Source organism: Massilia mucilaginosa (assembly GCF_011682145.1).
GTDB lineage: Bacteria > Pseudomonadota > Gammaproteobacteria > Burkholderiales > Burkholderiaceae_D > Telluria_A > Telluria_A mucilaginosa.
Genome location: NZ_WHJH01000042.1, coordinates 1 through 54,999 on the forward strand (window position 1 = coordinate 1; position 54,999 = coordinate 54,999).

56 protein-coding genes and 1 pseudogene (1 of these 57 only partly in view) are annotated in these 54,999 nt (G+C 65.8%); 37 read left to right on the top strand and 20 right to left on the bottom strand.

Annotated elements, in window-relative coordinates; genetic code table 11:
• Positions 1–198 precede the first annotated feature (198 nt).
• Both F2P45_RS24925 and F2P45_RS24930 read right to left on the bottom strand, forming a co-directional pair.
• Positions 199–1,284 (bottom strand): type II asparaginase, encoded by a 1,086-nt coding sequence (locus F2P45_RS24925; protein ID WP_166880892.1) that lies wholly within the window; start codon positions 1,282–1,284, stop codon positions 199–201.
• A gap of 183 nt (positions 1,285–1,467) precedes the next feature.
• The gene (locus F2P45_RS24930) at positions 1,468–2,349 is read right to left on the bottom strand and encodes an amino acid ABC transporter substrate-binding protein (RefSeq protein WP_166880893.1); all 882 of its coding nucleotides are present in this window, start codon (positions 2,347–2,349) and stop codon (positions 1,468–1,470) included.
• Between the two features lie 586 nt (positions 2,350–2,935).
• On the opposite strand from F2P45_RS24930, the gene F2P45_RS24935 reads away from it, so the two are divergent.
• The 12 genes from F2P45_RS24935 to F2P45_RS24990 all read left to right on the top strand — a co-directional run bounded on the left by F2P45_RS24935 (position 2,936) and on the right by F2P45_RS24990 (position 13,144).
• A complete protein-coding gene (locus tag F2P45_RS24935) occupies positions 2,936–3,685 on the top strand; it encodes a methyltransferase domain-containing protein (protein ID WP_166880894.1) in 750 nt (249 codons plus the stop codon).
• Positions 3,686–3,855: 170 nt separating this feature from the next.
• Positions 3,856–4,536, top strand: coding sequence for a hypothetical protein (locus F2P45_RS36425; RefSeq protein WP_229505280.1), 681 nt, complete (start codon positions 3,856–3,858; stop codon positions 4,534–4,536).
• On the top strand, positions 4,529–5,236 hold the full coding sequence (locus F2P45_RS24945; protein WP_166880895.1) for an RES family NAD+ phosphorylase: 708 nt from the start codon (positions 4,529–4,531) through the stop codon (positions 5,234–5,236). Before F2P45_RS36425 ends, F2P45_RS24945 begins: the two co-directional genes overlap by 8 nt.
• A 462-nt stretch (positions 5,237–5,698) precedes the next feature.
• Complete coding sequence (locus F2P45_RS24950; protein ID WP_223164830.1) at positions 5,699–7,018, top strand: carbohydrate-binding protein; 1,320 nt, start codon at positions 5,699–5,701, stop codon at positions 7,016–7,018.
• Positions 7,019–7,180: 162 nt separating this feature from the next.
• Positions 7,181–7,966, top strand: a complete 786-nt coding sequence (locus F2P45_RS24955) for a tetratricopeptide repeat protein (RefSeq protein WP_166880896.1) — start codon at positions 7,181–7,183, stop codon at positions 7,964–7,966.
• 99 nt (positions 7,967–8,065) lie between these two features.
• On the top strand, positions 8,066–8,815 hold the full coding sequence (locus F2P45_RS24960) for an SDR family oxidoreductase (RefSeq protein ID WP_166880897.1): 750 nt from the start codon (positions 8,066–8,068) through the stop codon (positions 8,813–8,815).
• On the top strand, positions 8,775–9,074 hold the full coding sequence (locus tag F2P45_RS24965; protein WP_166880898.1) for a hypothetical protein: 300 nt from the start codon (positions 8,775–8,777) through the stop codon (positions 9,072–9,074). The genes F2P45_RS24960 and F2P45_RS24965 overlap by 41 nt, the downstream gene beginning before the upstream one ends.
• A 298-nt stretch (positions 9,075–9,372) precedes the next feature.
• Positions 9,373–10,062 carry a PEP-CTERM sorting domain-containing protein gene (locus F2P45_RS37295; protein ID WP_166880899.1) on the top strand — a complete coding sequence of 230 codons (690 nt, stop codon included), beginning with the start codon at positions 9,373–9,375 and terminating at the stop codon, positions 10,060–10,062.
• Positions 10,063–10,101: 39 nt separating this feature from the next.
• Complete coding sequence (locus F2P45_RS24975) at positions 10,102–10,548, top strand: hypothetical protein (RefSeq protein ID WP_166880901.1); 447 nt, start codon at positions 10,102–10,104, stop codon at positions 10,546–10,548.
• A 161-nt stretch (positions 10,549–10,709) separates the two neighbouring features.
• Positions 10,710–11,966, top strand: a complete 1,257-nt coding sequence (locus tag F2P45_RS35495) for a PKD domain-containing protein (RefSeq protein WP_187367225.1) — start codon at positions 10,710–10,712, stop codon at positions 11,964–11,966.
• 267 nt (positions 11,967–12,233) lie between these two features.
• Positions 12,234–12,695 (top strand): carboxymuconolactone decarboxylase family protein, encoded by a 462-nt coding sequence (locus F2P45_RS24985; RefSeq protein ID WP_187367227.1) that lies wholly within the window; start codon positions 12,234–12,236, stop codon positions 12,693–12,695.
• A gap of 68 nt (positions 12,696–12,763) precedes the next feature.
• Positions 12,764–13,144: a MerR family transcriptional regulator gene (locus tag F2P45_RS24990; RefSeq protein ID WP_166880903.1), complete on the top strand. Its 381-nt coding sequence runs from the start codon at positions 12,764–12,766 to the stop codon at positions 13,142–13,144.
• A 22-nt stretch (positions 13,145–13,166) separates the two neighbouring features.
• Here the strand turns inward: F2P45_RS24990 and F2P45_RS24995 are convergent, their stop codons facing one another.
• Positions 13,167–14,033 carry an oxidoreductase gene (locus F2P45_RS24995; protein WP_370663310.1) on the bottom strand — a complete coding sequence of 289 codons (867 nt, stop codon included), beginning with the start codon at positions 14,031–14,033 and terminating at the stop codon, positions 13,167–13,169.
• Between the two features lie 155 nt (positions 14,034–14,188).
• Between F2P45_RS24995 and F2P45_RS25000 the strand changes: the two genes are divergently transcribed.
• From F2P45_RS25000 to F2P45_RS25010, 3 genes are all read left to right on the top strand, one after another.
• A complete protein-coding gene (locus F2P45_RS25000; RefSeq protein ID WP_166880905.1) occupies positions 14,189–15,103 on the top strand; it encodes a LysR family transcriptional regulator in 915 nt (304 codons plus the stop codon).
• Between the two features lie 120 nt (positions 15,104–15,223).
• The gene (locus F2P45_RS25005; protein ID WP_166880907.1) at positions 15,224–17,965 is read left to right on the top strand and encodes a hypothetical protein; all 2,742 of its coding nucleotides are present in this window, start codon (positions 15,224–15,226) and stop codon (positions 17,963–17,965) included.
• Positions 17,965–19,929 carry a hypothetical protein gene (locus F2P45_RS25010; protein ID WP_166880909.1) on the top strand — a complete coding sequence of 655 codons (1,965 nt, stop codon included), beginning with the start codon at positions 17,965–17,967 and terminating at the stop codon, positions 19,927–19,929. Before F2P45_RS25005 ends, F2P45_RS25010 begins: the two co-directional genes overlap by 1 nt.
• A 9-nt stretch (positions 19,930–19,938) precedes the next feature.
• Here the strand turns inward: F2P45_RS25010 and F2P45_RS25015 are convergent, their stop codons facing one another.
• Complete coding sequence (locus tag F2P45_RS25015) at positions 19,939–21,021, bottom strand: DUF4034 domain-containing protein (protein WP_166880910.1); 1,083 nt, start codon at positions 21,019–21,021, stop codon at positions 19,939–19,941.
• A gap of 192 nt (positions 21,022–21,213) precedes the next feature.
• Here F2P45_RS25015 and F2P45_RS25020 point away from each other — a divergent pair, with 192 nt between their 5' ends.
• The 3 genes and pseudogenes from F2P45_RS25020 to F2P45_RS25030 form a co-directional block, all read left to right on the top strand.
• Positions 21,214–21,627 carry a hypothetical protein gene (locus tag F2P45_RS25020; RefSeq protein ID WP_166880912.1) on the top strand — a complete coding sequence of 138 codons (414 nt, stop codon included), beginning with the start codon at positions 21,214–21,216 and terminating at the stop codon, positions 21,625–21,627.
• 184 nt (positions 21,628–21,811) lie between these two features.
• On the top strand, positions 21,812–22,099 hold the full coding sequence (locus F2P45_RS37300) for a ferredoxin (protein WP_370663311.1): 288 nt from the start codon (positions 21,812–21,814) through the stop codon (positions 22,097–22,099).
• 235 nt (positions 22,100–22,334) lie between these two features.
• A pseudogene (locus F2P45_RS25030) lies at positions 22,335–22,463 on the top strand (IS5/IS1182 family transposase); the annotation flags it as partial.
• Positions 22,464–22,484: 21 nt separating this feature from the next.
• Here F2P45_RS25030 and F2P45_RS25035 read toward each other — a convergent pair.
• A complete protein-coding gene (locus F2P45_RS25035) occupies positions 22,485–22,643 on the bottom strand; it encodes a hypothetical protein (protein ID WP_166880915.1) in 159 nt (52 codons plus the stop codon).
• Between the two features lie 106 nt (positions 22,644–22,749).
• Between F2P45_RS25035 and F2P45_RS25040 the strand changes: the two genes are divergently transcribed.
• The gene (locus F2P45_RS25040; RefSeq protein ID WP_166880917.1) at positions 22,750–23,514 is read left to right on the top strand and encodes an SDR family oxidoreductase; all 765 of its coding nucleotides are present in this window, start codon (positions 22,750–22,752) and stop codon (positions 23,512–23,514) included.
• 78 nt (positions 23,515–23,592) lie between these two features.
• Complete coding sequence (locus tag F2P45_RS25045; RefSeq protein ID WP_166880918.1) at positions 23,593–24,093, top strand: DUF2199 domain-containing protein; 501 nt, start codon at positions 23,593–23,595, stop codon at positions 24,091–24,093.
• Between the two features lie 4 nt (positions 24,094–24,097).
• On the opposite strand, the gene F2P45_RS25050 is transcribed toward F2P45_RS25045, so the two are convergent.
• Complete coding sequence (locus tag F2P45_RS25050) at positions 24,098–24,835, bottom strand: DNA-binding protein (protein ID WP_166880920.1); 738 nt, start codon at positions 24,833–24,835, stop codon at positions 24,098–24,100.
• A gap of 203 nt (positions 24,836–25,038) precedes the next feature.
• On the opposite strand from F2P45_RS25050, the gene F2P45_RS25055 reads away from it, so the two are divergent.
• The 3 genes from F2P45_RS25055 to F2P45_RS25065 all read left to right on the top strand — a co-directional run bounded on the left by F2P45_RS25055 (position 25,039) and on the right by F2P45_RS25065 (position 27,136).
• The gene (locus F2P45_RS25055) at positions 25,039–25,518 is read left to right on the top strand and encodes an arsenate reductase ArsC (protein WP_166880922.1); all 480 of its coding nucleotides are present in this window, start codon (positions 25,039–25,041) and stop codon (positions 25,516–25,518) included.
• A gap of 86 nt (positions 25,519–25,604) precedes the next feature.
• Positions 25,605–26,885 carry an arsenic transporter gene (locus F2P45_RS25060; RefSeq protein ID WP_166880924.1) on the top strand — a complete coding sequence of 427 codons (1,281 nt, stop codon included), beginning with the start codon at positions 25,605–25,607 and terminating at the stop codon, positions 26,883–26,885.
• Positions 26,886–26,902: 17 nt separating this feature from the next.
• Positions 26,903–27,136 carry a hypothetical protein gene (locus tag F2P45_RS25065; RefSeq protein WP_166880925.1) on the top strand — a complete coding sequence of 78 codons (234 nt, stop codon included), beginning with the start codon at positions 26,903–26,905 and terminating at the stop codon, positions 27,134–27,136.
• A gap of 6 nt (positions 27,137–27,142) precedes the next feature.
• On the opposite strand, the gene F2P45_RS25070 is transcribed toward F2P45_RS25065, so the two are convergent.
• Positions 27,143–27,754: a DUF2238 domain-containing protein gene (locus F2P45_RS25070; RefSeq protein WP_166880927.1), complete on the bottom strand. Its 612-nt coding sequence runs from the start codon at positions 27,752–27,754 to the stop codon at positions 27,143–27,145.
• A gap of 149 nt (positions 27,755–27,903) precedes the next feature.
• On the opposite strand from F2P45_RS25070, the gene F2P45_RS25075 reads away from it, so the two are divergent.
• Positions 27,904–28,413: a GNAT family N-acetyltransferase gene (locus F2P45_RS25075; RefSeq protein ID WP_166880929.1), complete on the top strand. Its 510-nt coding sequence runs from the start codon at positions 27,904–27,906 to the stop codon at positions 28,411–28,413.
• Positions 28,414–28,426: 13 nt separating this feature from the next.
• On the opposite strand, the gene F2P45_RS25080 is transcribed toward F2P45_RS25075, so the two are convergent.
• Positions 28,427–28,924: a hypothetical protein gene (locus F2P45_RS25080; RefSeq protein ID WP_166880931.1), complete on the bottom strand. Its 498-nt coding sequence runs from the start codon at positions 28,922–28,924 to the stop codon at positions 28,427–28,429.
• A 117-nt stretch (positions 28,925–29,041) separates the two neighbouring features.
• Between F2P45_RS25080 and F2P45_RS25085 the strand changes: the two genes are divergently transcribed.
• Positions 29,042–29,488: a DUF3592 domain-containing protein gene (locus F2P45_RS25085; protein WP_166880932.1), complete on the top strand. Its 447-nt coding sequence runs from the start codon at positions 29,042–29,044 to the stop codon at positions 29,486–29,488.
• A 16-nt stretch (positions 29,489–29,504) separates the two neighbouring features.
• On the opposite strand, the gene F2P45_RS25090 is transcribed toward F2P45_RS25085, so the two are convergent.
• Genes F2P45_RS25090 through F2P45_RS25100 form a run of 3 tightly spaced genes read right to left on the bottom strand, consistent with a single transcriptional unit; the run spans position 29,505 to position 34,002 of the window.
• Entirely contained in the window at positions 29,505–31,952 is a 2,448-nt protein-coding gene (locus F2P45_RS25090) for an FtsX-like permease family protein (protein WP_229505281.1), read from the bottom strand.
• A 7-nt stretch (positions 31,953–31,959) separates the two neighbouring features.
• Positions 31,960–32,673: an ABC transporter ATP-binding protein gene (locus tag F2P45_RS25095; protein ID WP_229505282.1), complete on the bottom strand. Its 714-nt coding sequence runs from the start codon at positions 32,671–32,673 to the stop codon at positions 31,960–31,962.
• Between the two features lie 36 nt (positions 32,674–32,709).
• Positions 32,710–34,002: an efflux RND transporter periplasmic adaptor subunit gene (locus F2P45_RS25100; RefSeq protein WP_229505283.1), complete on the bottom strand. Its 1,293-nt coding sequence runs from the start codon at positions 34,000–34,002 to the stop codon at positions 32,710–32,712.
• Positions 34,003–34,206: 204 nt separating this feature from the next.
• Here F2P45_RS25100 and F2P45_RS25105 point away from each other — a divergent pair, with 204 nt between their 5' ends.
• From F2P45_RS25105 to F2P45_RS25115, 3 genes are all read left to right on the top strand, one after another.
• Entirely contained in the window at positions 34,207–35,553 is a 1,347-nt protein-coding gene (locus tag F2P45_RS25105) for a sigma-54-dependent transcriptional regulator (protein ID WP_166880934.1), read from the top strand.
• A complete protein-coding gene (locus F2P45_RS25110; protein ID WP_229505284.1) occupies positions 35,543–36,760 on the top strand; it encodes a sensor histidine kinase in 1,218 nt (405 codons plus the stop codon). The genes F2P45_RS25105 and F2P45_RS25110 overlap by 11 nt, the downstream gene beginning before the upstream one ends.
• A gap of 242 nt (positions 36,761–37,002) precedes the next feature.
• Complete coding sequence (locus F2P45_RS25115; RefSeq protein ID WP_166880935.1) at positions 37,003–37,548, top strand: DUF2939 domain-containing protein; 546 nt, start codon at positions 37,003–37,005, stop codon at positions 37,546–37,548.
• 3 nt (positions 37,549–37,551) lie between these two features.
• Here the strand turns inward: F2P45_RS25115 and gbpA are convergent, their stop codons facing one another.
• Positions 37,552–38,967 (bottom strand): N-acetylglucosamine-binding protein GbpA, encoded by a 1,416-nt coding sequence (gene gbpA / locus F2P45_RS25120; protein WP_166880937.1) that lies wholly within the window; start codon positions 38,965–38,967, stop codon positions 37,552–37,554.
• A 332-nt stretch (positions 38,968–39,299) separates the two neighbouring features.
• Between gbpA and F2P45_RS25125 the strand changes: the two genes are divergently transcribed.
• The 3 genes from F2P45_RS25125 (at position 39,300) to F2P45_RS25135 (ending at position 41,550) form a co-directional block, all read left to right on the top strand.
• Entirely contained in the window at positions 39,300–40,592 is a 1,293-nt protein-coding gene (locus F2P45_RS25125; RefSeq protein WP_223164831.1) for an endo-1,4-beta-xylanase, read from the top strand.
• A gap of 191 nt (positions 40,593–40,783) precedes the next feature.
• Positions 40,784–40,984, top strand: coding sequence for a helix-turn-helix domain-containing protein (locus tag F2P45_RS25130; protein ID WP_229505285.1), 201 nt, complete (start codon positions 40,784–40,786; stop codon positions 40,982–40,984).
• Between the two features lie 14 nt (positions 40,985–40,998).
• Positions 40,999–41,550 (top strand): Clp protease N-terminal domain-containing protein, encoded by a 552-nt coding sequence (locus F2P45_RS25135; RefSeq protein ID WP_166880939.1) that lies wholly within the window; start codon positions 40,999–41,001, stop codon positions 41,548–41,550.
• On the opposite strand, the gene map is transcribed toward F2P45_RS25135, so the two are convergent.
• Both map and F2P45_RS25145 read right to left on the bottom strand, forming a co-directional pair.
• On the bottom strand, positions 41,525–42,319 hold the full coding sequence (map, locus tag F2P45_RS25140; protein WP_166880940.1) for a type I methionyl aminopeptidase: 795 nt from the start codon (positions 42,317–42,319) through the stop codon (positions 41,525–41,527). The genes F2P45_RS25135 and map overlap by 26 nt on opposite strands.
• Positions 42,320–42,327: 8 nt before the next feature.
• Positions 42,328–42,915: a TetR/AcrR family transcriptional regulator gene (locus F2P45_RS25145; protein ID WP_166880941.1), complete on the bottom strand. Its 588-nt coding sequence runs from the start codon at positions 42,913–42,915 to the stop codon at positions 42,328–42,330.
• Between the two features lie 123 nt (positions 42,916–43,038).
• Here F2P45_RS25145 and F2P45_RS25150 point away from each other — a divergent pair, with 123 nt between their 5' ends.
• From F2P45_RS25150 to F2P45_RS25160, 3 genes are read left to right on the top strand one after another with little or no spacing between them, the layout of a single operon-like run.
• On the top strand, positions 43,039–43,344 hold the full coding sequence (locus F2P45_RS25150; RefSeq protein WP_166880942.1) for a hypothetical protein: 306 nt from the start codon (positions 43,039–43,041) through the stop codon (positions 43,342–43,344).
• Entirely contained in the window at positions 43,341–45,566 is a 2,226-nt protein-coding gene (locus F2P45_RS25155; protein WP_166880943.1) for a glycosyltransferase, read from the top strand. Before F2P45_RS25150 ends, F2P45_RS25155 begins: the two co-directional genes overlap by 4 nt.
• Positions 45,563–46,678 (top strand): glycosyltransferase family 4 protein, encoded by a 1,116-nt coding sequence (locus tag F2P45_RS25160; protein ID WP_166880944.1) that lies wholly within the window; start codon positions 45,563–45,565, stop codon positions 46,676–46,678. Before F2P45_RS25155 ends, F2P45_RS25160 begins: the two co-directional genes overlap by 4 nt.
• Before the next feature lie 9 nt (positions 46,679–46,687).
• Here the strand turns inward: F2P45_RS25160 and F2P45_RS25165 are convergent, their stop codons facing one another.
• The 4 genes from F2P45_RS25165 to F2P45_RS25180 form a co-directional block, all read right to left on the bottom strand.
• On the bottom strand, positions 46,688–49,096 hold the full coding sequence (locus F2P45_RS25165) for a vWA domain-containing protein (RefSeq protein ID WP_166880945.1): 2,409 nt from the start codon (positions 49,094–49,096) through the stop codon (positions 46,688–46,690).
• Positions 49,097–49,170: 74 nt separating this feature from the next.
• Positions 49,171–49,956: a hypothetical protein gene (locus F2P45_RS25170; RefSeq protein WP_166880946.1), complete on the bottom strand. Its 786-nt coding sequence runs from the start codon at positions 49,954–49,956 to the stop codon at positions 49,171–49,173.
• Between the two features lie 110 nt (positions 49,957–50,066).
• Positions 50,067–50,642, bottom strand: coding sequence for a DUF8082 domain-containing protein (locus F2P45_RS25175; RefSeq protein WP_166880947.1), 576 nt, complete (start codon positions 50,640–50,642; stop codon positions 50,067–50,069).
• A gap of 19 nt (positions 50,643–50,661) precedes the next feature.
• A complete protein-coding gene (locus tag F2P45_RS25180; RefSeq protein ID WP_166880948.1) occupies positions 50,662–51,741 on the bottom strand; it encodes a cache domain-containing protein in 1,080 nt (359 codons plus the stop codon).
• Positions 51,742–51,929: 188 nt separating this feature from the next.
• On the opposite strand from F2P45_RS25180, the gene bla reads away from it, so the two are divergent.
• Positions 51,930–52,823: a class A beta-lactamase gene (gene bla / locus F2P45_RS25185; RefSeq protein ID WP_166880949.1), complete on the top strand. Its 894-nt coding sequence runs from the start codon at positions 51,930–51,932 to the stop codon at positions 52,821–52,823.
• A gap of 23 nt (positions 52,824–52,846) precedes the next feature.
• Here the strand turns inward: bla and F2P45_RS25190 are convergent, their stop codons facing one another.
• Both F2P45_RS25190 and F2P45_RS25195 read right to left on the bottom strand, forming a co-directional pair.
• On the bottom strand, positions 52,847–53,071 hold the full coding sequence (locus F2P45_RS25190) for a hypothetical protein (protein WP_166880950.1): 225 nt from the start codon (positions 53,069–53,071) through the stop codon (positions 52,847–52,849).
• Positions 53,072–53,229: 158 nt separating this feature from the next.
• Positions 53,230–53,559 carry an ArsR/SmtB family transcription factor gene (locus tag F2P45_RS25195; protein WP_166880951.1) on the bottom strand — a complete coding sequence of 110 codons (330 nt, stop codon included), beginning with the start codon at positions 53,557–53,559 and terminating at the stop codon, positions 53,230–53,232.
• Between the two features lie 164 nt (positions 53,560–53,723).
• Between F2P45_RS25195 and F2P45_RS25200 the strand changes: the two genes are divergently transcribed.
• Both F2P45_RS25200 and F2P45_RS25205 read left to right on the top strand, forming a co-directional pair.
• Positions 53,724–54,275, top strand: coding sequence for a periplasmic heavy metal sensor (locus F2P45_RS25200; RefSeq protein ID WP_166880952.1), 552 nt, complete (start codon positions 53,724–53,726; stop codon positions 54,273–54,275).
• Positions 54,276–54,345: 70 nt separating this feature from the next.
• Positions 54,346–54,999, top strand: the 5' portion of a protein-coding gene (locus tag F2P45_RS25205) for a response regulator transcription factor (protein WP_187367226.1). The gene runs 51 nt beyond the window's last position; 654 of the gene's 705 nt are visible here — the first part of the coding sequence; its start codon is at positions 54,346–54,348; the stop codon falls past the right edge of the window.

Here is a 54,999-nt window from a genome sequence, read left to right on the forward strand (position 1 = left end):
TGTGGGCTGGAATCGATGCAAAACGTAGCTGCTCTGAGGTAGAATTCATGCCGGGCAAGGTGCGTTCGTGTTGAAATTGTGTTTTAGGGATAACTCACATTTTATCAATCACTTACGGCATTCTTGCCCTTTTTTATGCAAAATCCAGGCTAGCAGCCCGGGAAGCCTGCCTTGCAGGGCAGGCTTCCCGGGTAGAACTTAGTAGGTATAAAACATCCGCTGAATCTCCTTGGTGCTGGTGGTTTTGGTCAGCGCCAGCATCAGCAGGATGCGCGCCTTCTGGGCACTCAGGGTGTCGGCCACCACGAAGTCCAGCTCGTCGTCATTGGCTTCGCCGTTGCGCGCCAAAATGCCCTGGCCCACGCGGCTGGCCCGCACCACGACCGCCCCCTTGGCATGCGCGGCAACCAGCGCCGGCTTGACCCTGGCTGCCAGGCTGCCGTCGCCCACGCCGGCATGGATGATGCCCTTGGCGCCCGCGGCCATGAACGCATCGACCGCTACCGGTCCGACGTTCGCATAGCCATACACGATGTCCACTTGCGGCAGCACCTGCAGCGCGCCGATGTCGAATTCGGTCTCGGTGGTGTGCTTGCGTATTTGCTGTCGATAGAAGAATGGCTTGCTGCCCTGGATATAGCCGAGCAGGCCCAGTTCCGGCGTGCGGAACGAGTCCAGCGTCGAGGTATTGACCTTGGTCACATCGCGCGCCGACTGGATCTGGTCGTTCATCGCCACCAGCACGCCCTTGCCGACCGCCTCGGGGCTGGCCGCCAGCATCACCGAATTGTACAAATTGATCGGGCCGTCGGCCGAAATCGCGGTCGATGGCCGCATCGCGCCCACCAGTACCACCGGCTTGCGGCTCTTGACCACCAGGTTCAGGAAGTAAGCCGTTTCTTCCAGCGTGTCGGTGCCGTGGGTGATGACGATGCCGTCCACGTTCGATTGGGCCAGCAGGACGTTGACGCGCTTGGCCAGCGTGAGCCAGTGCTCGTTGGTCATGTTCTCGCTGGCGATCTGGAACACCTGTTCGCCGTTGACGTTGGCAACCTTGGCCAGTTCGGGCACCGCCGCGATCAGGCGCTGCACGCCTACCGTGGCGGCGGTGTAGCCGACCGTGGTGGTGCTGCTGGCGCCGGAGCCGGCGATGGTGCCGCCGGTGGCCAGGATGGTCACGTTGGCCAGCTTGGGCGCGGCATGTTGCGCCTGCGTGGCCGAGGCCATGCAGAACAGGAGGCCAAACAGCGCGATCATCGATTGCGCGGGATTTTTGTGAAGCATGCGATCTCCTAAAGGGACGAGGGTTTTTTGCAGGCGACGCCATTTTTCATGACGCGTTTTACCTGCTGCGGGACGGCGAAAAGTCTGTTCGAGGATTAGCCCTATGATAACGGGCGAAGGAAGCCTGCCTTGCAAGGCAGGCTCGTTGCGCAGGGGCGCGGTAGACCGCGCCAATTCCCTGCTTCACCGGTAGGCGGCCGGGTCGCCCGAATCGGTGGGGGCGGCAATCGCTTTTTTCAGCGCAGGGCTCATCGGTAGCTGGAGTGGCGCGAACCACTTGCGGTAGATCTGCTGCACTTCGCCGGACTTGAACAACGCGACGATGGCTTCGTCCACCAGTTTCTTGAATTCGGGGTCGTTCTTGCGCACGACGATCCCGTACGGCTGCACCGGCAAATCGGTGGCGACGATGGCATACATGCCCGGGTCCTTGGCGGCGGCGACCAGCCCGTGCAGAAGCACATCGTCCATCACGAACGCGAGCGCGCGGTCGGCCTCGACCAGCGAAAACGCTTCGGCGTGATCCCTGCCCGGAATGATGTGCAGGTCGAGCCCCTGTGCCTGAGCGGTTTCCCCCAGCGCGTTGATGGCCGTGGTGCCGGCCGTCGAGACGACGGTCGAGCCCTTGAGCGCTTGCAGCGAATCGATGCGGGCTGTCTTTTTCGCTACCAGGCTGGTGGCGGCGACGAAGGTCGTCACTGAAAACGCCAGCTCCTTTTGCCGCTCGAGCGTGTTGGTGGTCGAGCCGCATTCGAGGTCGACGATGCCGTTGACCATGAACGCGCTGCGGTTGGCGGAGGTGACCGGGCGCAGCATCACTTCCAGGCCGGGCGCCTTGAGCCGGGTGCGGATGGCGTCGACGATGCGATAGCACAGTTCGATCGAATAGCCGGTCGGCCGCTGCTGCTTGTCGAGATAGGAAAACGGGATCGATTTGTCGCGAAAGCCAATGCTGATGACGCCCGTTTCCGCGATTTTTCGCAAGGTCGGCGACTCCTGCGCCGCGCCATGGGGGGCGAGCGAGAGCAGTGCGGCAAATGCGAAGAGCAGGTGTCTGGTGTTCACGTCGTTTTTTCCTTACGGCCCGGGAATTCCAGCCGTCGCATGGGACAATATTCCCATGAACAGGTGGCAACGACAATGCTTATGCAAAATTCACATGGGAAGCGATGATGCTGTGGACAGCAAGAACAACGGGAGCGCCGGTTTCATTGCTGGGCGCGGTGTCAAACGCGATTCTTCGATGCCAGGGTGGTTGATCTGACATCCTTGATTTGACAGAGCCGATAGTGTCAAACTCTTTTATTCGCCGGCAATCTGTTGTGGAAAAACAATAAAGTGAGACCCACGGCGCCGCGCTGGATATGCGCATGGGAACTTCCGCTTACGGTCAGAAGCGGACCTTGATGTGTGTGGAGTGAAGGACGCGACCCCGGACGGCGTGCTCCTCGCCAGCGGCAGGCGCGCGACGGCTTGAATTGATGTCGGCGAGGGTGCTGCGCAGCGGCGCGGTCGCCGTGCACTACCGGCGCGCGCGCTGAGCCGGAAGCAAACATGCATGTGAAGTAAAACAATGAATCCCTATCCCTGTTACTGCGCAGTGCGGCGGCAGAAGATACGTGAGGTTCAAGGACAGATCGAGGAAAAATGAATGAAACCTTTTGATGCCTTGGTGGCCGAAGCCGAAGCGGCTGACGTGAGCGGTTGGGGCTTCGAATGGCTCGATGGGCGCGCCAGCGAAGAACGCCCACCCTGGGGCTATGCCCGGTTGCTCGCGCATCAGCTGGCAAGCGTCGAATCGGCGCTCGATCTCGATACGGGTGGCGGTGAAGTAGTGGATGAGGCACCGTGTTTTCCTCCCCGCATGTATGCGACGGAAGCCTGGTCGCCCAACGCGCGCAAGGCGCAAGCGCGCTTGGGCGCGCGCGGCGTGCAGGTGGTGGAAACAGCGGCGGGCGCAGCGCTGCCCTTTGCCGATGGGTCGTTCGCGCTTGTCACGTCGCGCCACCCGGTGTGCCCGGATTGGGCAGAAATCCATCGCGTTCTTCAGCCAGCTGGACACTACTTTGGGCAACATGTGGGGCCTGCTTCGTCCTTTGAGTTGATCGAGCATTTCCTGGGACCGCTGCCGGTCGAACGGCAGCGTCGTGATCCGCGGGATGAAGCGGCCGCGGCAATGGTCGCAGGGCTGACTGTAACGCAGTTGCGCACGGCGCGTTGCCGCATGCTCTTCCATGATGTAGGCGCGGTGGTCTGGATCCTTCGCAAGTGCGTCTGGTGGGTACCGGATTTCTCGGTGGCCAAGTACCACGCTGAGCTGCTCGCCTTGGACCGTCGGATGCGCCACGGTGAGCCCTTCGTGAGCTACTCGACACGTCACCTCATCGAGGCACGGCGGTGAACCGGACCTGCCCTGTCGCCGTGTCCCACATTACTTGAGCACAGCAGGGTTGATAGCCGAACTGTTGATCGAGCTTAAGCCGTTGCGACAAGCGAGATAAGTTAGCTTGGTAGGTGATTCTGGTTATGCTATCCTGTCCATATCTGAAATCACCTCATCAGGAGGTCGCCATGAGCACCATTGAACTTGAACCAATGTCAGCACCGATCCCCACTTTTGCGGGAGGTCTGAAAGAGGTGCGCGATCAATTGGGTAACGTCAAGGGTGACCAGGTCCTTGCCTTCGTGTTGGACGGAGCAAGCGAAAGCGAAGCCAAGGCCATCGAGCAAGTCATCAGCCGAATTATCCGCCTGACCCAGAACACCTTGACCACCCGTAGCAACGAAACCCTGTCCAGCCTGGTTGAGACCTTGCTACCCAAGAACATGCCATCTCCAGCGCTTCTCAAGGAAGCCAGGATGATGTTGCGGGCCAAGGAAGCTGTGTTGAGTGGCGCTGACTGGCTCACCGCTGCCCAGGTGGCATCGATTGCCGGCCTCAGCGAAAAGAATCCGAGTGCGCAGCTGCATAAGTGGAAGCGCGATGGCGCCATTTTCGCCATTCGCCGCAATGGTCTGGATTACTACCCAGGCTACGCCCTCGACCCGGCCAATGAGTATCGGCCCCATCGCGCACTCAAACAGGTGCTGGCGCAGTTCGGGGAGGCTAAAGATGGATGGGGCCTGGCATACTGGTTCCAATCTGTGAACGGCTTTCTCGGCGGTCAACGGCCAATGGACGTGCTTGTGAAAAAACCCGATGCGGTCGTTGCAGCTGCGGCGGACGAGGCGATGGGGATTGTGCATGCCTAAGACCAAGGGCAAGGCAACGCCCGCAGCGGCCGTGCCGGCGTCGATCGCGGTGTTCGATCCGCCGCCCCTTAATGTTGATGCTGCGAACGTGACCAGAACTTCACTAGACGTCAACACGATCCTGCATAGAATTCATCAGGATACTTTCGGAGCCCTCCAGTTCAATCCGGGGTTCGGCAATGCTCGGTTCAGTCCGATTAACGATGCCGTGGGCAAATCCATCCCAACCATTTACGCGGGTGAGACATTTGAGTGCGCAGCAATGGAATCGGTGTTCCATGACGTTCCTTACGCACCTGGACTGAAAGCCTATGACAAAGCCAAATTAGCAGGACAGGTACACTCAATCGTCAAGACGAAGGAGCTATTGGTTCTTGCCGATTTCGGCACGAAAGCGCTGCATAAGCTTGGCATTCCACGTGCATCTCTGACAGACACCGAGAAGGATCGGTACCCATTCACACGTACCGTGGCGCAAGCAGTACATGCCCAATGCCCTGATCTGCAAGGTATTTGCTGGACCTCCCGACAAGATGACAAGGCCACCGCGTATGTCCTCTTTGGCGACAGGATCGCCGCTCGAGATTTACAGCATGTTGGCACGTCGAAAAGCGTCACTGGTGATGCGGCGACCTATGATGCGCTGCTCGATCTGGCTGAAGTGATTGGTGTTGATATCGTGCCCGGGAACATGCCATAGGGAGGGCGATTGACGCTTTCCTGTACGCCCGCCTGACACATAAGCATGAAATCCTGATGCAGTAAGCCTCTGCCCATCGGCAGCGTCGAGTGCCTTCACAGCCCAAACGCAACATGCTCTGGTAAAGGCACCCGTTATGGACCAGTACGTCGGAATGCATCCCCGACTTTGCCGATCTTGCCGCTGGGCACACCCCTCATAGGGAATCCGGGAGCATCACCGGGAAGCGACCGGTGTGTCCAGCCTCGGGCCTTTTCCTGTACTCAACGGCAACATTGGCGTAAACCAGACAGAACTGTGCCCAATCTGCCGTCCGCCGTGTGTGGGTTTTGACAATACGCCAAATGTGCTCAATACTCAATTCTGTGGAAACGCTTCCATCAACGTCGCTATTGTCGATGAGATCGGCTGGAAGTGGTTGTCGCCCACGTCAACCCAACTATAACTTCGGAGACTTTCACCATGAAGATGAAGACGATTAACGTCTTGCTGGCATCAGCATTGACTGCCGGCACCATTGCCGGTTGTGGCGATAACGCAGCGAACGGCAGCGGCGATGGCGGCAAAGCCCCCGTCCTCCTGTCGCAGACAGCCACTGGGGGAGGTTCCAGCGCCAACGTCGCCGCCATCTGCACACTCCAGGCTGAAGACTATGCCAACGCGTTTGACACCACTGCCGGCAACACAGGCAATCAGCACCGCACCGACAACGTCGATATTGAAGCGACGGCCGATGCCGGCGGAGGTTATAACGTGGCCTGGACTGCCAATGGCGAATGGCTGGCGCACAACAACGTCACCTTCCCGACCAGCGGCGCCTACACCATCGCGTACCGTGTTGCGGCCCCTTCCGCTGGCGGCGTGATTTCGACCGACCTCAACGGAGGCGCGATTCCGCTCGGCACCACGTCGGTTCCCGCAACGGGCGGCTGGCAGAACTGGACCACGGTGCAGCGCACGCTGAACGTGAATGCCGGAACGTACAACGTCGGCACCTTCATCAGCAGCGCGGGCTTCAACCTGAACTGGATCAGCATCGCCGGCGCTAGCTGCGGCTCGACCCCACCACCTCCGCCACCGGGCTGGACGCTGGCCTGGGCGGACGAGTTCAACGGCACCTCCCTGGACACCTCCAAGTGGAACATCGAGGTCAACGGAGATGGCGGCGGCAACAACGAACTGCAGTACTACACCGCACGTTCGGAAAACATCCGTGTCACCGGTGGCGAACTGGTCATCGAGGCGCGCAAGGAAGCCTATATGGGCAAGCAGTACACCTCGGGCCGCATTACCACCCAGAACAAGGCAAGCTGGCAATACGGCCGGATGGAAGCGCGCATGAAAATCCCGACCGGCAAGGGCACCTGGCCAGCGTTCTGGATGCTGGGTAACTCCATCAGCAGTGTGGGCTGGCCGGCAAGCGGCGAAATTGACATCATGGAGCATGTCAATTCCGAAGCGGTCACCCATGGCACCATCCATTGGCGGGATCATAACAACGCGTATGCCAACTATGGCGGTCCATCGGGCAATCTGGACTTCTCGCAGTTCCACGTCTATGCCGTGGAGTGGGATGCCTCGGTGATCCGCTGGTATGTGGACGGTAACAAGTTCCACGAAGTCAATATCGCCGGCGGCATCAACGGCACGTCGGAATTCCATGCACCGTACTTCCTCCTGTTTAACCTGGCCGTCGGCGGCAACTGGCCTGGCAGCCCGGATGGATCGACCGCATTCCCGAACCGGATGCAGGTTGACTACGTTCGCGTCTATCGCAGGTAATCCGGAGCTGGAGAGGGGCGCCCCGTCGGGTGCCCCTTGTCGGGGCGCAGTTATCTTCGGGCACAGCCCCGTCGGCAATGACAGCCGCGCGATACCGTCACTGCGGAAAACCTTCTACAATTCGGCAGGCAGGCGACAATATCGCCTTTCAAGGAGCCCTGCTTGGTAGAGAATCTTTTTCGCAAACTGAAGGCGATGGTGTCCGGCGCCGCCCAGTCGCCACGCACACCAGCGGCAACCGGCACCGATGCCCAGCCGGTTGATGTGGAGCAGTGTGTGCGCCAGCTCCAGGCACTGTCCGACGCCATCGATCCGGCTCTGGCCTCTGCCGATGCGCCCGAGGTCGACGCACGCTGCAATGACCTGGCGCAATTCCTGGCAAGTCTTGAGGCCCACAGCGCGCTACCGGCCATCAGGAGAATCCTGGGCGCAGGCTATGTTGACCTGGGCTCGGCGTATCGCCAGATAAGGCGGGTGGCCGAGGCTGAAATGGCGTACGCCAAGGCCATCGGCGTATTGCAAAGCATCACCCATATTGATGAACACAGGCTGTTCGCGACCGCTCAACTTGCCGCCAGCAAGAATCACCTGGGCCTGCTGTATATGGACTGTGGGCCGCAGGACAAGGCGATCGCGGCGTTCGATGATGCGATCGCGCAGCGTAAGGCCCTGGCCCGTCAGGCGCCAGGCGACTGCTGGAATCTGGTGTATCTGGGCGGCGCTCTGTGCAACCGCGCGCATATTGCCCGAGAACGGGGCGAGCATCGCGCTGCCATGGCGCTATACGACGAAGCGATTGCGCTCCTTGATGAACTCGCCCCGGACGACGACTGCGAACGATCACAAGCCCGGTTCGCGGCCATGTCCGCCGCCTTTCCGGGGCTGCCTGAATTTGCCCGCCAGTATCGCGTCAATGCGCAAGACGGCAAGCGCCTGTTGCCTGCATAGGCCCCCTGCGAGCTGGCGCCCGGTGCTCGCGAGACGCACCGGGCCGAGGTCTGCCCCATCCCGGTTGCCGCATGCCGGCATCAATCACATGAAGGTTCCATGAACAGCAAGGTAATGATCATCACAGGCGGCGGGCGCGGCATCGGCGCGGCGACTGCATTGAAGGCGGCAGCGCGAGGCTATGCCGTCTGCGTCAATTATTTGAAGGACGCGGCGGCGGCGCAAGCGATCGTCGGGCAGATTCACGCCGCGGGCGGGACGGCCATCGCGGTGGCGGCCGATGTCAGCGACGAAGACGAGGTCGCGCGGCTGTTTCGCAGCGTCGACGAGCAGCTCGGCACGGTCAGCGCGCTGGTCAATAACGTGGGCGTGCTTGAAAACAAGATGCGCATCGCGGAGATGGACATGGCGCGCCTGAACCGCATATTTTCAAGCAACATCACCAGCCAGTTCCTGTGCGCGCGCGAGGCCGTGCGGCGCATGTCGCGCAACAATGGCGGCGCGGGCGGGGCCATTGTCAATGTGTCGTCGGCCGCCTCGCGCCTCGGTGCGGCAGGGGAATATGTCGACTATGCCGCTTCCAAGGGAGCGATCGACACCTTCACGACCGGGCTGTCGCTGGAAGTCGCCAGCGAGGGCATCAGGGTCAACTGCGTGCGGCCAGGATTCATTTATACCGGCATTCATGCCAGCGGCGGCGAGCCCGACCGGGTGGACCGCTTGCGCTCCATGATCCCCATGCAACGCGGCGGGCAGGCCGACGAAGTCGCCTACGCCATCTTGTGGCTGCTCTCCGACGAAGCATCGTATGTCACCGGCTCGTTTATCGATATTGCAGGCGGCAAATGAGGCGGCACAACAAATCATTGCCAAGCCATTTTGCGGTGACGATCAAGGTCATTTCCCGGGAGTGGCGACGATGAGCGACTATTTGCATGACGGACTGGCTGGCGGCACCACCAACAGCGACAATCTGCCCGAAGCGCCGAGCAACGATGATGATCGGGTGCTGTGGCAGAACAATAATGATGATCGCGACAACCAGCGGCGCATCAGGGCGGAGAACGATCGAACTCCCGCTGTCGGTTCCAGTCCGATGACGGGCTAAATGGGCCATTATCGAGAAGGACGCGCCCCACCTCACGGAGCGCAGACTGCGCAACGACGCAATCGAGCGCCGTTTCAAGAAAGCCTGCGCGATTGTCTACGCGCTGAAATGTCATCGGCACCAAGGGGCCGTGCCGGCAACAGCGCACGAACCGAACAAGGCCTGCATCACCAGCCAGGAGGCCGCTGCGGATGTCTCCCCCGGCCAGCGCTCACCTGTTGTTATGCCAATATCATGGATTGACTTTTTGTACATACAAAACTACACTTGATATCCCTCTACAATTAAGGATTCCCAGGTGAAACGTCTCGCTCTCTTCGCCGCGCTCTCACTGGCGTTCACCGCCACCGTGCACGCTGCCCCGGTCATTACGCAGATGCACACGGCCACCATCGGACACTACTGGCAGGAGTTCTCGCCCAACGCGCAATTCATGGTGTTTTCGATTGCCGACCGCTACAAGCTCAGTGACGGCACCGAATGGAAGGCTGGAGCGGGCTGGCACCCGAGCGCGTATTCGACCCTGGCGTCGACGGCGGTCGATGGCTCGACTATCCGCTACACCTTCCATACCCCGGCCGACGGCATCCTGTTCCAGAACGTTGACTACAGTTTCGGCGACCATTCCGCCAAGGGCATGCTGACGGTCGACAATGCGCTGACGATCGAAGCGCTGCTGGGATCGAACACCGCCAAATTGAGCGGTTACGCGACGGTGAAATCGAACGACGCCACCTGGTACGGCGAGCCGCGATTTAACTATTACGGGGCCAAGGTTGGCGATAAGGTGTATTTCGAGCAGAACTTCGAGTTGTCCAACGCGGTGTTCACGAACCAGCTGTTCAATACCAGTTTCGACTACAACCTGACCGGCGTGGTGGACTTCACCCGTCGCGCCGGCGAAGTGCCGGAACCGGGCAGTCTGCTGATCTTGCTGGCCGGTGCCGCCGCCATGGCAACGGTTCGCCGCCGCCGGCGCCAGGCCTGACCCACCCTGCGGCGTGAAGCGCGCCGTGGCTCACTGACGATGCTCCCCACCTTCCCGCATTCCCCCGATGCCTTCTGGCTCGCTTGCCCGGCATCGGAGGCCGCCATCACGGTGCAGCCCTACCTCTCTCCGTTCGGAGAAACCGGGGAACTGCTTTGCCACGCCGGCGGCGTGCTGATCGGCAGACTGAGCAAGCATCACCATGCTGCAAGCGGGTCGCTGAGCATCACCTTGCTTCCCCGGCTGGACCGCATGCGGCCCTACGACTGGCCCGCCGCCGGCGATTTTCTGCACGCCCTGTTGGGCATCCTGCGCGACGTGCCCACCGCCGTGCTGTGCTGCGAGCGCGATACCGACCAGGCCGATGTCGACCAGCTCGGCAGCTATGCCGACGTGGAACAGGCGCTGCAGCTGGTCATGCGGTACTGCCAGGATGGCAACAGCGCCTGCCCGAATTTCATCTATTCCCAGCCTGCGCTTCCCTGAAACGCGGGCTGCGCTGACACAGAGCAACGTTGCCACATCCCCGCGCCAGCCTGAGAAGTAATGCAGCAACACATTAATTGGCTATCAGATATTTTTTCTAGGAAATATAATGATGTCATTACGATCAAGTCCGGTCGTGTTCTGTACTTTCAAGGCGAAAAATGCGTTCACAGTTGTTCAAACATGCCATGGCCACCTCGGTCGCCCTCTCCCTCGTCGCCTGTGGCGGCGGTTCCTCGTCTCCAGGCGCGCCGGTCAACACCGCGCCGGTGGCCAACGCCGGACCTGCCCAGACGGTCGTGCTTGGCGCATCCGTGAAACTGGACGGCAGCGCCAGCACGGATGCCGAAGGTAATGTCCTGACCTTCACCTGGTCGCTGACGGCCAGGCCCGAGGGCAGCGCCGCGCTGATTCCTCCGGTCACCGCCGTGCTGCCGATCTTCACGCCGGACAAAGTCGGCAATTATGTGGCGACCCTGCATGTCAATGACGGCAAGCTCGACAGCGTCGCAAGCCGCGTGGCCATCACCGTGCTGCCGCAGCCCCTGACGCAATTGCCGCCAGCGTCGGGGCCGGTCGACGACGCCGCGCAGGATTGGGCGGTATCGAGCTCGCAGTCGCCATCGAACGTAAGCACCACCTCGCTGACAGCGCGCGGCACCGACGGCGACTTCATCGTTTCCTGTACGCCCGACGGCGCGTTTTTCTATCGCTTCAAGAGCAATTACGTCGGCGCCATGGAACCCAAGGCCAAGTTCATTTTCGGGAACACGGAAGGCATGACCGAAAAGTGGTGGTCGGAGACGTATACCGATGCCATGAACAATCATTTTGGCATGCTGCGTCCTTCCGAAACCAGGATAGCCGTGCTGCAACAGCTGTATCAAAACGAACCCTTCAAATTCGAGTTCAGCACCCATCTGAATGGCGTCAAAACGTCGGTGATGAAAGCGGCAGGCTTTGCCCGCGCGCTCGACCAAACACGGGCGCAATGCAACTGGTCCAATGAGCTGTTTCCATCGCAAAATGGTTGGGGCGGGCCGCTGCCTGTTGTGCCTGGCAATAACGCGGTCGAAGCGACCTATTCGCCCGGCCTGGGCGAGACGCAGCGCGTGCGGCTGATCGCATGGCGGGCGTTCAATGCGGCCAACAAACCGCAACTGCTGGTGCGCCTGGGCGACGCGGCCAATACCGACACCGTCGTCAAGCTTTCCGACTCGCTCCTGTATGTCACGCAAGATGGCAAGGTGGTCGCGGCAACATCCGGCACGCGCTTTAGCGGCAACGCATCGACACCGGTCATCCTGGCCCTGAATGGCAGCTATGATGCAGCACGTCCTTTGACGCTGTCGCTCATTCCTAACGGCACCACCGTCGTCGGCCAGCGTGTTGCACTGGCTGAATTGTCGCTGAAATAGGCATCACCGGCTTGCTGCCGGACTCTCGTCCGGCAGCAAGTTCCACAGCGTGTGAGGTTTCCGTTCTCTGCGGATGCCTGCAATCACGATCCATCCCGCCGCAGCGCATGTTGTTCACCGCTTGACTTCGAGCGCACTCTAAGCCCTAGCCTGTCCTTGCATGGCGCATCGGCGCCGTGCATCCCTGACGCGATTTTGCGCACAGCAACGGCAATGGTGAAGGAGAGCTCGATGACGACGACAAGAGTGGCAATGACGGCGGTATTGATGGTGGCGGCATTATCGGGCGCCTGCGCCTGGAGCGCCGAGCCCGGCAGCAGAAGGCAGCGTGGCGAGGACACCATGTTGAAGACCACCGGGGCCGAAGGCAAGCAAGTGGTCGATTCGCTCAGGCGCATTTCGCCCGAGCTGGGCGACTGGATCGTCGATTTCGCCTATGGCGATGTGTTCTCCCAGCCCGGTTTATCCCTGTGTACCCGCGAACTGGCCACCATTTCGGCGCTGACCGCGCTGGGCAACGCGCAGCCGCAGCTCAAGGTGCACATCGACGGTGCCCTGAACGTGGGCTGCAAGCCCGAGGAGATCATCCAGGTGATCACCCAGATGGCCGTCTACGCTGGCTTCCCGAGTGCCTTGAACGGCATCGCCGCGGCCAGGGAAGTGTTCGAGAAGCGCCGTGTCGGCCCCGCTTTCAGCGACCCGGCGCAGCGCAGGACGCCGGCAGGTTAGCCAGCTTGTGCCGTCTTGCCGATGCATTTATAGTGCCTGGAGCGCACTGACCTTCTGAGGACAAGAGCATGGAATCCCATCTGAGCATCGACGAAGCGTCCAGGCGCACCGGCTTGACCGCTTACACGCTGCGCTACTACGAGCGAATCGGCCTGCTCGCCCCGGTCGGGCGCGCCGCCGGCGGCCAGCGGCGCTACGCCGCATCCGACATGGCCTGGATCGGATTCCTGCTGCGCTTGCGCACCACACGCATGCCAATCGGCAAAATGCAGGCCTTCGCGCGACTGCGCAGCGAGGGCGACGCAACCGTACCCGCTCGTCGCCAGATGCTGGAGGAACACTTGACCGATGTTCTTGCAGAAATCGAAGCGATGCGCCAGTCTGCCGAAGCGCTAAAGGAAAAGATCGAGTACTACCGCGTGTTCGCGCAATCCCTGGCGCCGGCATAGCGCCTGGCTTGCGCTGGCGTCCTCACATGGCGCCCAGCGCCTGCAAGGCCGCTTCGTCCAGCCGCAGCGCGCCGGCCGCCACGTTCTCGCGCAGATGCGCCACCGATGACGTGCCCGGTATCACCAGGATGTTCGGCGCGCGCTGCAGCAGCCAGGCCAGCGCCACCTGCATCGGATTGGCATCCATCGCCGCCGCCACCTGGTTCAGGGTGCTCGACTGCAAGGGTGAAAATCCGCCCAGCGGAAAAAACGGCACGTAGGCGATGCCCTGCGCCGCCAGCGTGTCGATCAGCGCATCGTCGCCCCGATGAACCAGGTTGTAATGATTCTGCACGCAGACGATCGCGGTAATACCCTGCGCCTCGGCCACCTGGCGCGCGTCGACATTACTGAGCCCGACATGCCGCACCAGTCCCTCTTTTTTCAGTGCCGCCAGCACCTCGACCGCCTCGCCGATCGACGACCCATCCGCGCCTTCCAGCCCCGGCGCGCGAAAATTGACCACGTCGAGCGCGTCCAGTCCCAGGTTGCTCAGGTTGCTGTGCACGGCCGCACGCAGTTGCGCCGGCGCCGCCGCCGGCATCCACGACTGGTCGGCCCCACGCAGAAAGCCGATCTTGGTCACGATGGTCAGATCGTCGCGATACGGATGCAGCGCTTCGCGAATCAGCTGGTTGGTCACATGCGGGCCGTAAAAGTCCGATGTGTCGATATGGTTGATCCCCAGTTCAATCGCCTCGCGCAGCACGGCCACGGCGGCGCCGCGGTCTTTCGGCGGCCCCCACACATGCGGGCCGGCCAGTTGCATGGCGCCGTAAGCGATACGGTTGAAATGACGGTCGCAGTGGGCCGGGGTGAATTGGTGCTGGGAAGGCGAATAGGTGTTCACGAGAAATCCTTTGCTGGGGTTGGACAGGTCATGTGCGGCCGGCGCAGCGCGTGCAAGCCTTCACATGGACAAAGTCTAGCGGGGATAGTTGCATGTGATAATCGGGGTAATCGCGCACGGGCTGTACACAATTGCGCACAATGAGGATGGCACCGATGAGCACAGAACCCCCTTCCATGGCCGATTTATCGACTTTTGCGCTGGTCGCGCAGCAGCGCGGCTTTCGCCAGGCCGGACGCGTCAGCGGACAATCGGCATCAAGCCTGAGCCAGGCGGTGCGGCGGCTGGAAACCCAACTCGGTATCCGCTTGCTGGAGCGCACCACCCGCAGCGTGGCGCCGACCGAGGCCGGCGCACTGCTGCTGAGCCGCCTGCAACCGGCCCTGGCGCAGGTGGCCAGCGCGCTCGACGTGCTCAACGAACTGCGCGACAGCCCGCGCGGCACCTTGCGCCTGAATGTGCCGGTCAGCGCGGCGCGCCATTTCCTGCAACCGATGCTGAACCGGTTCATGGACTTGTATCCGGACATCATGCTCGACATCGTGGTCGACAATAATTTCGTCGACCTGGTCGCCAGCGGCTGCGACGCCGGCATCCGCTACGGCGAGCGCCTGGAACAGGACATGATCGCGCTGCCGATCGGACCGCGCAGCGAACGCTTCGCCCTGGCCGCGTCGCCCGCCTACCTGGCGCGGCGCGGCGTGCCGCAACACCCGCGCGACCTGCTGCGCCATGCCTGCCTGCGCGGCAAGTTCCTCAGCGGCCTGGTGTATCCATGGGAGTTCGAGCGCGACGGCCAGCGCCTCACGCTCGATCCCGCCGGGCCCCTGATCGTCACGCCCACCGTGGCCGATCTGGCGGTCCAGGCCGCCGTGGCCGGGCATGGCCTGGTGTACCTGTTCGAAGACTGGCTCGCGCCCTACCTTGCGGCGGGCCAGTTGCAGCCGGTGCTGCCGGAGTGGTGGGTGAGTTTTCCGGGCCCGTTCTTGTACTACGCGGGACGGCGCCATCTTCCCGCGCCCTTGCGCGCGTTCATCGACTTCATCCAGCAGCCGGCCAGCACCGCCTAAGCCCGCCGCGTTAGCATTTTTTACCATTTCCGCCACAGTGACAATGTGTGAGATTTCCATGTAAATACGCCTCCTATACTCAGTGAGTCACTTGTTCGATGTTCCCTGGAAGGATGCAACATGGACTCTTTACGCCCGCTCCCACCCCGCTTTCAGCCGCGCCCGGTACTCACCGCCATTTCCCTGCTGTTACTCGGCTGCACCACCCTCGCCGTCGCGCAAACGGCCCCGCCGCGCGGCCCCGGCCCGTCGGAAATCGTGTTCCCATCGATCGATCCGCCCGACATCAAGCCCGGCCGCGCGCCGGCGGTCGACCTGCGCCTCTTGCCGCAAGGCGCGCAGGTATCCTTGCCCAGCCAGGACATGGGCCACATTTTCATGCGCGTGCCGCCCACTTTGGCCGACACCCAATCGTCCACCCAGGTAGCCGATAGCGTGATCGCACCGCTGCTGGCCGCGCTCAAGTTCGAAGGCGGCCTGCGCCGTCTCGGGCGCGCTCCCGAAGCCGGCCTGGCGCAGGTGCGCCCGCAGCTGGCCGGCATGGCCGAGCTGCTCGCCACCGAATACCAGGGCAACGAAAAAGCCACCCGCCCGCGCACCCTCGACATGGTCGACGCCTTCCTCGGCAAGCGCGCGCCGACCGACGATGTCGAACGCAACCTCTTGATCGCGCGCGGCCTGACCTACGCCCAGTTCAAGGCCGACATCGAACGCCAGGAAATCGTCTACCCCTTCATGCAGGTCGAAGGCGGCGTGCCGATCGAGCACACCATGCTGCTGGCCTCGCGCTGGGAAGGCCAGGGCATCACCAGCGTGCGCGGTTCGCTCATCAACCGCTACACGCTCGCCAACGCCCGTCCGCAAAGCGCCGAAGGGGCCGAGCTGCGCGCCTATGCGGCCCTGAAAGCGGTGCGCGGCATCGACAGCGTGGACGGCCGCCGCGTGAGCGACGGTCCCGCGCTGGTGTTGCTGCCTTATGGTAACGACGCCGCCGGCGGCGTCTCGCTGCGCTACGCCTGGCGCATGGTGATCGAGGGCGTCAGCTTCGGCCGCCCGGTGCCGTTCCGGGTCTGGTCCGACGCCGCCAGCGGCGTCATCCTCAAAATGCGGCCGCTGGTCTCCGACGTCACCGCCACCGGCACGGTGTGGCGGCGCGATCCCGGCACCGGGGCCAGCCAGGTGCGCAGCTTCGCGGTCGATCCCGCCGTCGCCGGACAGTACACGCTCAAGCTGGCCGGCGTGGCCTCGCGCGTGGACCACCAGAACGACGGCTTCGACGCCCAGGACGTGTCGGTCTCGAGCACCCTGGGCGGCAGCAGCGCCACCCTGGCCAACTTCAACCAGGCGCCGATCAACAACGGCGCCGCCGGTATCTGTTCCAGCGGCGGCAACCCGGGCTTCCAGCAGGTGAACTATTTCGGCGTGTTCCACCTGAACTGGAAGCAATCGATCTCGCACGGGATCTTCACGCCGTTCCCGACCAACCCCTGGAATCCGCGCCTCGAATCGGTCTCGGCCGGCTGCAACGCCTGGTCCAGCATGGACTTCGGCGCCTGCCAGGGCTACTTCGACGCCGCCTGTCCGAACTTTTCGGATGGCACCGCGAGCGCCCCCAACTACATGAACTTCGCCCACGACAACACCATCGTCGGCCACGAACTGGCGCACAACGCCGTGCAGCGCTTCACCGATGGCCGCCCCGCCAACTGGTGCGGCATGGCACCGTGCGCCATGCCGGTGGGCATGGGTTTGATGCACGACCTGGCCGACGCCTGGGCCGACCATTTCGATAACACCAACTGCACCGCCGGCTGGACCGCCAAGAACCTGGGCGGCGTCAACGCCAGCAACAACTGCCAGGGCAGCCGCGGCCACCACGAGGGCGGTGGCCTGCCGCGCCTGCACGAGGTAACGACGCCGTTCAATCCCGCCACCCCGGGCGACCATTTCCCGGAACACCGCGACCTCGCCAGCGGCCCCTACGCCGACATGCAGATCGGCTCGGCGATCCTGTGGCAAGTGCGCGAGGGCATGCGCAGCAAGTGCCGGCCGTCCGGACATCCGCAGTATTTCGTGCGCTTCACGCGCGCGCTCAAGAACGCCGGCCTGTCGGGCCCGGTGGGCGGGGGCGACCGCGGCATCTATAACCTGCTGCGCGACCTCGAACTCGAAATGGTCGAGCAATGGGCCACCTCCGGCTTAGCCGGAGGGCCGCCGGCCTTTGCCCACAACGGCAACCACACCACCAACAAGGTGCTGGCCGGGTTCGCCAAGGGCGGCGTGTTCGCCGTGCCGTCGGCCTGCATCGACGGCGACCCGGGCACCTCGGACGCGGCCATCTGCCCCAGCGGCGAGAATGGCGGCGACGCCGTGATCGACATGAACGACAACGACCTGGGCGACGACATGGTGGTCGACGGCATTACGCACCGCGAAACCGACTTCCTCAAGCTGGGCGGCGCCGCGCCCACCTTCCAGGTCTGGACCGGACCGCGTTTCCGCTTCACCGGCACCAGCGCGCGCCCGGTCAGCGGCACCGCGATCTGCAACGCCAAGTTCATTGTCGAGGCGTCCACCGACCAGGCCTTCTCGCCGGCCTCGACCGTCAACAGCGGCTGGCTCAACGTCGACCTGAACACCGCCACGCCGGCGTCGCCCGAATGCTCCGGCACCTGGACCCCGACGCCGGCCCAGTGGACCACCCTGCAGGCTGGCGGCCACCTCACGCGCCTGTACTACCGCACCCGCACGCGCGACGCGCTCAATGCCAACGAACGCGTCTCGACCTCGCCCGGGGCCGGCCTGTGGACCGTGCCGCCGCCGTACGCCGTCATCACCACCACGGGAGGATCGGACTACTGATGCGCATTCCATCGCAGCGTGCCGGGCGCCTGATCGCCGCCCTGCTCGCCACCCTTGCCTGCGGCCAGGCCGCCGCCGCTGTTCCTTTGCCGGCGGCGCGCCGGGTGCTCGATCCTCCCCTGGCGGGCGCCGCCATGACCGTGGTCGACGGCCGCCTGTGGGTGGCCAGCCGTGGCGGCGGCCTGATCGGTTTTGAGCGCGGCGCGCGCAGCATGCGTTTCGATCTGGGCCAGGGCTTGCCCTCGGCCGTGGTGCAGGAACTGGCCAGCCTGCCCGACGGCCGCCTGGCCGCCGGCACCCAGGCCGGGCTGGTCCTGCTCGACCCGCGCAACGGCGCCAGCGAAGCCATCGCGCCGCCCGGCATGGAGGGGCACGGCATGGCCGCCGACCTGGTGCTGGCGTCCAGCCGGGGCAGCTCGCTGCTGTTCCAGCTCACGGCGCGCGAGCCCGACGGCGCCGAAGGCCAGGCCGGCACCTCGCTGTGGCACTGGGATGGCGCGCGCGTGCAGGCGTGGAACCCGGGCCTGGGCGGGGCGCTGGTGGCCACCGCCGGCACGGTGGAGCGCGCCGACGGCTGTTTCCACGTGGCCGGCATGCAGGTCGACGGCGCCGCGCAGCAGCCCTGGTACGCGCGCCAGTGCGGCGCCGTGCAGCGTACCTGGCGCCTGGCCGAGGGCGTCCCCGCCGCCACGGTCGGCATAGCCGCCCTCGCCCGCGCGCCGGACGGCCGCTCCAGCGCGCTGGTGATGGTGACCCAGCCATCGGCCGACCCGGCCTCGCGCCGCCATGTCGTGATGACCTTGGGCGACGACGGCCGCCTGGCTCCCCATTGCTCGCAGGCCAGCTTCAGGGAACCGGTGACCGGGCTGGTGCACGCCGGCTCCGAGCTGATCGTCGCCCGCGCCGGCGCCGGCCTGCATGCGCTGGGCTGCGGCGAGCCCAGGGCGCTGTCCGACGACGCGCGCCTGGGCAACGCCACCGCCCTGATCCGCGATGCCCGCCTGGGCCTGCTGGTGGCCACCGATGCCGCTGTCTGGCAACTCGGCGCCGACGGCGCGCCGCTGGCCATGACGCCTGCGCCCGGGCGCGAGATTCCCATCGACGCCCTGCCGATGGAAGTGAAAGCGGGCGGCGCGCTGGTGCTGCTCAGTTCGCCCATTGACGGACCGCTCGAACTGGCGCGCACCCCGGGCGGCTGGCGCGTGGTGCGCCAGTGGCGCGCCGGGATCGACCTGCCGTCCGCCGTGTACGGGCCGGCCGCCTACGCCGGGCCGGACCAGGTGCTTGCGGTGCAACTGTCGCAGGGCCTGCTGCGCCTGCGGCAAGGGCAGGCGCAAGCGGTGCCGCTGGAACCAGGCGCGCTGCCGCTCGATGTGGCGGTCACGCCGGGCGGGATCTGGATCGCGGCCGGCAGCACGCCCTTCGGCGGCGCGGCCGGCCTGCACTACCTGCCCAACGAGGGCGGCGCCCGCTTCGTGGCGCTGCCCGACCGCCAGGCGCAGCCGAGTGGAAGGCTGCTGGCCTGGCCCGACGGCCGCATCTGGGCCGGTACCCGCATCGGGATTATCGAAGCCGATCCCAAGGGCGCTGCGCGGCGCGTGTCGGCCGACCGGGTCGAAGCCTTGTTCCGCAATAGCGCGCGCAATATCGTCGGCGCGGTCGGCGCCAGCGTGCAGCGCTGGGACGGCGAACGCATGCTGCCGGTGCTGTTTGCGATCGAGCCTGCGCCGGCCCGCGCGCTCGGGCATCCGGTCGACCTGGTGATCGACGATGCGGGCCGCTGGGTGATTCTGTTTTCGGGAGGGCAGCTGGTGCTGCTCGATGCCCAGCTGCGCCACGTGGCCACGCTCGACGAGCGATCCGGCATTCCGCCTTCAAGCCGGCGCCTGCTCTACGTGCCAGGATCAAACGAAGTGCTGATCGGCTCGGCCCGGGAAGGACTGTTTTCGCTGAGCTGGCCTTGAGGTGCGATCTCAATCGCAGATGTAGTCTTCCGTGCCGGTAAATTTGAAACACTTTGGTTTCCGGTCGGTTCCGCTCATGGTGGCCAGGCCGGTGCAATACGCGATGTGCTGGTTGTTACCCCATGACTTGATGTCGGCCTGGTCGCCCAGCAGATCGAGCTGCTGCTTGAGCGTGTTCGCATCGTCGGCAACGCAGGCATAGTTCGCGTAATCGCGCCTGGTCGGCAGATCGGGATGGATCGCGAGGTCGTCTTCGAAGCCTTTCTTCATTCTTTCCCAGCTCACACCGCCGGTGGTGAACATGGCGCGCGGTTTCCACTCGGTGGTGTACAGGCGGGCATACAGCGCCTGTCCGAAGCGGTCCTTGGTCAGCTCGACCGCCGTGTTCACCGCCTGGTGCATTTCCTGGTCCGATCCGTACCATTTCTGGTCATGATATTCCTTGTTGACCACATGGAAATTCATATAGTAGGGATCGAGTTTGACTGCGCTGGCATACATCGGTTCGAATTTTTCGCGGCGCCATCCCTGCGCCAGGCCGATTTGCAGCATGCCGGAATACCAGGCGGGATTATGTTTGGCGAGCGCGCCGAGTTTGTCGAATTGGTGCCTGGCGTCTTCCATCCGGCTCTCGAAAACGGATCGCGCATCGCCGCTGACGGTCGACGAAACACCGCGTCCGCGCGCATACCAGCCATAGTTCACGGAATTGAGGGCCAGTGCCAGTTTCGGGCCGTTCGACTTCGGCGACGCTGCCTGCCAGGCTGCCAGCGAGGCCTGTTGGGCTTTCCACTCCTGTTCGGTGCGCTGCGAACTGGTGCAGCCCACGAAGGACTTCGCTATGCCCCGGAAAAATATCGACAAGGCGGACATGCCGTCCGGCGTGGTCGAGCGTTTGGTGGAATATTGCTGGTACAGTTGATCGAGCTGTTTGTAGTTCCTTTCCAAAAACAGCCGGTTGACCGCGTCGGCTTCCAGGTCCGCCGGACGCACCGACGGGTTTTCCACGCAGGCGTGGACCGGCTGCGCGGAGAACAGCAGCAGGCCTGCCAATGCCGGGATGATCGCCATTCTGTGGAGTGTGATTGTCATGCAAATCCGATAGTCGAAGAAAAAGCGCGCCCGCAGGCGCTTGGGTTAACTGCGCAGCGACCGATAGTAAAGGTTTTCAGTGCGTGTGGGCAATCGCAATCAAGGCCTCATGATCGCTGCACTGGCGGTAAGATCAGGTTTTGCGATCCGCGCGAGCATCATCCAGGCAACGTCAACACTCCGAAAGCGACCATGACAAATCCACTGACAATCAACCAGGTTCTCGACCGGCTGGCGGCACTGGACGGGCAGCCGGTGGAAATCGACGGCATCCTGTGGGCCGATGACCAGGGCGGTTATGCGCTCATGCACTATCCCAAATCCGAGCGGCAGCCCAGGTTTTTCAACGGGGGAAGCGACTACCCGCCGGACATCTGGATCGCCTTTGGCGCAGGCAGCCTGCAGCCGAATCTTGCGGCGCTCAAGCGCTGGGAAGGCAAGCGCGTGCGCATTCACGGACTGCTTCGCTCGGTGCAAAACTTGCCGCAGTTTGGCGATCTGGGCAAGGGCGGCTTCGGTCCGTGGGGAGCGTGGCCGGCAGAGATCGAACCATATATTTTGCAGCGCGTCTCGGCCGACGAACGCAGGCAAGCCGTGCCGCAATAAGGCGCCTGGTTCGTCGGGAGGTCTTCTGTTTCCACGTGCTTAAGAGCGCCTGACAAAACCCTGTAGTTACCTCAGCAGCAACAACCGCGTACACTGAGCCGTTCCGGCAGTCCGCTACCGGCCAAAAGCTGCCGTTCAAAGCGACAACTAACGCTAGCCGATGGCCAGCCATGAAGGACTGATGATGACCTCTGCGATAACGGATTTCTGGGTAGATAGCGATTGGTGCTTGGCTCACTATCTTTGTATTGACCTTGCACCCGTATTTTTTGAGATGCGCGACGAAGGATGGGCCGCGAGTATTCGCCCTACCGATTTCACTTCAATGTCGGCGGCGGACATAGATGCCGTACTTTGGGCCGCAGCCCACTGCCCAGTTGCTGCTATCAAAGTCAGATTGAGTAGCGGAGAAGTTGTCGATGCGAATAGCGCCGTGCTCAAGACTTTGGCCAGACGTTCATCTAGCAGTTAGAGCGAGGATCGCAGTGTGGCTGCTTTGGGGCGATAGCGGACGTACAAGACCAACATCCTGGCACCAAGATAGTGGCCGTGTTCGCAGACGGACTGATGCCATGGCCCAGGCACTTCTGCCTGAAGACCCCCTGGTCGCTTGTAGCAGATCATCTCCCCGCCCATAGCCCATCGCTGAAAGGCGCAAGACCGCGCATCAACGATCGCGCAACCCGGCCCGGGATCTTGTTCGTGGGTGGCTTCAGCGCTTCCGAAGACTGCGCATTCGATATGAGCGACGAGCAGACATCCATCAGGCGTTCCTTTCGCTTGCCTGCTCGCTCATCTTTTGGCGGTATGTCGAACGCTTTTGTCAGGCGTTCTGAGGCAGATCAAACTGTTGCCCTCTATTTTTGACGCGGATTTCTCTCGTCGGCGCCATCGTCATCGCCCTGTTTATCTGGATGTTCCCCGAGAGCTTTGCGCACCTCGCGATCGGCGTCTATGTCGAGCAGCGCCACATCCTGGAACTGCGCGGCATTTTCAAAAAAGCCTGTGCCGGCCATCCCGACGCCAGCCCCGCGGTGGACACAAGAGCAAGAAACGGATAGATCGCCGCCCCCGCCTTGCCTATGCTGGAACTCCGAACGACAACAGCAAAGGAATCGGCAAATGAACGCATTATCAGGAAAAGTGGCGATTGTGACCGGGGCAAGTTCCGGTATCGGTTACGAGACGGCCAAGTTGTTCGCGCGCGAGGGCGCCAAAGTGGTGGTCAGCGCGCGCCGCCAGGCCGAATTGAACGCCTTGGTCGCCGAGATCGCCAGCGGCGGCGGCGAAGCGATTGCCGTCGCCGGCGACATCGCGCATGAAGACACCGCCCGCGCCCTGGTGGAAGTGGCCGTCGGCAGCTTCGGCGGACTCGATATCGCCTTCAATAATGCCGGCATGACGGGCCAGAGCACGCCGGTAGCCGACTTGTCCGTGGCCGACTGGAACGCCATCCTGGCCACCAACCTGACCAGCGCCTTCCTGAACGCCAAATACCAGATTCCGGCCATGCTCAAGCGCGGCGGCGGCTCCCTCATTTTTACCTCGACCTTCGTCGGTCACACCGTGGGCTTTCCGGGCATGGGCGCCTATGCGGCAAGCAAGGCCGGCCTGATCGGCCTGATGCAGGTGATCGCCGTCGAATATGGCGCGCAGGGCATCCGCGCCAACGCGCTGCTGCCGGGCGGCACCGATACGCCGATGGGGCGCGCGTTCGCCAATACCCCCGAAGCGCGCGCCTTTGTCGAAGGCCTGTATGTCCTCAAGCGCCTGGCGCAGCCGCAGGAAATCGCGCGCTCGGCGCTGTATCTGGCGTCCGACGCCGCCAGTTTCACGACCGGATCGTGTCTGATCGTCGACGGCGGAGTGTCGATCAACCGGACGTAATGTGTTGCAGGATTGCCAGCGCGGGCGCGCCGTGACAAGATGACTGTCCACTTCCTCCACCGAAAGGCGCGTCCCGGCATGTTTTCCTATCAATGCACCGCATGCGACGAGGTTCACGAAGGCATTCCCAGTTATGCCGCCATGGCCCCGCTCAGTTACGACCACGTTCCCGAGAACGAACGCGAGGCGCGTTGCCGGTTGGGCAGCGACGATTGCGTGATTGACGGCAGCACGTTTTTCGTGCGCGGCTGCATCGAGATTGCGGTCGAGGGCGAACAGGAACCGTTCGTGTGGGGCGTGTGGGTGTCGCTGAGCGCGGCCAGCTACCAGGCATGGGTGGACGCTTACGATCTCGACAAGCGCGCGCATATCGGCCCCTTCTTCGGCTGGCTCAATACCAGCCTGGCGCCGTATCCGGATCTAAGCAATTTCAAGACCCACGTGCACCTGCGCGATCACGGCCTGCGTCCCGTCATCGAGCTTGATCATACCGAGCGTGCGCTCTCCATCGAGCAGCGCAAGGGCATCAGCCGCGAGCGCCTGGCCGAGATTCTCACCTTGATGAGGCACGGCCAGTAAGGATTTACTGCCTGGCGCGCAGCACTTCCAGCTCGGCCCGCAAGGCGCTGCGTTCGGCGTTCGAGGCGTCGAAGCGCGCCCGCAATTCCTTGATTTCGGCCTCGAAATTGTCGCGCGCGGTCACCGCGCCGATCAGTTCCATCTCGGCAGTCAGGCGCGCGTCCGACACCGTCGCCTGCGACGCCACATTGCGCTCGATCTGGGCGCGCAAGTCCACCAGCTGCTCGTTCTTGCCTTCGATGGCCAGCTGATCCTTCGCCTTGCCGACCAGGGCCTCGGTAGCGACCAGGCGCGCGTTGCGCAGCTCCACCGTCAGGCGCTGGATATCCTCGTCGCGCTCGGCCACCGTCGCCAGCGCCTGGTCGCGCGCGATGGTCATGCCGGTCAGTTGCGAACGCAGATCGTCGCGCTCGGCTTCGAGCTGCTGGCTGGACGCCAGCAAGTCCGCCATGTCGCTCTCGGACTGGGCCAGCGCGTCGCGCACGCCGGCGCCGGCTTCGTGCGCGAACTGCTGCGCCCAGTTGCCCAGCACGCTGGCGACCGATGGCGGAATCTCGGCCGCCGGCGGCACCGGCGGCGTGGCCTCGCTGGCGCGCCATTCGATCAGATGCTGGTGGATCACGTTGGGCGAGCCGGTGCCGAGCGCCGCGCGCACCGCGTCGATGCTGGCCCGCGTACCGTCTTCCTGCAAGCTGATGGCTGCCGCCGCAACCTCCTCGTAGGTAACTTCCTGACGTGCCATAGCATCTCCGGTAAAGATCTCGTTGTCGACAGCTAACATCATACGCTGCCCGCCCCATCCGACGCGCACCCTTCTGCTTGTAGCGCATTACCCACATTCACGCCAGCGCTTCCATTGTTTTGACGTTTCCAGTAAAATCGAAATGAAGCAACGCAAGCGCGCAACCGCGCATTCGGCCCCAATCAACCGACATCGGACCTGGCATGAACATTCTGTTACTCTGCACCGGCAACTCCTGCCGCTCGATCCTGAGCGAAGCGACCTTCAATCACCTCGCGCCCGAGGGCCTGCGCGCCATCAGCGCCGGCAGCAAGCCGGCCGGGCAGCTGCATCCGCTGGCCGTCGCCTTGCTGGGGCGTAAGGGCATCTCCACCGAAGGCTACAGCAGCAAATCGTGGGATGACTTGCCCGTCACGCCAGACATCGTCGTCACCGTGTGCGGCAGCGCCGCCGGCGAAACCTGCCCGGCCTACCTCGGCCCGGTATTGCGCTGCCACTGGGGCGTGGACGACCCCAGCCACGTCAGCGGCACCGGTACCCAGATCGACGCCGCCTTCGAAGCGGCATACGCCCTCATCCGCGCCCGCATCGAGGCCTTCTTGCGCTTGCCGCTGGACCAGCTGCGACACGACCCGGTCCGCTTCAAGGCCGAGCTCGACCGCATCGGCTCCTTGCACGCCTGAGCGCCGCACGCTGAACCGAATCCGACCTGCCATCCTACGGGGATGGCCGGTCTCCTGTTGTCCGCACCGCCGCCAAGGATATTGCCGTGCTCGCCGCTTCCCTGATCTTCCTCGCCACCCTCGTTCTCGTCATCTGGCAGCCGCGCGGCCTCGGTATCGGCTGGAGCGCCGCCGCCGGGGCGCTTGCCGCCCTGCTGGCCGGCGTCATCCAGGTGGCGGATATTCCCGTCGTCTGGCACATCGTCTGGAACGCCACCGGCACTTTTGTTGCCGTCATCCTCATCAGCCTGCTGCTGGACAAAGCCGGCTTCTTCGAATGGGCCGCCCTGCACGTGGCGCGCTGGGGCAAGGGCAATGGCCGCCGCCTGTTCATCCTGCTCGTGCTGCTTGGGGCCGCCGTGGCCGCCCTGTTCGCCAACGACGGCGCCGCGCTGATCCTCACGCCGATCGTCATCGCCATGCTGCGCGCGCTGCGCTTCTCGGCCAAGGCTACCCTGGCGTATGTGATGGCGGCCGGCTTCATCGCCGACACGGCCAGCTTGCCGCTGGTGGTATCGAACCTGGTCAACATCGTCTCGGCCGATTACTTCGGCATCGGCTTCGCGCGCTACGCCGCGGTCATGGTGCCGGTGAACCTGGTATCGGTGGCGGCCACCCTGGGCGTACTGATCTGGTTCTTCCGCAAGGATATTCCGGCCGACTACGACCTGTCGCAATTGAAGCGCCCGCAAGAAGCCATCCACGACCGCGCCACCTTCATCACCGGCTGGTGGGTGCTGGGCGTGCTGCTGGTGGGCTTCTTCTGGCTCGAGCAGCTCGGCGTGCCGATCAGTGCGGTGGCCGCCGCCGGCGCCCTGCTGCTGCTGGTGGTGGCCGCGCGCGGCCACAAGATTTCCACGCGCGAGGTGATCGGCAACGCGCCGTGGCAGGTGGTCGTGTTTTCGCTCGGGATGTACCTGGTCGTCTACGGGCTACGCAATGCCGGCCTGACCAACTACCTGACGGCGCTGTTGAATCAGTGTGCGCAGTACGGCGTCTGGGGCGCTGCGGTGGGTACCGGCTTGATCACCGCGTTCCTCTCGTCGATCATGAACAACATGCCGACCGTGCTGATCGGCGCCCTCTCCATCGATGCGACCGCCAGCAGCGGCGCGGTGCGCGAAGCGATGATCTACGCCAACATCATCGGCAGCGACCTGGGCCCGAAAATCACCCCGATCGGCAGCCTGGCCACCTTGCTGTGGCTGCATGTCCTGGCCAGCAAGGATATCCGGATCTCGTGGGTGTACTATTTCCGAGTTGGCATCGTGCTGACGCTGCCCGTGCTGCTGCTCAGCCTGGCCGCGCTGGCGCTGCGCCTGTCGTAATCCGTTCCGAGACCGTCATGACCGAACCCGAGCGCAGCGTCACCCTGACCCTCAGCAGCGATGAAGCGCTGGTCCTGTTTGCGTTCGTGCAGCGCTTTTCCGACACCGACCGGCTGGCCATCGACGACCAGGCCGAGCAGCGCGCGCTGTGGAATCTGTGCTGCATCCTTGAAAAATCGGGAGTGCCCTTTCAAGGAACGTACCAGGAAGCGCTGCTGGCCGCGCGCGAGCGCCTGCGCGACGCGCCCTGACGCTGCTCAGGCCCGCGCCGGCGCGCGCAGTGCCGGCCACGCCCACAGCAGGCTGCCCACGGTCGCCAGCATCATGTCCTTGTGCGCATCCCACATATCGCCCTGCTGGCCGTTGTAGGCCTCGGCATCGTCACTGGACAAGCTCATCGCGATGGCGAACTCGAACCATTCGTACCAGAGACTGGTGAGCATGACGGACGACACCGCAATATACAATCCCAGCCGCTTCGACAGGCCGCGCCGCGCCGTCAGGTACGAGATCGCCGGCGGCGTCAGGCACAGGCCGTACAGGAAGTGCACCAGCCGGTCGGCGTGATTGCGGGTCCACCCGAAGGCCTGGTCGATGGAAACGTCGAACAGCGCCCGTCCCCACGCATCGTAGGGCACATTCGAGTACAGCCAGCGCGCCGCGATCGAATGCACCGACAGGAACACGGCAATGAGCAGGAAGTCGCGCTCGGTGATGCCCCAGCGCGCGGTAAACTTCCACAGCAGCGCAAAGCCGATCACCGTGAGGGAACTGTGCAGCGCCTGTTCCATCGGCCACGGCGGATTGAACCAGGTGGCGGCGAAGATGAGCAGCATGATGACGGTGGAGATGCGCTTGGACGGGATCATAGGCGTGACAAAAAATTGAACAAGAACCAGCCCTTGCCGGCGGTTCGCTACGGACGCTATGGTATGCGATGCGGCGGCACCTCTTGTCGAGAATATTTTCCCGGCTGTTCGGTTATGATCGTCTTCCATCTTCACCCATCGATGTCACCATGCACCTGCGCCGCCTGACTCCTTCCGATGCACCCGCGTACCAGTCGCTGCGCCTGGCCGCCCTGCGCGAATGCCCCACCGCGTTCAGTTCCAGCTACGAGGACGAGTGCGATACGCCGCTGTCCGCGATTGAAGCGCACATGGCGCCGGACTCCGGCCGCAACCGCTTCGGCGCCTTCGACGGCGATGCCCTGGTCGGGGTCGTCGGCGTGGGGCGCGAGGGGGCGACCAAGCTGCGTCACAAGGCCTTCGTGGGCGGCATGGTGGTGGCCCCGGCCTGGCGCAACCAGGGCGTCGGCCGCCAGCTGCTGGCGCACGCGCTGGCCTTCGCCGACGCCCTGCCCGGCGTGCGCCAGGTCACGCTGACCATCACCGCCGGCAACGCCGCCGCGCTGGCGCTGTATGCCTCCATGGGATTTCGCGTATTCGGCCAGGAGCCGCGTGCGCTGTGTGTCGACGGCGTTTTCCACGACACCATCCACATGCTGCGCGAGGCCGGCGCGCCCTGAGCCCTGTACCGTTTCACCACAGGTGCACTTGAAGATCGATGCGCGCCAGCGGCGCCTTGCTGGCCATGAGTTCATTGGCCCGGTACGCCAGCCCATGAAAAATATTGAAGACCAGCTTGTGATAGACCCAGGCCTCCTCCTGCGCCACGCGAAAATTGGCGACGATGCGCACCCAGTTGTTCGGTTCCAGCAGCACGCTCGACACGGCTTTTTTCGGCCTGCGCTGCGCCACGTACCCGAAGAAATCGATGTGCGCGCCCGCGCCATCGACTGCCACCGCCAGCGGAAAGCGTTCCTGATGCTGCTGGGCGAACCGCACCACCGGCGCCGCGCGCCCCATGGCGAATTGCTCGCTCTCGTGGAACGGCACCAGGTGCAGCAGCAGCGCATCGTCCAGCGCGCAGTCGGGCGCCGGCACGCGCTCCGGAACGGCGTTGCGCGCCACCGCCCCCGGCGCCCCGCGCGAGGCGCCGCTCCATACTGTTTCGATTACCTGGATCAGTGTCTGCACGCGCGGCCCCTTCATGAATGTGTGATGCGATTCTAGCGTACGGCCTTCCTTTTCGAAGCGGGGTCACGCCACGCGGTAAGATGGCGGCCAACCCTCCCCCTTCATGAAAGAAGCACCATGTTCGATCCACAGACCGGCGCGATCGTCTCACTGGGTGCCGCCATCGGCGCCACCGGCCTGTTCATCGTGCGGCTGCGCGAGAGCCGGCGCGCCCGCGCATGGCCCACCGCCGATGCCGTCATCCTCAGCTCGACGGCGCGGCAGCGGGCCAACGGCAAGGGCTACGACTACGCCATCGCCTACGAGTACAGCGTCGACGGCAGCAAGTACGTCGGCACGCGCATCGGCTTTGGCGGCCCGTTCGCCGAGCGCTGGCAGCCAAGCCCCGAGTCGATGCTGCAAACCTACGCGCCCGGCCTGAACATGCTTGCGCACTATTGCCCGGAACGGCCGGAGGAAGCGGTGCTGGTACCGTCCGTGCATCCGACCGTGATCCTGGTGCTCGGCATCTGCGTCGGCATGGCGCTGCTCACCGGTTTCAGGTACCTGTTCTTCTACTATTGAGCGTGAACCTCCCGCCCTACACCCGCAGCGCGTCCGACGCCATCATGCGCATCGCCAGCCACGCATGGCGCGCCACGGCCGCCAGCGCCACCGCCACGGTCGACGCCAGCGCGAACAGCAAGGTCCAGTAGCCGATCGGCGCGTGTTCGACATAGGTGGCCAGGTAGCGCTCGATCGCCAGCGCCGCCAGCGGCAAGCCGATCGCCGCCGCCACCAGCGTCAGGGTGCCGATTTCGCGCAGCACCAAGAGGCCAATGGCGGCCCGTCCCGCCCCGTGCAGTTTGCGCAGCACGATTTCCTTCGCGCGCCGCTGCACCGTGTGCGCCGACAGCACATAGGTGCCGAAAGCGGCAATCGCCAGCGCGATGCAGGTGCCGATGGCGAGCAGCTTGGCCACCCGCGCATCTTCCGCGTAATTGAGCGCCAGGATCGCGCCGGCCCGGTGGGTCTTGAGCATCGCGTCCGGAAAATACGCCGGCCACAAGCGCCGCACCGCCGCCTCCACCGGCGCCAGCTCGCCCGTGGCGCGCACGGAGAGCGTCATCCCGGCGGTCCACAATTCGTAGGCCATCGCATGCGGCGTTTCGCGCAGCGACTGGAAGCGCAGCTCCGGCGCAATGCCCACCACGCGCTTTTCGATGGTCTTGTTATCGAAGCCGGTAAACAGCAGCGTTTGTCCCAGCGCCGCTTCGGGCGTGGCAAATCCCAGCGCGCGCGCGGCGATCGCGTTGAGCACCAGCGGCACCGGGTCGTCTTCCTTGTCGGTGCGCGCCGAAAACAGCCGGCCCGCGCGCGGCGCAATGCCGTACTGCTCGAAAAACGCCGCGCTGACCGACTTCATTTCCATCGACGCGCTGATCCCGCCCGGGCGCTTGAGGTCGCGCAGCCACGACACCTGGTGGCGCCCGACCGCGTCTTCCGAAATCGCGCTGCCGGCCACCCCCGGCTGGGCCGACAGGGCCGCGATGAAGCTGCGCGCCCGGGCGCTCTCGCGCACCGTGTCCGGCAGGTCGACGATCAGCAGCGGGGCCGGATCGAAGCCCGGCGAGACGCGCATGGCGAACGTGGTTTGCCAGGCGATGGCCAGGGTAATGCTGGCCAGGCCCATCGCAGCGGCCACCTGCGCCACCGTCAGCACGCGCCGCAGCTGCATGCCGCGCACCGACTCGCTGTCGCCGCGCCCGGCCAGCACCACGCCCGGGCGCACGCGCAGCGCAATCGACGCCGGATAGGCCGCCGTCAGCGCGCCCAGCGCCACGCCCAGCAGCAGCGCCGCGCCGATATTGGCGATCGAGAGCATGCCATCGAGCTTGCGGTCGACCAGCTGCGCGAACAGCGGCAGCGCCAGCCACGCCAGCAGCAGTCCCAATCCGGTCGCCAGCAGCGCCACCAGCATCGACTCGGCCAGCATCTGCCACACGATCTGGCGCATGCCCGCGCCCAGCACCTTGCGCATGGCCACCTCGCGCTGGCGCCGCAGCACGCGCACCGCCGCCAGGTTGACGTAATTGATGGCGGCCATGGCCAGGATCAGCGCCGCCATCGCGCCCAGCGCCGCGATCACCACCCGGCTGCCGCGGTCGCCGACGGCGCTGATCTCGTTCTGGCCGACGTCGCGGTCGAAGTAGGCGTCGCGCAGCGACGACAGCGCCACGTCCATCACCTTTCGGGTCCCCAGGCGCTGCCTGGTTTCGGGCGGCACGTCCTGCACCCCGGGCGACTGGTCGACCGCCTGCTGCAGCGCGGCGGTCAGGGCCTGCACCGAGGCGCCCGGATCGACCCGCACCAGCACCTTGCCCCACCAGCCGGCTTTACCGGTCATCATCTCCTCTTTCACATGCGCCTCGGCCAGCACCGAGCGCACCCCGACCAGCACCTCGAACGGAATGGTGGTATTGGCGCCCGGGGTGCGCAGCACCGCGCTTGCCCTGAGCAGCTTGCCTTCGACCAGCATGGTGCGTCCGATGGCATCGGCCGTGCCGAAGTGGCGCCGCGCCGCTTCTTCGGTGATGGCAAAGCCTTCCGGCTGCTCCAGTGCCAGCGTGAGGTTCCCGCGCAGCGCCTGCAAGCCCAATATCTCGGCGAAGCCCGGCATCACGGTCAGCCCGTCCATCCCGTGCAGCTGGCCGTCGATGCGCGCCGTCAGGCCCATGATGCGCGGCCGGGTCGGAATGTAGGCGGACGAGGCCAGCACGCCGGGCGCGCGCGCGGCGGCCAGGCGCAGCAGCATCGGCGCCTGGTCGAACCACGGCGCCTTGGGGTCGACGTTGAAGCGCTGCTTGACGATGTAGACGTGATCGGCGCCCGGCACCCCGGCGTTGTACTGCCACGAATAGCGCACGAAGCCGAGCAGCAGCAGGGCGGCGGCAAAGCCCACCCCCAGCCCGGCGATGACGACCAGCGAATACGCCGGGTCCTGCAGCAAGGTGCGCCAGCCGATGCGAAAATCTCTCAGTGTCATCATGGCTGCCTCACGCCGCTTGCATGGCGTCGACCAGGATGCGCCCGTCCAGCAGGCGCAAGGTACGCGACGCCTGCGCCGCGTGCACCGGCGAGTGCGTCACCATCACGATGGTGGTGCCTTCGGCGTTAATCTGGCGCAGCAGGCGCATGACGTCGTCGCCATGCGCGGTATCGAGGTTGCCGGTCGGCTCATCGGCCAGCAGCATCGCCGGGTTGGCCACCAGCGCGCGCGCGATCGCCACGCGCTGCTGCTGCCCACCCGACAATTGCGACGGCCGGTGCCTGGCGCGGTGCGCCACGCCCAGCTTGTCGAGCATCGCGGCGACCCTTTCGCGCCGCTCGCTGGCCGGCACGTTCATGTATTCGAGCGCCAGTTCCACGTTCTCGGCCACCGACAATTCTTCGATCAGGTTGAAGCTCTGGAAGATGAAGCCGATGCGCCCGCGCCTCAGCTTGTTGAGCTGCGCTTCGCGCCAGCCGGCCACGTTCTGGCCGTCGAACCAGTACTCGCCGCTGTCGGGCGTGTCGAGCAATCCCAGCACCGACAGCAGGGTCGATTTGCCGCAGCCGGACGGCCCGGTGATGGCCACGTATTCGCCGGCATCGATATCGAGCGTGATGCGGTCGAGCGCTGTGGTGCGCACGTCGCCGCCCTGGAACGTTTTGCTGACATCAAGCAGCTTGAGCATGCCGTCTTTCCGGTGTGGTGTGGGGTGGTTCATTGTGTCATCTCCGCGTCGATCGATTGTGAAAAAAGTCTACTCCGTGAACTGCAGCCGCGCCGCCTTGCCGTAAGCCGCATACGACGAGACGATTACCCGCTCGCCGGGCGCCAGGCCCGCCAGCACCTCGACCTGGCTGTGGTTGCGGCGCCCGCTGCGCAGGGCGCGCCGCTCGGCCGTCTTGCCGTCCTTGTCCAGCACATACACCGCCGAGCCGCCGCTGTCGTTGATATAGGCGTCGTTCGGCAGCAGCAGCGCGTCGCTGGCGCCGCCCAGGGTCACCAGCGCTTCGGCCGCCTGGCCCGGATTGAGCGTTGCGGGCTGGCCGTCGGCGAACGCCAGCTCCACGCTAAAGCGGCCCTCCTTGATCTGCGGGTAGATCCGGGAGACCGTCAGCGCATGCGCGCGGCCGTTGATGGTGGCCGTGCCCTGGCGGCCCACCGCCACCCGGTTCAGGTAATACTCGTCCACCTGGGCCGACAGCTTGAACTTGTCCACATCGTCGATGCGGCCCAGGTGCTGGTCCGGCTTCACGGTTTCGCCGACCTGCAAATGAAAATCGGTGAGGCGCCCGGACACCGGCGCGCGCACCGCCAGCGCGTCGATGGTGGCGTTGACCAGTTGCAGGCCCGCTTCCAGCCGGCCGATGGCCTGCTCCATCTGGCGCACCGCGTCGCGCTGGGTCGCCGCCTCGCTCTTGTAGCCGGCCTTGTCGCTCTGGTACAGGCGGCGCTGCTGCGCCACGCGGTCCAGCGAATCTTCCAGCGCGGTGGGCGACACGAAGCCCTGCCGCGCCAGCGCCGCGCTGCGCGCGTGCTGCTTCTCGGCCAGCGCCAATGCGAAGGCCAGCTCGGCGCCGCGCCGCTCGCGTTCCATGCGGCTCGCTTCGAGCGCGATGCGCAGATTGGTCAGGTTCGAGATCTGCTGCGCGTGCTCGGCCTCGCGCGCCAGCAGGTCCAGCCGGCGCTGCGGATTCGACAAGCGGAACAGTACTTCGCCCTTGTCCACCAGCGCGCCGTCGCGCGCGAAGACTTCTTCCACCCGCCCCGATTCGACCGCGTCGAGCATCACCGAATGCAGCGGCGCGGCGGTGGCGCGCAGGGCCACGTCGTCGCGGAATACGCCGCGCGCCACGGTGGCGATGCGGGCGTCGGCGCGCGCCACCTGCAAGCCGCGCGGGATCTGCTGCCACAGGGCCGCCGCAGCGGCCGCCAGCGCCAGTGCGGCGCCCGCACCGAGCAGCCAGCGTCTGCCGCGCCGCCTTGGCTGCGGCCGGTCCATGGCGGCACCGCTGCTGCGCTCGGGTGCTGGGGCAATCGGAACAATCATGGCGACTCGGCTGGTGACGTAATGCGGGAACTGAACGCAACATCCGTGCCATGCGCGCCGCAGGGGCGATTGGGCGCGCGTTTCGGCCCAAGCGTGCGCAATCGCACAGCACAGGTGTTCGATTCCGGACACCTTGTCCGTTGCGGCTGGTGGCGCCTGCATGCTGCTGCTAGAATCGGCGCACCCGCTTTCTTCCACCCCGCCATGGCCGACCACCCCGCCCGCATCCTGATCCTCGACGACGACGCCGACGTGGCCTACGCCGCCGCGCTGGTGCTGCGCCGCTGCGCGGGCGGCATCGCCACCCTGGCCGATCCGCGCCAGCTGGCGCGCCATCTTCAGGGCGGCGCGCCCGACGTGGTGCTGCTCGACTTCAATTTCACGCCCGGACGCACCGACGGCGCCGAAGGCCTGGCGGTGCTCGACCAGTTGCGCGCGCTGCCCGATCCGCCGCTGGTCATCGTCATGACCGCGTACGCCGATGTGGCGCTGGCGGTCGAGGCGATGAAGCGCGGCGCCAGCGATTTTTTGACCAAGCCGTGGGATAACGCGCGCCTGCTGGCGGTGGTGGAAGGCGCGCTGGCGCAACGCGGCACGCCGGCCGCACCGGCCGCCCCCAATGATCCGCTGATGGGCGACTCGCTGCCGATGCGCCAGCTGCGCGCCCTCATCGCCAGCGTTGGACCGACGCAGGCGAACGTCATGGTGCTCGGCGAAAATGGCGTCGGCAAGGAACTGGCTGCGCGTGCGATCCACCTGGCCTCGCGCCGCGCCGCCGGCCAGTTCCTGGCCGTCGACATGGGCAGCCTGCCCGAAGCGACGCTCGAGAGCGAGTTGTTCGGCCACCGCAAAGGCTCGTTCACCGATGCGCGCAGCGACCGCGCGGGGCGCTTCCAGGCGGCGTCCGGCGGCACGCTGTTTTTGGACGAGATCGGCAACCTGCCGCTGGCCGCGCAATCGAAATTGCTGACGGCGCTGGAACGGCGCGAAGTCACGCCGCTAGGCGCCGACCGTCCGCAGGCGATCGACGTGCGCATCGTCAGCGCCACCAATCTCGATGAGGCCAGGCTGTACGACGCGCAGGTGTTCCGGCCCGACCTGCTATTCCGGCTCAATACCATCGTCCTGCGCGTGCCGCCCCTGCGCGAACGGCGCGCCGACATTCCGGCCCTGCTGCGCCACTACCTGGCGCACTACCGCGCGTTGTACGGCAAGGCGCCAGGCAGCATCGCGCCCGATGCGTTCGACGCACTGTGCGCGCACCATTGGCCAGGCAACGTGCGCGCGTTGCGCCACGCCTGCGAGCGCGCCGTGATCCTGGGCCAGCCGGGCGCCTACTGCCTGGCCGATTTCGGCCTGCACGGCGGCGAGCCGGCCAGCGTTGCGGGCCCGCGCGCGGCGGGCACCGACATGCTGGCCCTGGACACCCTCGAACGCGACGCGGTGGCCGCCGCCATGGCGCAGGCACGCGGCAACATCAGCCATGCCGCCATCCTGCTCGGCATCAGCCGCGCCGCCCTGTACCGCAAGCGCAGCAAGCATGGCCTCTGACGCCGCGGCGCGCCGCATGGTCTGGGCCGGGGCGGCGCTGCTCGGCGCCGCCGCCGTCAGCGCCGGCGCGCAGGGGGCGCTGCTGTCGCTGGCGACGGCGGCCAGCGCGCTTGCGGCGCTGGCGGCGCTGGGCCTGATCCGGCACGGCCTGTCATCAAGCGTGGTGGCGCCGCTGGAAGTTGCGGTCGGCGTAGCGCACGACCAGCAGCAGCTGGCAGCGCGCGTGCTGGCGCTCGAATCGCAGGTCGAGCACGCGCCGATCGCCCTGTTCCGCATCGACAGCGCCCACAGCGCCGAGCCGCTCAACGCCAATGCGCGCCGCCTGCTGGCGCCCGGCCGCGCGAGCGATCTCGATGCATTGCGCCGCACCCTGGCCGGCCTGGTGCCGGGCCGGCGCAGCATGATCGATGTCGATACCGAACAAGGCGTCGAGCGCGCGCTGGCCACGGCCAGCGACTTGAGCATCGAAGGCCAGCCGCAACGGCTGGTGGCGCTCACGCCGATGGAAAACGAGCTCGCGGCCGAGGCCATGCAGGCCTGGCAAAGGCTGGTGCATGTGTTGACGCACGAGATCATGAACTCGCTCACGCCGGTCGCTTCGCTCTCGCACAGCGCGCGCGATATGGTGCAGGGTGCGCGCGCCAGCCTGCCGGTCGATGTCTCCGCCGACCTGGCGACCGCGCTCGACGCCATCGGCCGCCGCGCCGCCAGCCTGACCCATTTCGTCAGCGGCTACCGGGCGCTGGCCAGCGTGCCGCAAGCGGTCCCGCAGCGGGTGGTGGTGCAGGAGATGTTCGCGCGGCTGTCGGCCCTGATCGCCCCGGCATGGCAGGCGCGCGGCGGCAGCGCCGATTTTCGGGTGGAGCCCGGATCGCTCGAACTGATGGCCGATGCGGGCCAGCTGGAGCAGGCGCTGGTGAACCTGCTGCAGAACGCGGCCGAAGCCAGTGCGCAGCAGGCCGCGCCGCAGGTGACGGTGAGCGCCAAGCTGGCGCGCGGCGGCCGCCTGCGCATCGAAGTCTGCGACAATGGCCCCGGCGTGGCGGACGACGTCATCGCCGATATCTTCACGCCCTTCTTTTCCACCAAAAGCAAAGGCAGCGGGATCGGCCTGGCGATGGTGCGCCAGCTGGTGCACCGCAATGGCGGCGCGGTGCGGTATGCCAAGTCGATCGGCAGCGGCGCCCGTTTTATCATCACTTTTTGACTGTCGATATGAACGATCCGCAGCGCCAGGCATGCGTCGGCGAGCTACTGCAGGTTTGGAAGCAAATGCGCGAAGAATCGCGTCCGCTCTCGGGCGGCTTGTGGGGACGTGATTCGCATTACCGCTACCATGCGGACCACAATGCCCTCGGGCGCATGGTGAACCTCCGGCTATCCTGATGGCGGGCCCCGTGTAGAATCCGGCTTGTGCGATCGGCACGCACCAACCCACAGAAGGAAATCGTGAAGGCTATTCACCTCAAACTTGGCATCGCCGCGCTGTGCGTCAGCGCTGGCGCCGCGTACTGGTACTACTCCCCGCTGATCGCGCTGAACCAGCTGCGCGCGGCGGCCCATGATCACAATGCCGAGAGCTTCGACGCGCGCGTCGACTACCCGCGCCTGCGCGAGAGCCTCAAGGAGCAGCTGAACGCCGTCATGACCGAGCAGGTCAAGCCAAAAGACAGCGGCGGCGGTGCCGATTTCGGCAAGATGCTGGGCATGGCCTTCGCCGACAAGATGGTCGATGCCATGGTCAATCCCGAATTCGTCATGGGGGCGATGAAGCGTGGCTCGATCGAGCCACGCCGCCCCGGCGCGGACAAGGACGAACCGGCCAAGCCCGACCCCAAGTACACGTCGGAGCGCGTTGGCTTCGACAAATACATCATGCACCTGGAGACCGAGCGCGGCGAGCGTGGGCTGTCGCTGGTGATGGAGCGGCACGGCTTCGCGTCGTGGAAGCTGGCGCAGGTGCGCTTGCCTCCACTTCCCGCCGCGCCCAACTAAGGGTTACGGCGCGATCCAGGCGTCCTGCCAGTTGGCGCCCACGCCCGGCTCGTAGTGGGTCGATGCCGCGGTCCACTGCGTGCACCAGCCGCTGTACGGGAACGGCTTGCAGGTGTAGACCTTGCCGTTCTTCGGCTGCAGCACGCGGGCGCCGGCCTTGTAGGTCGCCAGCGATGCCGGGAACACGTGCTCGTAGGCCGCGTTGCCGCCTTCTTCCGTCAAGGTCAGCGGGAAGGTCTTCTGCAGCACCGCGCCGCCGTCCTTGACCACCGCCTTGAGCACCAGCTGGTGCGCGCCCGCCTTGGGCGCGTTCAGGTTCAGCGCCAGCGCCGCGCTGTTGTTGTTCAGCGGCGCCGTGGCAAACCCTTTCGACACGCCGGCCTGGTCGTACACGTAGGCGCTGACCTCCATGTCGGCATTGGCGCTGACGCCCAAGTTGATCGTCAGCTCGCCGCCCTTGATCGCATACGAGGTGCGCAGGTCGCTCACGGTAAACTCCGCCGGCGGCGGCGTCTGGTCCTTGTTGATCTGCACTTCGACCCGGGTCAGCGCGCTGGCCGTTTTTGCGTACACCGTGTTCTGCCCGTACACCGGCGTGATCTTGCCGTCCTGGCCCAGTTGGCCCGCATGCAGCAAGGGCTGTTCGGCGTTCACGCGCGTGGCCAGCAGGTAGGCCCAGTTGTTGCGCAAGCCGTCGCTGGCGCTGTTGATGACGACCCTGGTTTGCAGCTCCGGTTTTTCGCCCGCCGCGTCGAACACGCGCGTGGCCACGCTGTCGCCCACGGCCAGGTCGACCGATGGATAGATCGCGCCGCGCTGGGTCCATTCCGGCACCGGCACCGTCGGGCCATCCTTGAACAGCACATCGACCATATTGTAAAAACTGTTCGGCGTATCGCCGATTTCCCATACGCCCAGGATCACCTGGTAGCCGCTGCGCGCGGGCACCGTGCAGTTGTGGCTGACCTGCGCCGGCGGCTGGCGGTTGCCGCCGTCGATGACGCAGAACGGGGTCAGGTCGAACGACGCGCGGGTCAGTTTCTGGTTCGGGTTCCAGCCGCTTTTGGTGATGTAGTAGCGCCAGTTGCGGGTGGCGTGGTTGGCCGTGAACTGCCACTTGAAGACGTTGGCGCCGGCCGTCATCGGGCGCTTGGTCCAGCGGCTGCTGGTCTGTTCATTGAGTTCGCCGAACTGCGCCAGCGCGGCCGAGGCGATGACGCCGTCCGCCGGTCCCTGCGCCGGAAAACCGGAGGGCGCTTCGAGGCTTTGCGGTTCCCATTGAATGGCGCCGCAGGCGCTGTTGCCGCCTTGCTTGCACAGCAGGTTGCGCGACTCCGGCTGGGTGATGTAGCCGTGTGCGATGGCACTGGCGCTGCACAACAGCGCGCAGGCGCCGGCGATGGTGGTGAGTGTTTTCATGTTGATTTACCTTTTCGGGCGGGACGACATCGGTAAGCACGCAAATAGCCGGACCAGCCGATAGCGCGCGCTCGCTTGCAGTTCAAAAGGCGTCAGGATGATCGCCGTGAAATTGGTAGTCAACTGGTTTTAAAAATTGCCCCTGTGTGCAATACCAGTGCGTGATGGAAGGTTATGTTGCAAGGGTAAGGACGGGGGCGCGGGCCGGTTGACTCGGGCCTGTGTTTACCGCACAATCGGCATTGGAAAAAGTTATGCATTTGCTAATGAAAACGTTTTCATAATCCCTTGCATTTAATGTTGCAGCCGATAAAAACCACCCCGGAGATCCGATGAAATTCTTTTCTGCCACTTTCAGTGTTTGCCTGCTTGTCTCCGCCTGCGGCGGCGATGCCGGACCGGGCGCGCCCGCAGCCACGCCGGCGCCCCCGCCCGCCGCCGAAGCCGCCGACGCCGCTCATGCCATCGCCGCGCCGGATGAGGTGCCTGCGCCGGCGTTGACGAACGCGGTGGACGACGTGGGCGGGGTGGACCGGATCATGACCGGCACCGACTCCGGCTGGTCCGAAAAAACCAGCGGCACCGAGGTGAGCAAATTGAGCAAGCTGGCCAAGTTCCCGGTCGGGGTCTCGGTCGCCTATGGCAATGAAGCTTTCAGCTACACCAACAGCCCGGCGCAGCAGGCGGTCATCAAGACCCATTTCAGCCAGCTCACGGCCGGCAATATCATGAAGATGAGCTACCTGCATCCGGCCCGGGATACCTACAACTTCACCCAGGCCGACGACTTTGTGAAGTTTGCCAAAGACAATGGCAAGACCCTGCACGCGCATGCCCTGATCTGGCATGCCGATTACCAGGTGCCGGCCTTCATGAAGACCTACCAGGGCGACAAGGCGGCTTGGCTGGCCATGCTCAAGACCCACGTGCAAACGATTGCCACGCACTTTTCGGGCAAGGTCGCGAGCTGGGATGTGGTCAACGAAGCCATTAACGACGGCGGCGGCTACCGCAATTCGATTTTTTACCAGAACACCGGCACCGACTACATCGAGCAGGCGTTCATCAATGCGCGCGCGGTCGACAAGAAGGCCGACCTGTACTACAACGATTACAACATCGAGGCCGACCCCGCCAAGCTGCACACCCTGACCGGCATGCTCGACGGTTTCAAGGCGCGCTCGGTGCCGATCACCGGGGTCGGCTTCCAGATGCACATCTATATGGATTATCCGTCGGTGAGCACCATGTCGGCGGCCTTCAAGCAGGCCGTGGACCGCAACCTGAAGGTGAAGATCACCGAACTCGATATCCCCATCAATAATCCGTTCAGCCCACCGTACCAGGCCGGCGACATCAAGCGCGAACTGACGCCGGCGCTGGCGCTGGCCCAGAAAAAGCGCTACTGCGACGTCGTCAAAGCGTACATGGATACGGTGCCGGCCAGACTGCGCGGCGGCGTGACGGTGTGGGGCGTGAGCGACCCGAGCAGCTGGCTGATCAGCGACCTGTTCAAGAACGCCCACGCCGACTGGCCGCTGCTGTTCGACGGCGCCTATCAGCAAAAGCCGGCCTTGCGCGGCGTGGCCGATGGCCTGTCCGGCAAAGCCTGCACCAATACCTGACAAATCGGCCCGGGGAGGTATGCGCAGTGCGGGGTGTTGGCGTGCCCAAGCCCGATTTTGTGCATACCAATTTTTCGGGCCGAAAAATGTGGTATTAGCCTCGCCAACGCGGCTGGCCGCGCCTTCGTCAACATATGTTGACAAATCCGGCGGCCTGGCTTATCTTTCCTCCCATGATCGATCCACGCCACATGCCTTCTCCCGACGACCCCGCCGAAGCCCTGGCCGCGGTTGTCGCGCTGCGCCGTTACGCCGATGCGCTCGAACGCAAGGCGGTCGGCGCGGCGCTCAAGCAGGGCTGGTCGTGGAGCGATATTGCGCAGGCGCTGGGGGTGTCGAAGCAAGCCGCCCACAAGCGCCTTTCGGGTTCGGTGACGGACCAGGACAGTTAATCGGGAGGCAGTCGATGTTTCAACGCTTACGCCAGCGTCTGGGCGACATGAAGACGATTCAACACTTGTGCCAGGGAGCGGAAAAATACGCGCTGGCGGACCAGCAGCGCGAACCGGCGGCCGAGCACTTTTTGCTCTCCGCGCTCGATCTGGACGACGGTACGGCGCGGCGCGCCTTTGCGCAGGTCGATGCCGATCCTGCCCGGCTGGCGCAGGCGATCGCGCAGCAGTACCGCGATGGCCTGCGCTTCGCCGGTGTCGCGCCCGAGGCGGCCGACGATGCGCTGCTAGCGGCCGCACCGCTGGAACCGGAACGGGGCCTGTACCAGGCGGCGCCGTCGGGCGCGGACCTGATGCAATCGCTCGCGCAGCGGCGCGCGGACGAGGGTGGCCCTTTGCTGGGGGCGCACGTGGTGGCGCTGGTGGCCGCCATGCGCCAGGGCGTGGCGCCACGTTCGCTGGCGGCGCTTGGTGTCGATGCGGCGGCGCTACGCGCAGCGGCGCAGGCCGAAATCAGCGCGTACCGGAAAGCCTGGGAGTTCAGCGCTCGGCGGCCGAGAGGGTAAAGATCTCGACGCCGCTCTCGGTCACCGCCACCGAGTGTTCGAACTGGGCCGACCACTTGCGGTCCTTGGTCACGGTGGTCCATTTGTCGGGCAGCACCGTCACCTGGTGGGTGCCGACGTTGACCATCGGTTCGATCGTGAAGATCATGCCCGGTTCGAGCACGATGCCGGTGCCGGGACGGCCGTAGTGGGTCACCTGCGGCGTATCGTGGAACACCTGGCCGATGCCGTGCCCGCAAAAATCGCGCACCGACGAAAAGCCCTGCGCCTTGATGTAGGTTTCGATCGCCGAGCCGACGTCGCCCAGGGTGGCGCCGGGCCGCACCGTGCGCACGCCCGTCATCATCGCCTCGTAGGCCGAGCCGACCAGGCGCTTGGCCAGGATCGAGACCGCGCCCACTTCGAAGGTGCGGCTGGTGTCGCCGAACCAGCCATTGAGTTTGGGCGTGACGTCGATGTTGACGATGTCGCCCTCGCGCAGAATCTTTTTGTCCGACGGAATACCGTGCGTGACCACGTGGTTCACCGAAATGCAGCTGGCGTGCTTGTAGCCGTGGTAGTCGATGGTGGCCGGAATGCTGCCGGCGGCGCGCATGAATTCTTCGCACAGGGCGTCCAGCGTGGCGGTCGATACGCCTGGCCGCACGTGCGGCGCGATGAAGTCGAGCGTGTCGGCGGCCACCCGGCCGGCCGCGCGCATGGCTTCGAAGCCCGCCTCGTCGTACAGGGGAATCGGCTTGCCGTGTTCTTTTTGGGTGGAGTAGCGCATGGGGTTTCTCAGTGAGGTGACGCGGCCAGCGCATCGACGGCGTCGTGCGAGGCGCGCAGGATGGCGTCGAGCGTGGCGGGAATCGGCTTGTTCTGGGCCAGGTAGGGTTTGACGATGGCGATCGGGGCGTCGATCAGCATGAAGCGCAGCGTGTGCGCCGCGTCGTCGCCGTCGGCGCGGCGGCGCAGCAGGCAGCGCTCGAAACAGGCGTCGAGGCGCGCCTGCTCCACTTCGAGCAGCTCGGAGAGTTCGGGCGAGAGCGGCGCGCCCAGGTCCGGGCAGTCTTCGTACTGCAGCAGGAAGCGCGCGTACACCGGCTTGCCGCGGCACCAGTCGAGCAGCGCCGCCACCGGTATCCAGGTGTCTTCTTCATCCCAGTGGCGCGCCACCTGCTCGCGGAAATCGGCCTTGACCGTCAGCCAGGCATGCGCCAGCAAGGTGCTGCGCGAATCGAAGCGGTGATACACCGACCCGATCGGCGCGCCAGCCTTGACGGCGATGGCCGACATCGACACCGAACCGATGCCGCAGGCGGCGGCAATGCAGATGGCGCCATCGATGAAGGTATTTGCGTTGTATTTAGCTAGTCTGACCATTCAAATAGAATATAGATTCTATTTGAGTCCGTCAAGCCGGTGTTTCAACCGGAGCACTATTGACACATAGTCAAGGAGCCTGCAAAATCGACAGTCTTCCACAGGCCACAAGGGTCGCTGCCGATGAAAATGCTGATCAAACGTGTCGTGCGCGGCATGGCGGGATTGCCCGTGCTGGGCCGTCTGATCCGGATCGCCGTGGCCGTCGCGCGCCTGCCCCGTGACAACGAGCTGCGCGACGCCTTGGCGCGCGAACAGCTGCCTATGCTGCTCAAGAATATTTCTGACCTGAACGCCCGCGTGCTGGCCGCCGAGCGCGATCCCGCCAACCTGGTCGAATCGACCCCAGTCGCCCTGCGCATGATGGCGCGCGAGCTGGCCGCCCTGCGCGAGCGTATCGACCAGCTGGAGGCCGGGCTGCGTTCATGATCACCTTTTCGATCGTGATCAACACCCTCGACCGCGCCGGCCTGCTGCACGAAACGCTCGAGAGCCTGTGCCGCCTGCGCTACGCCGGGCAGTTCGAAGTCATTGTCGTCAACGGCCCGTCGGCCGACCATTCGGAACAGGTGATCGCCGCCTGGCTGCCGCGCATCCGCGCGGCGCGCTGCCCCATTCCCAACCTGTCGGTATCGCGCAATATCGGCATCTGCATGGCCGCCGGCGACGTGGTCGCGTTCATCGACGACGACGCCATTCCCGAGCCCGAGTGGCTCACCGAGCTGGCCGCCGCCTACGACGACGATGGCGTGGGCGGCGCCGGTGGGCGCGTGCTCGACAGCAGCGGCACCACCTACCAGTACCACTACGCCAGCGCCAACCGGGTGGGCGATGTCGACATCAGCCACCGCAGCGGCACGCCGCAATTGTGCTTCCCGGGCTCGCGCCAGTTCCCGTATCTGCAGGGGACCAACGCCTCGTTCCGGCGCGCGGCGCTGCTGGAAGTGGGCGGCTTCGACGAGGAGATCGAGTATTTTCTCGACGAGACCGATGTCTGCTGCCGCCTGGTCGATGCCGGCTATCTGCTCAGGCAACTGGAGCACGCCTATGTGCACCACAAGACCGCGCCCAACGGCGTGCGCGATGCCGCCCAAATGCCGCGTGCGATTTACCCGATTATCAAGAACACCATCTACTTCTCGCTCAAGCACGGCCTGGCCTACGACACGCGCGAGCGCATCGACGCCCATAACCGCGACAAGGCCGACTCGCACCGGCGCCACCTCGACTACCTGATCGCCAACGGCAGCGTCGCCGAAGAGCGGCGCGCCGCTTTCGAGGCCGAATGCGCGCGCGCCTGGGAAACCGGCACGCGGCACGGCCTGGCGCCGGTCGCCGGCGGCATCGATGCGGACAAGCGCGCGCGCTGGCAGGGCGCGTTCCAGCCGTTCGCCACCATCGGCGCCGCGCAGGCCATGACCCTGGCGCTGGTCTCGCGCGACTACCCGCCGAACCACCGCGGCGGCATCGCCACCTTCAGCCGCGACCTGGCCGAAGCGCTGGCCGCCGAAGGCCACCAGGTGCATGTGATCGCCGAAAGCGCCACCCACAGCCGGGTCGAGCTACTCAATGGGGTGTGGGTGCACCGGGTCGCTCTGGGCAAGCACGCGCTCCCGTACCAGGCGCTAGAGCGCGCCATCCCGCAAGAGATCTGGAACTGGTGCGCCACGGCGCTGGCGGAAGCGCGCCGCATCGCCAGCCGCCGCCCGCTCGACCTGGTCGAAGCACCGATCTGGGACGCCGAAGGCGCGGCCTTTCTGCTCGATGGCCAATGGCCGCTGGTCACCAGCCTGCATACGACCCTGCATTTTTCGCTGCAGGGCCGCAGCGAGCTGCGCGACGACCCGGCCTGGATGGCGCGCTTCGGCACGCCCATGCTGGCGCTCGAAAAAGAACTCATGCAGCGTTCGCAGGCGATCCGCGCCAACAGCGCCGCGATCCGGCGCGACATCGAACAGGCTTACGATTTCCGCTTCGACGACGCCAGCCTGCGCCTGGTGCCGCTGGGGATGCCCGACGTGGCGGCGGCAAGCGCGCCGCCGCTGGCGCGCGCGGATGGCGCCATCCGCGTGCTGTTCGTCGGCCGCCTGGAAGCGCGCAAGGGCATCGACGTGCTGCTCGCGGCGATCGACCCGGTGCTGGCGCAGCATCCGCAGGTGCGCTTTCGCATCCTTGGCGACGATACGCTGCTCATGCCGGGCGCGCAGCTCAGCTACAAGGAACACTGCCGCCAGGGCGGCCAGCTGGCGCGGTGGGGCGAGCGCGTGAGCTTCGAAGGCCGCGTCGACGACGCCACCCTGCGCGCCGCCTACCGCGAATGCGCTATCTTCGTCGCCCCCAGCCGCTACGAGTCGTTCGGTCTGGTGTTCGTCGAAGCCATGCGCGAGGCGCGTCCGGTGATCGGCTGCGCCGCCGGCGGCATGCCTGAAGTGGTCAGCGATGGCGTCAATGGCTTGCTGGTGGCGCCCGGCGACAGCGCCGCGCTGGCCGGCGCCATCGGCAGGCTGGCCGCCTCGCCCGAGCTGCGCGAGCGCATGGGCCGCGCCGGGCGCGCGCTGTTCGAAGACAAATTCATCTCGCGCCGCATGGCAAAGGACAGCATGCCCCTGTACGCCATCGCGCTGGCCCGTTTCGCGCGCACGCCCGCATGAAGATCTCGGTCATCCACGGCATCTGCGTCAGGAACGACGCCATCTCCAACGCCATCGCCGACAACATCGGCTGGCTGGTCGGAGCCGGTCACGAAGTCGTGTTGTTCACCTACGCCTGCGAGCACGCCGTGCCGCACCGGCTGGTGCGCGATGCGACCGACATCATGATCGACACGCATTTCCAGGCCAGCGACGCCGTCATTTTCCATTTCGGGATTTTCTATCCGCTGTTCGACCTGATCCTGCTGGTGCCGGACCGCGTGCGGCGCCTGGTGGTGTTCCATAACATCACGCCCAAGCAGTTCGTGGGCGCCGAGCATCACGCCACCATCGACAAATCGTTCGCGCAGATGGGCAACATGATATTCGCCGATCACGTGGCCTGCGACAGCGCCGGCAACCTGGCGGTGCTGCGCGCGGCGCGCGTGAGCACGCCGGCGAGCGTGCTGCCGCTGGCGGTGCACGGCCAGGCGCAGCCCTGCGCCGCCAAGCCCGGGCATGCGGACGGCATCGTGCGGCTGGTCTTCATCGGCCGCCTGGTGCGCTCGAAAGGCGTGGCCGACCTGCTCGATGCCGTGGAGCGCTGCCTGCAGGCCGACAGCGGCGCCCAGCTTGCGCTCGACCTGGTGGCCAACCTGGGCCTTTCCGATGCGGCGCTGGTCGAGGCGGTGCGCGCAGCGGCCGACGAGTGGCCGCGCCGCTACGGGCCGCGCGTGTCGTTGCGCCTGCACGGCGACGCCCCGGACGAACTCAAACAGCGCCTGCTGGCCGACGGCGATATGTTCGTGCTGCCCACCTACCACGAAGGATTCTGCGTGCCGATCGTCGAAGCGCTGTCGGCCGGCTGCCGCGTGGTCTGCTACGACAATTCGAACACGCCGGCCATCGCGGGCGGCCTGGCGCGCCTGGTGCCGACCGGCGACATCGCCCTGCTGGCGCAGGCCATCGGCGCCGAGCTGGCGCTGGCCCGCTCGCCGGCCTGGCGCCAGGACGGCTTTGCCAGCTTCGCCGGCCAGGCATGGCGCTACGCGCAGACCTTCGCGCCGGCGCGCGCGCGGCACCGCCTCAGCGCATGGGTGCTTGACGCCGTCAACGGCGTGCTTGACCACTGACCCTCGGCGTCACTCGGGCGAGGCCGGATACGGCGTATGCCGGTGAAAGCGCATGCGCCAGCCCAGCACGGCCAGCGCCACGCCCAGCATCAGCCAGGTTGCCGATGCGGACACCGCACCGTCCTCGTCGGCAGGCGCCGTTTGCGGCATGGCGCCGGCTTGCGCCGCCAGCGGGGGCGACGGCGCGTCCGCCGTGTCGGTCAACAGCTGGTCGAGCTGTCGCAGTTCTTCGGTCCGGGCCGCCGTGGCTTGCGCGCTGTTCGCGCGCAGTGGCGTGGCGCGTTCGCCCGCCCACAGGCGCGCCAGGTGCGGCGAGGCCTGTTCGCGCGCCGGTTGCGCCGCGCTGGCGCGGCTGCGCTCGACCACGACCTGCCGCGCCGCCGGCTTCCAGCCCGTGAGCAGGCGCACCAGGTCGTCGTGCAGCGATCCGATGCGCGGCACGCTCGCCAGCGCGGCGATGCCATCCATCGTTTCCCACAGGACGTTGGGACCGGTCACCGCTTCCAGGCCGTACATGCGCACCTGGTTGGGACGCTGCCGGAAGTGCTGCAGCAGCGCGTCCGCCGAACCGGGCAGGAGCGGCTGCGGGCCATGGATCCACACCAGCGCGCCGTCGCTGCTGGCGGCCGCCCATTCCCACGCCATCAACAGCGCGGCGCTGTTGTCGTGGCCTCCTTCGAAGCTGATGTCCTGCAGGTGGCGCACGCTGGCCAGCGAATCGGACGTATCGTGCAGGAACACCTGCGGCGCCTGGCCGCCGGCCACGATCACGGCCAGTTCCACGTTGCCCGGAAAGGAGGTGGCGGCGCGCGCCAGCTGTTCCCTTTGCGCCGCCAGTGCGGCCGAGCCGTCCACCACCAGCGCCACCCGGCGCGGAATGCGCGCCGCCCGCTGGCCGATGATTTGCACGATCGCGCCGCCCGGCGTGGTCGGATCAAGGCTCCACGCATGCGTGTCGGCCGCCGCACGCAAGGCGCCGATGATGGGCGCGCCCATGCCCGGCAGCGGCTCGGCCAGTTCGCCGCGCACCGCGAAGGCCAGCGTGGCGCCGCTTTCCTCGCGCATGGCGGGCGCGCCGCGCAGTGCGCTGGCCGACTCCACCGATACCGCGTGGCGCAAGGCCGGGGCGATCCCGAAATTGCGTTCGCTGAACGAGGGCAGCTGCAGGTAGCCCAGTGCGGGCTCATTGAGCACCAGCGGTACGCTCATCGCGATCCGCACCGTCACCTCGCCTCCGCCCGGAACCACGGGCAGATGGAGCATGATGCGGTCCTTGCCCGCGGTGGTCACCAGCACCGGAGCGCGCTGCTTGTCGGGCAGGCCGAATTCGAACGCGCGCGCGGCGGCGCCGCCGGCGGCGGGCGCGGTGTGCTCGCCGTCGTCGTCCCAGAGCGTCACGCGCGTTACCACCGCGCCGGCCGGAACGATCATGCGCGCGCGTGCTTCGTCAAAATTTTCTGCGTCGTTGTGAAATACCATGCTCCACTCCAGCGAGCCCAGCGCCGCCCTGGCGTCAATGCTGCCGTCGATGCGCGATGCGATCAGGCGCAGCTTGGCCAGGCGGGCGCCGACCACCGAACTGTCGCTGTCGCTATCGTCGCTTCTCCATGGCTGCCGGGCGTTGCCGGCCGGGCGCGGCATGGCGCTGAACGGCGTGCCGGTGAGGCGGTAGTAGATCGTGCGCGCGTCCTCCATGCTGGTCGGGCCGGCCAGCGCCAGCACGACGGCGGCCAGGCCGGCCGCTTCCCTGTGCTGCGCATGGCACGCGCGCAGGATGGTGCGCTCGTTGCCGAGATAGCGCAGCAGGCGTATCCCGTGCGCGCTGGTGGCCGGCGCCTTGTCGGCCGCCATGCGCATGCCGATGTGGGTGATGGCCGATGGCAGCTCCATTGCGCCGATGAGGGCCAGCGCCAGCAGCACGGCGGGCCAGGCGCGCGGCAGCGGTGCGCCGTCACTGTGCCGCACGCACTGGGCGTGCCGGCGCCGCGCGGCCAGCGTCGCGCTCAGCGCCACCAGCGGCACCAGCGCCGCCAGCAGCGGAAAACCGCGCCCGCAATAGGCCAGCATGGCCACCCCGCCCAGCGTGAACGGCAGGAACAGCAAGGCGTAGGCGGCGCTGGCGCCGGTGGCAAGCGCGTGCAGCAGCGCCAGGGGGCGCGGCAGCGCCGGCTGGCCGCGCCGCATGGCGCTGACCAGCGTGGCATTGGCCAGCGCGACGCTGGCGATCAGGAACAGGTGGACGATAGAGCTGCCCGACATTGTCATGTGTGCCAGGCACACGCCGGCGACCAGCATCACCAGCGCGATCAGGGGCAGGATCACGCCCGTGAACCAGAGCGCGGCGTAGAGGGGAAAACCCAGCGCGGCGGGCGGCGCCGGGGTGATGGAGGGACTGATGGTGTTCTGATGCGCGATCATGGCGTTCCGCAGGAAACTTGACAAGCCATGAGCGTAGCAAGCGCGTGTGCAGTGGGAATGTGCTCAATGTGAAGTCAGCCGGCCGCCTCCCTCATTGCATCGGGCAGGTCGTCGAAGCTGGTGCCGGTGAGGCGGTAAAACGCCTCGCGCGCATCGCCGCTGGTCGTTCCCGCGCTCGTCAGCATGACCAGGTCGGTCAGGCTGGCGAGGCGGTCGTTGCCGGTATCGCACAGACGCAGCAGGATTTGCCGGCTGCCGAGGGCGCGCAGCAGGCGTATGCCATTCGCGCGCGTGGCCGGTGCGTCGCGGGTGGCCATGTGCACGCCGGCCTGGGTGATCGCCTGCGGCAGTTCGGGCACGGCGACGATGGCCAGCGCCAGCAGCACCCCGGGCCACGCGGCCGGCAGCCGCACGTGCGCTTTGAGCAGGCGGCGCATGGCCAGCGCCGCCAACAGCGACAGCAGCGGTGCCAGCAGCAGCAGGCCGCCGCCGAAGTGGCGCAGGCCGCTCACGCCTGCCGCTGTGTGCGGCAGTAACAACAGGGTCAGCAGGATGCCGATGCCGATCGCAAAACCGTGCCAGTGCCCGAGCCGGCGCGACACGGCAGGCCGCGCACTGCCCAGGGCGCGCAGCAGCAGGGCATTCGCCAACGGTACGGCGGCAATCGACAAGGTCGGCACGATCATGGTGGGCGGCAGGTCGAAGCCCACCACCAGCAGGAAGAACAGCGCGACCGCGAGCGCAATGAGCGGCAGGATCACGCCGGCCAACCAGAGCGCGGCGCGCATGGAAAAATGGACGACGGCGGACGGTGCCGGCGGAACGGCGCAAGGGGTGATGCAGGCTGGCTGGGCGCTCATGGCATTCCAGGGAAACTGAACAGGCAGCCAGCGTAGCAAGCGCCTGTGCAGTGGGAATGCGCTGAATGTGAAGCCGCAGCCGCTCCGGACGGCGTCTGCGAGCGCGCGCCTTACACCGCCCCCAGCCCCAGCGCGCGCCCGGCTTCCAGGCGAAAATCGGCGGCCTGCTTGCGGTCCGGAATGTCGGCCGCCAGCGCCATCACCAGCTCGCGCAGGCCGCTCGCCTCGCTGGCGTGCTCGGCGCAGACGATGGTCGCGATCGGCCCGATGTGCCCGGCCAGCATGCGTTCGAGCTTGAGCAGGTCGGCGCTCGCGAAGTCGGCCGGCGCCGGACGCGGACGCAGCGGCTGCGGCCCCGCCCGCTCCACCGTGCGCGCGCGCAGCGGCGCCGGGTCGTCGAGCAAGTCCGCCAGGCTCACGCCCGAGGTCTTGAGGTTATCCGGCTTGGCCACGTAGTTGTCGTCGAAGCGCAGGCTGGCGCGCAGCATGGTGCGCATCGCCGCCAGCGCCTCGGCCCCGCGCTGCCCCCGGCACAGCAGCATGACGATGTTGCCGGCGTCCAGGTGGACCTGGGCCATGCGGTTGTCGTCGCTGACGATGAACGCCGTGCCGGTGCGGCGCTGGACGCAGAATTGCCGCAATTGCTCCACGATGGCGCCGAACGGCATCAGCTCCTGGTATGTCATGGCGTTCTCCCTGGATGCGTCAGGCCCTGCGGCTCAGGCGCGCGATGGCCATCTGGATGCTGATCCCCAGCCGTTCGATGGCGCGCGCCAGCGAGCCGATTTCGTCGCCGCGCGCGGTGCCCGGAATCGATGCTGCAAATTCGCCCTTGCTCAATTGTTCGGCGACCACGATCAGCTGGTTGATCGGCATGGTCAGCTGCTTGGCCAGGAATGCCGCCACCCCCACCACCAGCGCGGCGGTCAGCACGATCAGGGCGCGCGCGCCGGTTTCCAGGCGGTCGAGCGAGGCATAGGCTTCGGCGTAGTCCTGTTCCACCAGCAAGGTCCAGCCCTGCGGCAGCTTGCGCGCGTAGCCGACCATGCGCTTGTCGCCGGCCGCGTACACGGTCGGCCGGTCGGCGATGCCGTCCACTTTCAGGGCCGGGTAGTCGGCCATGTCCTGCACCGCGTCGGTGGCCTGGTCGGGACGGCCCGAGGCGATCACCTTGTTGTCGGCGTCGAGCAGGATCGCGTAGCCGGTCTCGCCGATGCGGGTGTCCTTGATGACCTTGGAAATATCGTCCAGCTTCATGGCCATCGCCAGCACGCCCACCGTGCCGCCCATCGCGTTGCGGATCGGCACGGCGATAGTGAGCGCGGGGCGGCCGGTCGACTTGCTGATCAGTACCTGGCGGCTCGACGGCGCGCCTTTCAGCGCGCCCTGGAAATAGCTGCGCTCGCCGAAGCGGGTGAGCGGCTTGTCGTCGCTGCGCGCGATGTTCGCGCCGCCCGGCTCGATCGTAAACACCAGGAAGGCCCATTCGTAGGTCTCGCCCAGGGCGCGCAGGATCGGGGTCTGGCGCGCCGCGTCCATGCCGCGGATATCCTCCAGCCTGGCACTCTGGTGCAGCGCGCGCACGTTGGCCTCGTCCCAGCTGGTGATGCCGGTGGCGATGCCGCTGGCGGTCATGACCAGATGCTGCGAAATGTTGGCCGCGGCATCGGACCGCGCCTGGCTGCTGCCCGCGTACCATACGCCGATCAGCGGGATCAAGGACACCGCCAGCAAAGTCATCACCAGCTTGTGAAAAATATTCAGGCGGAACGGTTCTGTTTTCATCGGGAGTTTCCTTTTCGTGTGGACAGCCCGGCGGCCCTGCGCACCGTGCGCAAGCGAAGTTGGGGTATCCACAGAAGACCATATTTCCACGCGACAATGGTTGAGGTGGGACAATGCATGGTGGAGAATGGCGGCTATACAACACCCTCTCGCCCACTCTTGAACGGACAGCCACCATGACTTCGTCGATGCCATTTTCCCCACGCCGCCGTACCCTTCTGATCGCCGGCGCCTGTGCGCCGCTGCTGGCGGCCTGCGCCAGCGCACCGGGCGCCAGCGCCGCCCTGGCCGACGCCCAGGCGCGCCTGGCCGCGCTGGAAGCGGCGGCGGGCGGGCGTCTGGGTGTGGGCGCGCTCGACACCGGCGACGGGCGCCGGCTCGGTCACCGCGCCGATGAGCGTTTCCCGATGTGCAGCACCTTCAAGGCGATCGCGGCGGCCGCCATTCTTGCGCACGGCAAGAACGTGCCTGGCTGGCTGGACCAGCGCGTGCGCTACACCAAGGCCGACCTGGTGACGTATTCGCCGATCACCGAAAATCACGTCGACGATGGCATGACGGTGGGCGCGTTGTGCGCCGCCACCATCCAGTACAGCGACAACGCCGCCGCCAACCTGCTGATGGCGCTGATCAAAGGTCCGGGCGGGGTGACCGGTTTTGCCCGCAGCGTGGGCGACACGGTATTCCGGCTGGACCGCTGGGAAACCGAGCTCAATACGGCGATTCCGGGCGATCCGCGCGACACCAGCACCCCGGCCGCGATGGCGGCGCTGCTGCGCCGCGTGGCGCTGGACGACGGCTTGCCCCCGGCCCAGCGCGACCAGCTGCAAAATTGGATGCGCGGCAACACCACCGGCGACACCCGCATCCGCGCGGGGGTGCCGGCCGGCTGGCCGGTGGCGGACAAGACCGGGACCGGGGCCTACGGGTCGAGCAACGATATCGGCATCGTGTTCCCGCCCAAGGGCGCGCCGGTGGTGCTGGCGCTGTACTACACCCAGGCGTATCCGCAGGCCAAGGCCAACAGCGAGATCCTGGCGGCGGCGACGCGGATTGTGATGGGGGCGTTCGGACGGGTTTGACGGGACTGGGGAGAGCGGGAAGCTCAGGCGTTCGAGGTGGTCTTCCTGCGCGGCAGTTGCTTGAACAGAGCGGTGCGGCGCAGCCGGATTCCGGGCGTGTAAATCCCGCTGATCGCGCCCCAGGCCGAGACCCAGCGCGCCGCCCGCGCCTTCTCTTCATCCGAGTACGCGTCGATGGCGCGGTCGATGGCCCGCGCCATGCGCGACAGGCCAAAGGCCTTGCGGTCCTTCTTCCCCCGGTATTTCATGGGCTGCCCGTATGAACACTCTTGCTTTTCAGGGTATGCCTATATATTAGGCAACACTGTTCGCCATTTCACCTTCAGGTTTTTTAACTGAATGTCAATATGTAAGCAAATGTTACGCGCTTGGCATTGCCTTGGCGGCAAGCCAGTCGCGGCCAGCCTTACCCGGCTGTCGCCGCCAGCGGCGCGGACACGGGGCCGCACGGATTGCCGCCGCAGCAATTTTCGGTCAAGAAGCCGATCAGCGCCTGCATGGTCGGCATGTGCGCCGCATAGATCAGGTAGCGCCCGTTCTGGGTCGGCGCGATCAGTTCCGCGTGGGTCAGTTCCTTCAGATGAAACGACAGCGACGACGGCGGCATTCCCAGCTTCTCGCTGATCTGGCCCGGCGACATGCCGCCCGGGCCGGCCTCGATCAACAGGCGGAACACCGCCAGGCGCGACTCCTGGGCCAGCGCGGCCAGTGCCGCCAGTGCATTCTTGTTTTCCATGATCAAACCTCCGTCGTCGAGCTTTCCATCGTATTGGGAATATCGAAGGCACGCAAGCATCCGCTTTACAAAACTTTACCGCCCACACATGAAGCGGACAGGCCGGCCGCCTACAGTACAAGCATGCGGAGCCAGTCCGGCGCCGCCTCGCGAAAGGCACGACCATGAATCCGAACAAGCACGGGCATCACCATCACCACCACCACGATCACGATCATGAAGCCCGGCACGGCCATGGCCCGCAACGGCGCGGCCGCCGCTGGCTGGTCGGCGCCGCCCTCGGCCTGGCCGCCGGCGCCCTCAGCCTGGCCGGCGCCAGCTTCGCCAACGAAGGGCGCGGCATGCACGGCCATCGCGCCCACCTGGCCACGATGGACCCCGCCAGCGCCGGCAAGCACATCGACAAGATGGTCGAGCACCTGCTGGACGACGGCACGGCCGAGCAAAAGGCGCGCCTCTCAAGCATCGCCAAGTCCGCCTTCGCCGACCTGCAACCCCTGCATCGCGACTTCAAGGCCAGCCATGCGACAGCTCACGACCTGCTGATGGCCCCCACCATCGACCGGGTCGCGCTGGAACAGTTGCGCGTGCAGGTAGTCGAGCGGGTCGACCGGATCAGCAAGCGGATCCTGGCGGCGGTGGAAGACGCGGCCGAGGTGCTCACGCTTGACCAGCGGGTGCGCTTCGCCGCGCACATGAAAAAACGCATGCAATGAGCGCCTGCGCCGAATCCCAGCCATGTATCCTTGGGCCTTCCGACACTTTGGACGACAAGTCACCGCCAGCATGCTTCCGCGTATTTTGATGATTGAAGACGACGAGCGCCTGGCCGGCATGGTCGTCACCTACCTCCGGCAAAACGGCTACGAGGTGGCGCACGCCGCCACGGCCGCCGCCGGCCTGGCCGAGTTAGAGGCGAGCGCCCCGGCCCTGGTGCTGCTCGACCTGATGCTGCCCGACGCCGACGGCCTCGACGTCTGCCGCCGCATCCGCGCGCTCGGCGCGCCGCTGGCGTCGGTGCCGATCGTCATGCTCACCGCCAAGGGCGACCCATTCGACCGCGTGGTCGGGCTGGAACTGGGCGCCGACGATTACCTGCCCAAGCCGTTCGAGCCGCGCGAACTGCTGGCGCGCCTGCGCGCCGTGCTGCGCCGTCCGCAACTGGCCGCACCCGACAGCGGGCTGCGCCAGTTCGGGCGCCTGGCGATCGACAGCGGCGCGCGCCGGGTGAGCATCGACGGCCAGCCGCGCAGCCTGACCTCGTACCAGTTCGACCTGCTGCTGGCGCTGTCGGGCAGCGCCGGGCGCGTGCTCTCGCGCGAACACCTGATCGACGCCGTCAAGGGCGAGTCGCTGGAACCCTTCGACCGCTCGATCGACGTGCATATCGGCCGCCTGCGCCAGGCCATCGAGGACGATCCCAAGCAGCCCCGGCGCATC

What these genes read in the sequence shown, in the direction of transcription:
- F2P45_RS25125 (WP_223164831.1), top strand. Translation starts at nt 39,300, where the DNA reads ATGAAATTCTTTTCTGCCACTTTCAGTGTTTGCCTGCTTGTCTCCGCC.
- gbpA (WP_166880937.1), bottom strand. Translation starts at nt 38,967, where the DNA reads ATGAAAACACTCACCACCATCGCCGGCGCCTGCGCGCTGTTGTGCAGC.
- bla (WP_166880949.1), top strand. Translation starts at nt 51,930, where the DNA reads ATGCCATTTTCCCCACGCCGCCGTACCCTTCTGATCGCCGGCGCCTGT.
- F2P45_RS25020 (WP_166880912.1), top strand. Translation starts at nt 21,214, where the DNA reads ATGACAAATCCACTGACAATCAACCAGGTTCTCGACCGGCTGGCGGCA.
- F2P45_RS25105 (WP_166880934.1), top strand. Translation starts at nt 34,207, where the DNA reads ATGGCCGACCACCCCGCCCGCATCCTGATCCTCGACGACGACGCCGAC.
- F2P45_RS25145 (WP_166880941.1), bottom strand. Translation starts at nt 42,915, where the DNA reads ATGGTCAGACTAGCTAAATACAACGCAAATACCTTCATCGATGGCGCC.
- F2P45_RS37300 (WP_370663311.1), top strand. Translation starts at nt 21,812, where the DNA reads ATGACCTCTGCGATAACGGATTTCTGGGTAGATAGCGATTGGTGCTTG.
- F2P45_RS25000 (WP_166880905.1), top strand. Translation starts at nt 14,189, where the DNA reads ATGAGCACAGAACCCCCTTCCATGGCCGATTTATCGACTTTTGCGCTG.
- F2P45_RS25070 (WP_166880927.1), bottom strand. Translation starts at nt 27,754, where the DNA reads ATGATCCCGTCCAAGCGCATCTCCACCGTCATCATGCTGCTCATCTTC.
- F2P45_RS24990 (WP_166880903.1), top strand. Translation starts at nt 12,764, where the DNA reads ATGGAATCCCATCTGAGCATCGACGAAGCGTCCAGGCGCACCGGCTTG.
- F2P45_RS25045 (WP_166880918.1), top strand. Translation starts at nt 23,593, where the DNA reads ATGTTTTCCTATCAATGCACCGCATGCGACGAGGTTCACGAAGGCATT.
- F2P45_RS24935 (WP_166880894.1), top strand. Translation starts at nt 2,936, where the DNA reads ATGAAACCTTTTGATGCCTTGGTGGCCGAAGCCGAAGCGGCTGACGTG.
- F2P45_RS25065 (WP_166880925.1), top strand. Translation starts at nt 26,903, where the DNA reads ATGACCGAACCCGAGCGCAGCGTCACCCTGACCCTCAGCAGCGATGAA.
- F2P45_RS25180 (WP_166880948.1), bottom strand. Translation starts at nt 51,741, where the DNA reads ATGAAAACAGAACCGTTCCGCCTGAATATTTTTCACAAGCTGGTGATG.
- F2P45_RS24985 (WP_187367227.1), top strand. Translation starts at nt 12,234, where the DNA reads ATGGTGGCGGCATTATCGGGCGCCTGCGCCTGGAGCGCCGAGCCCGGC.
- F2P45_RS25195 (WP_166880951.1), bottom strand. Translation starts at nt 53,559, where the DNA reads ATGGAAAACAAGAATGCACTGGCGGCACTGGCCGCGCTGGCCCAGGAG.
- F2P45_RS25085 (WP_166880932.1), top strand. Translation starts at nt 29,042, where the DNA reads ATGTTCGATCCACAGACCGGCGCGATCGTCTCACTGGGTGCCGCCATC.
- F2P45_RS25155 (WP_166880943.1), top strand. Translation starts at nt 43,341, where the DNA reads ATGATCACCTTTTCGATCGTGATCAACACCCTCGACCGCGCCGGCCTG.
- F2P45_RS24945 (WP_166880895.1), top strand. Translation starts at nt 4,529, where the DNA reads ATGCCTAAGACCAAGGGCAAGGCAACGCCCGCAGCGGCCGTGCCGGCG.
- F2P45_RS25055 (WP_166880922.1), top strand. Translation starts at nt 25,039, where the DNA reads ATGAACATTCTGTTACTCTGCACCGGCAACTCCTGCCGCTCGATCCTG.
- F2P45_RS25190 (WP_166880950.1), bottom strand. Translation starts at nt 53,071, where the DNA reads ATGAAATACCGGGGGAAGAAGGACCGCAAGGCCTTTGGCCTGTCGCGC.
- F2P45_RS25150 (WP_166880942.1), top strand. Translation starts at nt 43,039, where the DNA reads ATGAAAATGCTGATCAAACGTGTCGTGCGCGGCATGGCGGGATTGCCC.
- F2P45_RS25165 (WP_166880945.1), bottom strand. Translation starts at nt 49,096, where the DNA reads ATGATCGCGCATCAGAACACCATCAGTCCCTCCATCACCCCGGCGCCG.
- F2P45_RS24965 (WP_166880898.1), top strand. Translation starts at nt 8,775, where the DNA reads ATGTCACCGGCTCGTTTATCGATATTGCAGGCGGCAAATGAGGCGGCA.
- F2P45_RS25095 (WP_229505282.1), bottom strand. Translation starts at nt 32,673, where the DNA reads ATGAACCACCCCACACCACACCGGAAAGACGGCATGCTCAAGCTGCTT.
- F2P45_RS25110 (WP_229505284.1), top strand. Translation starts at nt 35,543, where the DNA reads ATGGCCTCTGACGCCGCGGCGCGCCGCATGGTCTGGGCCGGGGCGGCG.
- F2P45_RS24950 (WP_223164830.1), top strand. Translation starts at nt 5,699, where the DNA reads ATGAAGATGAAGACGATTAACGTCTTGCTGGCATCAGCATTGACTGCC.
- F2P45_RS25175 (WP_166880947.1), bottom strand. Translation starts at nt 50,642, where the DNA reads ATGACATACCAGGAGCTGATGCCGTTCGGCGCCATCGTGGAGCAATTG.
- F2P45_RS24925 (WP_166880892.1), bottom strand. Translation starts at nt 1,284, where the DNA reads ATGCTTCACAAAAATCCCGCGCAATCGATGATCGCGCTGTTTGGCCTC.
- F2P45_RS25015 (WP_166880910.1), bottom strand. Translation starts at nt 21,021, where the DNA reads ATGACAATCACACTCCACAGAATGGCGATCATCCCGGCATTGGCAGGC.
- F2P45_RS25130 (WP_229505285.1), top strand. Translation starts at nt 40,784, where the DNA reads ATGCCTTCTCCCGACGACCCCGCCGAAGCCCTGGCCGCGGTTGTCGCG.
- F2P45_RS25075 (WP_166880929.1), top strand. Translation starts at nt 27,904, where the DNA reads ATGCACCTGCGCCGCCTGACTCCTTCCGATGCACCCGCGTACCAGTCG.
- F2P45_RS25100 (WP_229505283.1), bottom strand. Translation starts at nt 34,002, where the DNA reads ATGATTGTTCCGATTGCCCCAGCACCCGAGCGCAGCAGCGGTGCCGCC.
- map (WP_166880940.1), bottom strand. Translation starts at nt 42,319, where the DNA reads ATGCGCTACTCCACCCAAAAAGAACACGGCAAGCCGATTCCCCTGTAC.
- F2P45_RS25010 (WP_166880909.1), top strand. Translation starts at nt 17,965, where the DNA reads ATGCGCATTCCATCGCAGCGTGCCGGGCGCCTGATCGCCGCCCTGCTC.
- F2P45_RS25200 (WP_166880952.1), top strand. Translation starts at nt 53,724, where the DNA reads ATGAATCCGAACAAGCACGGGCATCACCATCACCACCACCACGATCAC.
- F2P45_RS25005 (WP_166880907.1), top strand. Translation starts at nt 15,224, where the DNA reads ATGGACTCTTTACGCCCGCTCCCACCCCGCTTTCAGCCGCGCCCGGTA.
- F2P45_RS24975 (WP_166880901.1), top strand. Translation starts at nt 10,102, where the DNA reads ATGCTCCCCACCTTCCCGCATTCCCCCGATGCCTTCTGGCTCGCTTGC.
- F2P45_RS25090 (WP_229505281.1), bottom strand. Translation starts at nt 31,952, where the DNA reads ATGATGACACTGAGAGATTTTCGCATCGGCTGGCGCACCTTGCTGCAG.
- F2P45_RS25135 (WP_166880939.1), top strand. Translation starts at nt 40,999, where the DNA reads ATGTTTCAACGCTTACGCCAGCGTCTGGGCGACATGAAGACGATTCAA.
- F2P45_RS25170 (WP_166880946.1), bottom strand. Translation starts at nt 49,956, where the DNA reads ATGAGCGCCCAGCCAGCCTGCATCACCCCTTGCGCCGTTCCGCCGGCA.
- F2P45_RS25050 (WP_166880920.1), bottom strand. Translation starts at nt 24,835, where the DNA reads ATGGCACGTCAGGAAGTTACCTACGAGGAGGTTGCGGCGGCAGCCATC.
- F2P45_RS25035 (WP_166880915.1), bottom strand. Translation starts at nt 22,643, where the DNA reads ATGGCCGGCACAGGCTTTTTTGAAAATGCCGCGCAGTTCCAGGATGTG.
- F2P45_RS35495 (WP_187367225.1), top strand. Translation starts at nt 10,710, where the DNA reads ATGCGTTCACAGTTGTTCAAACATGCCATGGCCACCTCGGTCGCCCTC.
- F2P45_RS25160 (WP_166880944.1), top strand. Translation starts at nt 45,563, where the DNA reads ATGAAGATCTCGGTCATCCACGGCATCTGCGTCAGGAACGACGCCATC.
- F2P45_RS25040 (WP_166880917.1), top strand. Translation starts at nt 22,750, where the DNA reads ATGAACGCATTATCAGGAAAAGTGGCGATTGTGACCGGGGCAAGTTCC.
- F2P45_RS24960 (WP_166880897.1), top strand. Translation starts at nt 8,066, where the DNA reads ATGAACAGCAAGGTAATGATCATCACAGGCGGCGGGCGCGGCATCGGC.
- F2P45_RS36425 (WP_229505280.1), top strand. Translation starts at nt 3,856, where the DNA reads ATGAGCACCATTGAACTTGAACCAATGTCAGCACCGATCCCCACTTTT.